This is a genomic window from Bradyrhizobium sp. UNPF46 (assembly GCF_006658625.1).
Lineage (GTDB): Bacteria > Pseudomonadota > Alphaproteobacteria > Rhizobiales > Xanthobacteraceae > Bradyrhizobium > Bradyrhizobium nitroreducens.
The window spans coordinates 333,822-391,492 of sequence record NZ_LFJB01000003.1 but is presented as its reverse complement, the minus strand read 5'-3'; the positions used below and the strand labels follow the sequence as shown (position 1 = coordinate 391,492).

Annotated in this window: 49 protein-coding genes (2 of these 49 cut by a window edge); 26 read left to right on the top strand and 23 right to left on the bottom strand. The window is 64.8% G+C overall.

Annotated elements, in window-relative coordinates:
* The 3 genes in view from UNPF46_RS03225 to UNPF46_RS03215 are tightly spaced (at most 36 nt apart) and all read left to right on the top strand, a layout consistent with a single transcriptional unit that may run on beyond the window.
* Positions 1-1,037, top strand: the 3' portion of a protein-coding gene (locus UNPF46_RS03225; RefSeq protein ID WP_142249005.1) for a TRAP transporter large permease. The gene continues 253 nt to the left of window position 1, outside the view; the window shows 1,037 of its 1,290 coding nt (coding positions 254-1,290); its start codon lies off the left edge, out of view; its stop codon occupies positions 1,035-1,037.
* 36 nt (positions 1,038-1,073) lie between these two features.
* Entirely contained in the window at positions 1,074-2,240 is a 1,167-nt protein-coding gene (locus tag UNPF46_RS03220) for an acyl-CoA dehydrogenase family protein (RefSeq protein WP_080134126.1), read from the top strand.
* Positions 2,241-2,253: 13 nt separating this feature from the next.
* On the top strand, positions 2,254-3,498 hold the full coding sequence (locus UNPF46_RS03215; RefSeq protein ID WP_142249004.1) for an acetyl-CoA hydrolase/transferase family protein: 1,245 nt from the start codon (positions 2,254-2,256) through the stop codon (positions 3,496-3,498).
* A 1-nt stretch (position 3,499) separates the two neighbouring features.
* On the opposite strand, the gene UNPF46_RS03210 is transcribed toward UNPF46_RS03215, so the two are convergent.
* The 3 genes from UNPF46_RS03210 to UNPF46_RS03200 are packed head-to-tail and all read right to left on the bottom strand — an operon-like array spanning position 3,500 to position 7,843.
* Positions 3,500-4,036, bottom strand: a complete 537-nt coding sequence (locus UNPF46_RS03210; protein ID WP_100178305.1) for a hypothetical protein — start codon at positions 4,034-4,036, stop codon at positions 3,500-3,502.
* A gap of 13 nt (positions 4,037-4,049) precedes the next feature.
* Complete coding sequence (locus UNPF46_RS03205) at positions 4,050-5,369, bottom strand: hypothetical protein (RefSeq protein ID WP_142249003.1); 1,320 nt, start codon at positions 5,367-5,369, stop codon at positions 4,050-4,052.
* A 59-nt stretch (positions 5,370-5,428) separates the two neighbouring features.
* Positions 5,429-7,843 (bottom strand): hypothetical protein, encoded by a 2,415-nt coding sequence (locus UNPF46_RS03200; protein WP_142249002.1) that lies wholly within the window; start codon positions 7,841-7,843, stop codon positions 5,429-5,431.
* Positions 7,844-8,356: 513 nt separating this feature from the next.
* On the opposite strand from UNPF46_RS03200, the gene UNPF46_RS03190 reads away from it, so the two are divergent.
* The 11 genes from UNPF46_RS03190 to UNPF46_RS03140 all read left to right on the top strand — a co-directional run bounded on the left by UNPF46_RS03190 (position 8,357) and on the right by UNPF46_RS03140 (position 18,460).
* Entirely contained in the window at positions 8,357-9,055 is a 699-nt protein-coding gene (locus UNPF46_RS03190) for an RNA polymerase sigma factor (RefSeq protein ID WP_142249001.1), read from the top strand.
* A 143-nt stretch (positions 9,056-9,198) separates the two neighbouring features.
* A complete protein-coding gene (locus tag UNPF46_RS03185; RefSeq protein WP_100178308.1) occupies positions 9,199-10,023 on the top strand; it encodes a flagellin in 825 nt (274 codons plus the stop codon).
* 59 nt (positions 10,024-10,082) lie between these two features.
* On the top strand, positions 10,083-11,774 hold the full coding sequence (gene fliD / locus UNPF46_RS03180) for a flagellar filament capping protein FliD (protein ID WP_142249000.1): 1,692 nt from the start codon (positions 10,083-10,085) through the stop codon (positions 11,772-11,774).
* 2 nt (positions 11,775-11,776) lie between these two features.
* Positions 11,777-12,202, top strand: coding sequence for a flagellar export chaperone FliS (locus tag UNPF46_RS03175; protein ID WP_174719032.1), 426 nt, complete (start codon positions 11,777-11,779; stop codon positions 12,200-12,202).
* Between the two features lie 159 nt (positions 12,203-12,361).
* On the top strand, positions 12,362-12,634 hold the full coding sequence (locus UNPF46_RS03170) for a hypothetical protein (RefSeq protein ID WP_142248999.1): 273 nt from the start codon (positions 12,362-12,364) through the stop codon (positions 12,632-12,634).
* Between the two features lie 421 nt (positions 12,635-13,055).
* Positions 13,056-13,721 (top strand): flagellar hook assembly protein FlgD, encoded by a 666-nt coding sequence (locus UNPF46_RS03165; protein WP_100178311.1) that lies wholly within the window; start codon positions 13,056-13,058, stop codon positions 13,719-13,721.
* Positions 13,722-13,740: 19 nt separating this feature from the next.
* Positions 13,741-15,006, top strand: coding sequence for a flagellar hook protein FlgE (gene flgE / locus UNPF46_RS03160; protein ID WP_097660298.1), 1,266 nt, complete (start codon positions 13,741-13,743; stop codon positions 15,004-15,006).
* Between the two features lie 39 nt (positions 15,007-15,045).
* Entirely contained in the window at positions 15,046-15,270 is a 225-nt protein-coding gene (locus tag UNPF46_RS03155) for a hypothetical protein (protein ID WP_502705478.1), read from the top strand.
* A gap of 15 nt (positions 15,271-15,285) precedes the next feature.
* On the top strand, positions 15,286-15,741 hold the full coding sequence (locus UNPF46_RS03150) for a flagellar protein FlgN (RefSeq protein ID WP_430649801.1): 456 nt from the start codon (positions 15,286-15,288) through the stop codon (positions 15,739-15,741).
* An 18-nt stretch (positions 15,742-15,759) separates the two neighbouring features.
* Complete coding sequence (gene flgK / locus UNPF46_RS03145; RefSeq protein WP_100178314.1) at positions 15,760-17,535, top strand: flagellar hook-associated protein FlgK; 1,776 nt, start codon at positions 15,760-15,762, stop codon at positions 17,533-17,535.
* Positions 17,536-17,548: 13 nt separating this feature from the next.
* Positions 17,549-18,460 (top strand): flagellin, encoded by a 912-nt coding sequence (locus UNPF46_RS03140; protein WP_181769742.1) that lies wholly within the window; start codon positions 17,549-17,551, stop codon positions 18,458-18,460.
* 6 nt (positions 18,461-18,466) lie between these two features.
* Here UNPF46_RS03140 and UNPF46_RS03135 read toward each other — a convergent pair whose 3' ends face one another.
* The 3 genes from UNPF46_RS03135 to UNPF46_RS03125 all read right to left on the bottom strand — a co-directional run bounded on the left by UNPF46_RS03135 (position 18,467) and on the right by UNPF46_RS03125 (position 21,547).
* Entirely contained in the window at positions 18,467-20,041 is a 1,575-nt protein-coding gene (locus tag UNPF46_RS03135) for an AMP-binding protein (RefSeq protein ID WP_142248998.1), read from the bottom strand.
* Positions 20,042-20,074: 33 nt separating this feature from the next.
* On the bottom strand, positions 20,075-20,710 hold the full coding sequence (gene upp, locus UNPF46_RS03130) for a uracil phosphoribosyltransferase (RefSeq protein WP_142248997.1): 636 nt from the start codon (positions 20,708-20,710) through the stop codon (positions 20,075-20,077).
* A gap of 96 nt (positions 20,711-20,806) precedes the next feature.
* Positions 20,807-21,547 (bottom strand): crotonase/enoyl-CoA hydratase family protein, encoded by a 741-nt coding sequence (locus UNPF46_RS03125; RefSeq protein WP_142248996.1) that lies wholly within the window; start codon positions 21,545-21,547, stop codon positions 20,807-20,809.
* Positions 21,548-21,632: 85 nt separating this feature from the next.
* Here UNPF46_RS03125 and UNPF46_RS03120 point away from each other — a divergent pair, with 85 nt between their 5' ends.
* On the top strand, positions 21,633-22,214 hold the full coding sequence (locus UNPF46_RS03120) for a TetR/AcrR family transcriptional regulator (protein WP_142248995.1): 582 nt from the start codon (positions 21,633-21,635) through the stop codon (positions 22,212-22,214).
* Here UNPF46_RS03120 and UNPF46_RS38505 read toward each other — a convergent pair.
* The 8 genes from UNPF46_RS38505 to UNPF46_RS03085 all read right to left on the bottom strand — a co-directional run bounded on the left by UNPF46_RS38505 (position 22,211) and on the right by UNPF46_RS03085 (position 25,681).
* Positions 22,211-22,339, bottom strand: coding sequence for a hypothetical protein (locus tag UNPF46_RS38505; protein ID WP_283811650.1), 129 nt, complete (start codon positions 22,337-22,339; stop codon positions 22,211-22,213). The two genes, UNPF46_RS03120 and UNPF46_RS38505, sit on opposite strands and share 4 nt — an antisense overlap.
* A 98-nt stretch (positions 22,340-22,437) precedes the next feature.
* Complete coding sequence (locus UNPF46_RS03115) at positions 22,438-22,815, bottom strand: hypothetical protein (RefSeq protein WP_502705477.1); 378 nt, start codon at positions 22,813-22,815, stop codon at positions 22,438-22,440.
* A 48-nt stretch (positions 22,816-22,863) separates the two neighbouring features.
* Complete coding sequence (locus tag UNPF46_RS03110) at positions 22,864-23,055, bottom strand: hypothetical protein (RefSeq protein ID WP_100178320.1); 192 nt, start codon at positions 23,053-23,055, stop codon at positions 22,864-22,866.
* 110 nt (positions 23,056-23,165) lie between these two features.
* On the bottom strand, positions 23,166-23,507 hold the full coding sequence (locus tag UNPF46_RS03105) for a hypothetical protein (protein ID WP_246668582.1): 342 nt from the start codon (positions 23,505-23,507) through the stop codon (positions 23,166-23,168).
* Between the two features lie 79 nt (positions 23,508-23,586).
* Complete coding sequence (dapA, locus tag UNPF46_RS03100; RefSeq protein WP_142248992.1) at positions 23,587-24,504, bottom strand: 4-hydroxy-tetrahydrodipicolinate synthase; 918 nt, start codon at positions 24,502-24,504, stop codon at positions 23,587-23,589.
* A 24-nt stretch (positions 24,505-24,528) separates the two neighbouring features.
* Positions 24,529-24,783 (bottom strand): hypothetical protein, encoded by a 255-nt coding sequence (locus UNPF46_RS03095; protein WP_174719034.1) that lies wholly within the window; start codon positions 24,781-24,783, stop codon positions 24,529-24,531.
* Positions 24,784-24,914: 131 nt separating this feature from the next.
* Positions 24,915-25,193, bottom strand: coding sequence for a hypothetical protein (locus tag UNPF46_RS03090; RefSeq protein WP_181769741.1), 279 nt, complete (start codon positions 25,191-25,193; stop codon positions 24,915-24,917).
* A 20-nt stretch (positions 25,194-25,213) separates the two neighbouring features.
* Complete coding sequence (locus tag UNPF46_RS03085) at positions 25,214-25,681, bottom strand: hypothetical protein (protein ID WP_181769740.1); 468 nt, start codon at positions 25,679-25,681, stop codon at positions 25,214-25,216.
* Positions 25,682-26,147: 466 nt separating this feature from the next.
* Here UNPF46_RS03085 and UNPF46_RS03080 point away from each other — a divergent pair, with 466 nt between their 5' ends.
* From UNPF46_RS03080 to UNPF46_RS03055, 6 genes are all read left to right on the top strand, one after another.
* Positions 26,148-26,237 carry a K(+)-transporting ATPase subunit F gene (locus UNPF46_RS03080; protein ID WP_042340291.1) on the top strand — a complete coding sequence of 30 codons (90 nt, stop codon included), beginning with the start codon at positions 26,148-26,150 and terminating at the stop codon, positions 26,235-26,237.
* Between the two features lie 112 nt (positions 26,238-26,349).
* Positions 26,350-28,050, top strand: coding sequence for a potassium-transporting ATPase subunit KdpA (gene kdpA, locus UNPF46_RS03075; RefSeq protein ID WP_142248990.1), 1,701 nt, complete (start codon positions 26,350-26,352; stop codon positions 28,048-28,050).
* Positions 28,051-28,074: 24 nt separating this feature from the next.
* A complete protein-coding gene (kdpB, locus tag UNPF46_RS03070) occupies positions 28,075-30,192 on the top strand; it encodes a potassium-transporting ATPase subunit KdpB (RefSeq protein WP_181769739.1) in 2,118 nt (705 codons plus the stop codon).
* 111 nt (positions 30,193-30,303) lie between these two features.
* Complete coding sequence (locus UNPF46_RS03065) at positions 30,304-30,909, top strand: K(+)-transporting ATPase subunit C (protein WP_142248988.1); 606 nt, start codon at positions 30,304-30,306, stop codon at positions 30,907-30,909.
* Between the two features lie 122 nt (positions 30,910-31,031).
* Positions 31,032-33,755, top strand: a complete 2,724-nt coding sequence (locus UNPF46_RS03060; protein WP_100178327.1) for a DUF4118 domain-containing protein — start codon at positions 31,032-31,034, stop codon at positions 33,753-33,755.
* Positions 33,752-34,441, top strand: coding sequence for a response regulator (locus tag UNPF46_RS03055; protein ID WP_100178328.1), 690 nt, complete (start codon positions 33,752-33,754; stop codon positions 34,439-34,441). Before UNPF46_RS03060 ends, UNPF46_RS03055 begins: the two co-directional genes overlap by 4 nt.
* A 97-nt stretch (positions 34,442-34,538) precedes the next feature.
* Here UNPF46_RS03055 and ku read toward each other — a convergent pair whose 3' ends face one another.
* Positions 34,539-35,420, bottom strand: a complete 882-nt coding sequence (gene ku / locus UNPF46_RS03050) for a non-homologous end joining protein Ku (protein ID WP_100178329.1) — start codon at positions 35,418-35,420, stop codon at positions 34,539-34,541.
* A 116-nt stretch (positions 35,421-35,536) separates the two neighbouring features.
* Here ku and ligD point away from each other — a divergent pair, with 116 nt between their 5' ends.
* Positions 35,537-38,224: a DNA ligase D gene (gene ligD / locus UNPF46_RS03045; protein ID WP_142248987.1), complete on the top strand. Its 2,688-nt coding sequence runs from the start codon at positions 35,537-35,539 to the stop codon at positions 38,222-38,224.
* 123 nt (positions 38,225-38,347) lie between these two features.
* Here ligD and UNPF46_RS03040 read toward each other — a convergent pair whose 3' ends face one another.
* Positions 38,348-38,512 carry a DUF3309 family protein gene (locus UNPF46_RS03040; protein WP_007595743.1) on the bottom strand — a complete coding sequence of 55 codons (165 nt, stop codon included), beginning with the start codon at positions 38,510-38,512 and terminating at the stop codon, positions 38,348-38,350.
* Positions 38,513-38,695: 183 nt separating this feature from the next.
* Here UNPF46_RS03040 and UNPF46_RS03035 point away from each other — a divergent pair, with 183 nt between their 5' ends.
* Positions 38,696-39,013, top strand: coding sequence for a polyhydroxyalkanoic acid system family protein (locus UNPF46_RS03035; RefSeq protein WP_142248986.1), 318 nt, complete (start codon positions 38,696-38,698; stop codon positions 39,011-39,013).
* A 2-nt stretch (positions 39,014-39,015) separates the two neighbouring features.
* On the opposite strand, the gene treY is transcribed toward UNPF46_RS03035, so the two are convergent.
* From treY to UNPF46_RS03005, 6 genes are read right to left on the bottom strand one after another with little or no spacing between them, the layout of a single operon-like run.
* Positions 39,016-41,802: a malto-oligosyltrehalose synthase gene (treY, locus tag UNPF46_RS03030; protein WP_142248985.1), complete on the bottom strand. Its 2,787-nt coding sequence runs from the start codon at positions 41,800-41,802 to the stop codon at positions 39,016-39,018.
* A 1-nt stretch (position 41,803) separates the two neighbouring features.
* Positions 41,804-43,558, bottom strand: coding sequence for a malto-oligosyltrehalose trehalohydrolase (gene treZ, locus UNPF46_RS03025; RefSeq protein ID WP_142248984.1), 1,755 nt, complete (start codon positions 43,556-43,558; stop codon positions 41,804-41,806).
* Complete coding sequence (gene glgX / locus UNPF46_RS03020) at positions 43,555-45,633, bottom strand: glycogen debranching protein GlgX (protein WP_142248983.1); 2,079 nt, start codon at positions 45,631-45,633, stop codon at positions 43,555-43,557. Before glgX ends, treZ begins: the two co-directional genes overlap by 4 nt.
* A 3-nt stretch (positions 45,634-45,636) precedes the next feature.
* Positions 45,637-47,784 carry a 1,4-alpha-glucan branching protein GlgB gene (glgB, locus tag UNPF46_RS03015; RefSeq protein WP_100178335.1) on the bottom strand — a complete coding sequence of 716 codons (2,148 nt, stop codon included), beginning with the start codon at positions 47,782-47,784 and terminating at the stop codon, positions 45,637-45,639.
* Complete coding sequence (gene treS, locus UNPF46_RS03010) at positions 47,777-51,070, bottom strand: maltose alpha-D-glucosyltransferase (protein WP_142248982.1); 3,294 nt, start codon at positions 51,068-51,070, stop codon at positions 47,777-47,779. The genes glgB and treS overlap by 8 nt, the downstream gene beginning before the upstream one ends.
* Positions 51,071-51,081: 11 nt before the next feature.
* Positions 51,082-53,025, bottom strand: a complete 1,944-nt coding sequence (locus UNPF46_RS03005) for a maltotransferase domain-containing protein (RefSeq protein WP_142248981.1) — start codon at positions 53,023-53,025, stop codon at positions 51,082-51,084.
* A gap of 204 nt (positions 53,026-53,229) precedes the next feature.
* Here UNPF46_RS03005 and malQ point away from each other — a divergent pair, with 204 nt between their 5' ends.
* From malQ to UNPF46_RS02990, 3 genes are all read left to right on the top strand, one after another.
* Positions 53,230-55,191, top strand: a complete 1,962-nt coding sequence (malQ, locus tag UNPF46_RS03000; RefSeq protein WP_100178338.1) for a 4-alpha-glucanotransferase — start codon at positions 53,230-53,232, stop codon at positions 55,189-55,191.
* Positions 55,192-55,221: 30 nt separating this feature from the next.
* Positions 55,222-57,021: a glycoside hydrolase family 15 protein gene (locus UNPF46_RS02995; protein WP_142248980.1), complete on the top strand. Its 1,800-nt coding sequence runs from the start codon at positions 55,222-55,224 to the stop codon at positions 57,019-57,021.
* Between the two features lie 102 nt (positions 57,022-57,123).
* The gene (locus UNPF46_RS02990) at positions 57,124-57,417 is read left to right on the top strand and encodes a DUF1330 domain-containing protein (protein WP_142248979.1); all 294 of its coding nucleotides are present in this window, start codon (positions 57,124-57,126) and stop codon (positions 57,415-57,417) included.
* Positions 57,418-57,446: 29 nt separating this feature from the next.
* Here the strand turns inward: UNPF46_RS02990 and UNPF46_RS02985 are convergent, their stop codons facing one another.
* Positions 57,447-57,671 carry the end of an HAD family hydrolase gene (locus tag UNPF46_RS02985; RefSeq protein ID WP_142248978.1) on the bottom strand. Its footprint extends 588 nt past the window's final position, so the window shows 225 of its 813 coding nt (coding positions 589-813); the start codon falls outside the window, past its right edge; the stop codon is at positions 57,447-57,449.

Below are 57,671 nucleotides of genomic sequence, written 5' to 3'. Positions count from 1 at the left end.
CCGCCTGGGTCGGCCGCATCCCGGGCGGGCTCGGCATGGCGACGGCGCTCGCCGGCGCCGGCTTCGGCGCGATCTGCGGCACCTCGACGGCCTCGGCCGCGACGCTGTCTTCGACCAGCCTTCCGGCCATGATCCGCCAGGGCTACGAGCCCAAGATGGCGGCCGGCGTCGTCGCGATCTCGGGCACGCTGGCGATGCTGATCCCGCCGAGCGTGGCGCTGGTGATCTTCGGCCTGCTCGCCGAGGTCAATATCGGCCAGCTCCTGATCGGCGGCATCATTCCGGCGGCCCTCGTCACCGCCACCATCATGGCGACGATCTATTTCCTGGTCTGGCAGGATCCGTCGCGTGCTCCCCGCATCGAGCCGGTGTCCTGGCACGAGCGGTTCTCGTTGCTGTGGCAGGTCGGCCCGATGGCGCTACTGTTCTCGCTCGTCACCGGCACCATCTATCTCGGCGTTGCGACGCCGACCGAAGCTTCGGCGCTTGGCGCCGCGGGTGCCCTGCTGCTTGCCATCGCCAAGGGCCGAGTGACGCCGGGCTCGCTGTACAAGGCATTGCTCAGCGCCTGCCACGGCACCTGCATGATCGTGACCATCCTGGTCGGCGCCTCGATCTTCGGCTATTTCTTCACGCTCACCCATGTGACGCAGGATCTCGTCGCCTGGGTCGGGTCTTTGCAGACCTCGCGCTGGGTGATCATCACGCTGATCCTGTTCGGCTATATCGTGCTCGGCTCGTTCATGGACCAGATCGCGATCCTGGTGCTGACCGTGCCGATCGTGCTGCCGCTGATCAAGACGCTCGGCTTCGATCCGATCTGGTTCGGCGTCATAAAAATCGTCACCGCCGAGGTCGGCATGATCACGCCGCCGGTCGGCCTCAACTGCTTCATCGTCGCCCGCTACGCCAAGCGGCCGGTGGCGGAGGTGTTCCACGGCACCTTCCCGCACTTCATCGCGCACCTGATCGCGATCGCGATTTTGGTGGCGTTTCCGTCTATCATCCTCTGGCTGCCCTCGCAGATGGGGCGCTAGGATCGGAGCCCGGCTCCCAAGAAGGAGAACAAGAACGTGGATTTCGCCCTCACCGACCAGCAGGAAGCCATTCGCGACGCCATCGCAAAGATCTGCGAAGGCTTTCCGGATGCCTATTGGCTGAAGAAGGACCACGACGGCGGCTTCCCGCATGATTTTCACAAGGCACTTGCCGACGCCGGCTGGCTCGGCATCTGCGTGCCGGAGGAATATGGCGGCTCGGGTCTCGGCATCACCGAAGCTGCGATCATGATGCGCACCATCGCGGAATCCGGCGCCGGCATGTCGGGCGCCTCCGCGGTCCACATCAACGTGTTCGGCCTCAACCCCGTCGTCGTGTTCGGCACCGAGGAGCAGCGCAAGCGCATGCTGCCACCGATGGTCGAGGGCCGCGAGAAGGCGTGCTTCGCCGTCACCGAGCCGAACACCGGCCTCAACACCACGCAACTGAAGACCCGCGCGGTCGCCAAGAACGACCGCTACATCGTCAACGGCCAGAAGGTGTGGATCTCGACCGCGCAGGTCGCGCACAAGATTCTGCTGCTGGCGCGCACGACGCCGCTTGAGGAGGTGCGCTCGCCGACCCACGGTCTCAGCCTGTTCTACACCGACTTCGACCGCAACAGGATCAAGGTCCACGAGATCGAGAAGATGGGCCGCAAGATCGTCGATTCCAACGAGCTGTTCTTCGAGGATTTCGAGATCCCGATGGAGGACCGCATCGGCGAAGAGGGCAAGGGCTTTCAGTACATCCTCGAAGGCATGAACCCGGAGCGAATTCTCATCGCGGCCGAGGCGGTTGGTTTGGGAAAACTCGCGCTGTCGCGCGCGACCGAATATGCCAAGACGCGTGTTGTCTTCAACCGGCCGATCGGCAAGAATCAAGGCATCCAGCATCCGCTCGCGGTGAACTGGGTCGAGCTCGAAGCGGCTTGGTTGATGGTGATGCAGGCGGCCTGGCAGTACGACAAGGGCTTGCCCTGCGGGGCCGGTGCGAATGCTGCGAAATATTTCGCGGGCGAAGCCGGCTACCATGCCTGCGAGCAGGCGGTGATGACGCATGGCGGCTTCGGCTACGCCAAGGAATTCCACGTCGAGCGTTACCTGCGCGAAGTGCTGATCCCGCGCATCGCACCGGTCAGCCCGCAACTCGCGCTCAGCTTCATCGCGGAAAAGGTGCTGGGTCTCGCCAAGTCGTATTGAGCTCACGCCCGCAATGTCCGCGGACTCGTCGCCGATCGATTTCTCCGGCCTGATCCGGGAAGCCGATCTCGTGGTGTGCGGGCAGGCGACGGCCGAGCCCGTCACCCTGACCGAAGCACTGATGGCGCAGGCTGCGCAGCTTCCGCCGTTTCGTATGATGATCGGGCCGGTATTTTCCGACACGTTCTCCGCCGCGTGCGCTCCCAGCGTGACGTTCCAGAGCTACGGCGTGATCGGCAACGCGCGACGGCTTGCGAAGGCCGGGCGGCTCGATGTGATCCCGAGCAATTACAGCGCCTTTTGCGCCGACTTCGCCACACGCCGCCACGGGGCCGATGTCGTTCTGGTGCAGCTTGCAGAGGCCGGTGACGGGCGCTTGAGCGCCAGCCTCTCGAACGACTACGTCATTGAGGCCGCGCGAGGCGCGCGTCTCGTTATCGCCGAGATCAATCCGGATGCGCCGTTCACGTTTGGCGCGGAATGGCCCGGCGAGGTGCCGATCCATATGCGCGTGGCCGCGCGCCGGCTACCCGTCGAGCTGGCCTCGACGCCACCCGATGACATCTCAAAGCGCATTGCCGCCCATGCGGCGAGCCTGATCGCCGACGGCAGCACGCTTCAGTTCGGGGTGGGGCGGATTCCGGACGCGATCCTCTCGTCGCTGTCCCACCTGCGCAATCTCGGCGTCCATTCCGGCCTGATCAACGATGCCGTCGTCGATCTGATCGCGTGCGGCGCGGTGACGAATGCGGAGAAGGGAATCGATGCCGGAATCACGGTCACCAATCAGGTGATCGGCACGCAGCGAATCTACCGCTTCGTGCACGAGAACAAGACGGTCGCGGTGCGGTCGACGTCTTACACGCACGGCCAGAACGTGCTGGCGCGGATCAACCGCCTGGTCGCGATCAATTCAGCACTCCAGGTCGGGCTCGACGGCAGCGTCAATTCCGAGACGCTGAATGGCGTCGCGGTCGGCGCGATCGGCGGCCAGCTCGACTTCGTGCGCGGGGCCAATGCCTCGCCAGGCGGAAGGGCGATCATCGCGCTGCCGGCGACGGCGTCCGATGGGAGCAGCCGGATCGTTGCCCATGTCGAGACCGTGACGACGCCGCGCGCGGATGTGGACGCCATCGTCACCGAATGGGGCATCGCGGAGTTGCGCGGCTGCGGTCTTGCCGAGCGGGCGCGCCGCATGATCGCGATCGCCGCGCCCGAGCACCGCGATGCGCTGTCGGCGCGGCTTCGCGCGCGCTAGCTCAGTTCATCATCGCGGCCGTCGGACGCTGGCTCTCGCTGGAGCCGATGATTCCCGGAAGGTCGGTCGCTTCGCCGGCGATCATGTGCGACATGCCCCAGAACAGGTGGGCGAGGCGGGAGAACACCATCCGCTCGCGCTCGGCGGGCAAGGTGCCATCGGGGATCGTCACCGTCTCGAGGCCGACCACCTTCTTGAAGTCGGGCCAGATCGTCATCGACTGCGCGATCACGGAGTAGCAGCGGGGATCGTCGTCGCTCTCGTCGGGCGCCGGCGGCAAGCCCGGATATTGCGTCGGCGTGGCGTAGAATTTGTACGCGCCATAGCCGAGCTTGAGCAGGAATTTCTCGGGCACGGCGACGTTGGCGGCGAAGGATACCAACCGCGCCTCGCTCAGCACGTCTGGCTCGATCGCGCTGAGGTCCGATGCGCGAAGCGCCGAGCAGAAGGCCAGATCGCGATTGTGCTCGCGGAGCAAATTGGCCAGCGGCTGCTGCTGTTGCACGGTGTCGGTGAGCAGGATGATGGTCTTGAGCATCTTGAGGGGTCCCTCAGGGGAAGAGCTGGCGGGCGGTCATGACCGCATCGTCGCAGGCGTGGCTGGCGAAGAAATCGTTGGCGATACGCTGTCCCGGGGCGATCTCCAGGATGCGGTAGCGCGCGAGGCTCGCTGCTTCTCGCGCGGCACCGACATCGTCCTGCCAGGCACAGAGCGACAGTTCGAGCCGGCCGTATCCGCCGCAATCGGCGGCATAGGCGCCGGTCACGGCCTCGACGGTCGCCGCCACCGCACCCGCGTCGCTGGCCGAGACGTCGCGCAGGATCACGGCGATGCCGCTTCCGGTCGCGGCCTTCGAGGTCATCACCATGAAGGCGTCGCGGGCGCCGGTGCGACCGGCGCGGCGCGCCGTGCGCACGATGCTTGCGAAGCCGGGATCGGGACCGAGCTCCAGCGTCGTCGTCTGCTGGTCGTGCAGGATCGTCGCGCGCGAGGCGCCGAGGTCGCCCTTCAGCGCGTGATAGGAGCGCGGCAGCCAGACCGTATCGAGCGGCACCTGCGACGACGTCAGGCTCCAGGCCTGGTCCAGCAGATAGCCTTCCCAGACCGCGGGATAGGCGGCGGCCAGCTGTTGCCAGGCGCGAAGCAGCCGCTCCGCATGTGCGGAGCGACCGAGATAGAGCGTGCGCGCCGACATCTCCCAGCGGTTCCATTTGTGCAGGGCGACGTCGCAACCGAGGAAGGAGGACAGCAGGGGCGCCTCGCGTAAGACAGCGCCGGCCTCGATGAATAGCAGCGGCTCGCGATATTTGTTCCACATCCGCACCATGAACTCCGCCTTCTCGAAGCAGAGCAGGCGGTCGTCGAGCTGGGTGTCGATCGCTTCGATATGGCAATCGAGCTGCAGGCGTTCGAGCGAATGGCGGAGGCGGAGGGACGCGGCCGCGTCGGCGCCGCGCGGACGACAGGAGACGATCCGCGGCCGGAGGGCGGAGGCGTCCGCGGCGGCGAGGAATCTCGACCAGCCGATGCCGCCCCACCACATCTCGTGCGGGCCGTCCGCGCCGCAGGGGCCGACGGTGCCGAATTCGGTCAGCTTGGATTTGAGGAAGTCGAAGCCGGGGTTTTCGCTTCGGGGAATGACGACGGCGCAGGCGGGATTGAGCGAACGGTAGAACAGCTCGGCCGCTGCGCCGCTCGGCGGTTCCTTCAGAATGATGACGCCGCCGTGCCGCCCGTCCGGGACGCCATCGAGCGTTGGCGCGCCGTATTGGCCGACCAGCCAGCCCAGCCGGTCGTGCTGGGCCCGGCCGAGCCGGACGCCGCCGGACTGCAGCAACTGATCGAGATTCGTCTGCGTCGCGTCCCGCAATTCCGTGCCCCCGGTTAAGCCCTGGGACTTCAACGGCCGGGGCGGCGCGATCAGGCGCACTATTTGGGGTCGGCTTCGAGCGGGGTGATCGCGACGGAATAGACCGCGATTTCCTGCGTCATAGGGGCGACGGGGATCAGCAGGCAGCCGTCTTCAGCTTCGGTGCGATAGTGGTCGCCATTCCGCTGCAGGCTGGCAAAGATCAGCCCGTCGGTCGCGATCGCGGTCACGTCCTGGCTCTCGGCGGCGTCACGAAGGTCGTCGCCCCGCTGCATGGTCACGCCGTGAAGCAGTCCCTCGGGAGCGAATTTCGCCAGCGGCAGCGCGATCATGGTGATCGCCATGCGACGCGACAGGGGGACGCGCAGACGCAGCTCGCGGAGGCCGGTGCGATGGACGGTCACCGTCTCCAGCGTTGCATCGCCGCCGGTGCGGAATAGTCCGACCTGAGCTTGGCCGGCGGCCCGCTCCTCAAAGACGTCAGCGGGTAGGCGGTTGGCGCCGAACAGCACGTAGAGATAATTGTAGGATGGCGACAGGCCGGCGAAGCTGCCGGCGAGCCACATCGGCGGCGCGGCGGCCGTGCAGGCTGCCGAGAGGCCGCGGGCGGTGATCTGGTTGCGCACGAACTGCCGATCGAGCAACGGCGCGAGCGCGTGGGTGCCGAGATTGACGTCGTGCTTCAACGTCCCGAGCAGCGCCAGCTCGTCATCGTCGGGCAGCAGCAGAAGCCGGGCCAGCGTCGCCGCGCACCAGCGCGCGGCGACATCGGGCGCGGCATAGGGGGCGAGGTCATAGTCGCGCGCGACGCCGTCCGCGCTGCCTGCGAAAGCCAGCGCGCCGGCCTGGATCTCCGCGGCAAGCGCCACCTGCTCCGGCGGACGCGGATTGACTTCACGCAGCACCGCACCGCCGTCGTAATCGCGCACCGAGCCGTCGGCGGAGCAGCAGGCCTGCTCCAGGAGCGCGACGTTGCGGATCAGCATGCGCTTGACGTGCGGCGTGACCACGAGGTCGGAGATGAAGCCTGCCGCGCTGTCCTCCCCGGCAACATCGTCGAAGGCGTCATCGAGCGACATCAGATAGGCGCCGTGGAGGCGGATCTTGATGCCTTCGAGGTCGAAGATGCGACGCAGCGCCTTCTGCACGCTGCCGGAATAGCCGAGATCGGCGATGACGAGGTCGGTGCAGTCGTCGAAGCCGGGGATTGCGTGACGGAGATAGGCGAGCAGCCGGGCGCGCAGGCCCGCGGCGAGCGCGACGATTTCGGCCGGATCAATCAGTCCGGGAAGCGCCTCGGCGAGCTCCTCGCCGGAGGCGACGCCGCCGGGAAAAGCGGCAAAGAACGCCGTGACCTTTGGCGGCATGATCTTCACCATGTCGTGGAAGGTCGGCGCGTCGATCTTGAACACCTTTGCGAGCAGGTCGACCAGCGGCTGCATCGTGTCGGCCGAGGCGATCAGGCTGACGCGACGGTTGATCTCGAGATAGGCGGATGTCGGGCCGTGCAGCTCCTCCCGGATCCGGTGCGACAGAAACCCGTCACGGCCAAGAAAGCCGAGCGCGACCTGCCGGCCGGCACCTGCGATCTCCTGGCAACGCCGCGTCACGAAGGCGTCGAACGCGGTCATGACAGGGCCGAGCACGGTCAGCCCGAGGTGGAAGGCGTGAGATCTCTCGGCGCTGCGCGCGGCGACCATGCGCCGCAGGGTTCGCGCTCCATGATCGAGCCGCGATGGCGCGCCGGTGCACAGCAGCTCGAACATCGCCGTCTCGCGCTGAAACTTCGAAGCCAGCTGCGCCGTCGCCTGCGGATAATAGCGGGGATGAATGCCGTGGCGCTTTGCCCCCCTGATATCGGCCTTCTCATTGTCGCCGACGTGAAACGAGGCGGCGGCGTCAATGCCCTGCTCTGAGAGATAGGTGGCGAACAGGGCTTCGCTCTTGCCGGTGCCATGGTCGCAGGACGCATAGAGGAAGTCCCAGACCAGCCCGGGACGGCAAGCGCGCAGCAGCCGCGCCAGCCGGCCGCCGTCCCAATAGGTGTCCGAGATGAATCCGACACGATGGCCGGCGCGCTTCATGTCCAGATATTGCCCGAGCATGTCCGGGTTGGCGCGGCAGAGCTCGATCTCGGCGGTGAACTCGGCTTCGACCAGATCGTTCAGGTCCGCTCGCGAAAGGCCGAACAGCCTGAACGGAAAGCAGGAATAGATCTCGTCGATGTGCACTTCGCTCGCGCCGCGTTTCTCCTTCGCGGTCCGGCGTGCACGCGATTCGGCCTGGATGCGATGTTGAACGAAACTCGCGGAAACATTCGGACAAGATCGTGAAATGCCCGATAGCTCGTAAGTCCTTTCAAATACGCCATCTGCCGTCGCGCATGCGCGCAGCAGAAACGTATCGAAAACATCGAACGACCAAGCAGAAACAATTTGCGCGCGGCGCTCCGCGCCGGCGGTAGCCGACTTCATGCTGCAATTCCCCGTCCACCAAGACGATTAACGCGCGCATGCGTCGAGTCAGGCGCCACAAACGCGAAAAAAGTTCGCGCGTGATTCAAAAACGTGTTCGCCGCGACTGACAGATTCAAAAAAATCGCTAGGTTCGAAAAAGGTGATTCGGAAAAAATTGCCGAGTGCGAAAGCCGTCTCGCGTTCATTCACACTCGGAAACAATCGCTTCCTGATGCGCTGCGCGCGCGTCGCGTTTGATCGCCTAGTGCCGCGTAATGTCAGCGTTTTCTCCCGCATGCATCTCTTCAGGATGGATGATCCGCCATGGCGCGAGACGATGTGATGATTGCAGACTTGATGCGCGAGATGATCGGGCGGTCGGCAATTATTGCCCGATGCTCGGCAAAAGATACCGGCTAACATCTTGAAAAATAACAAAAATTCCTCGCCTGGATTGTTTGGCCCCTGCGTTCAACGCCTGGAAGCCGTGTGGCATGTGCGCGACCGGCATTGCAGGTTGGAGGTTGCGGGATGAGTTACGCTGCTGATGTCTGGGCTCCCGCCGAGGCCGAGATGACGGCCATCGCGCCGGTCGACGCGATCGTGCCGGTGACGCCCTCGGTGCCGCTCGCGCCGGACAGCACGCCTGAGATGGCCGACGTCGTCTACGACGAGGACAGCGAGCTTCTCGACAAGCTCGCGACCGGAGACGAAGCCGCCTTCCGCACATTGGTCGAGCGTCACATCGATCGCGCCTATGCGATCGCGCTGCGCATCGTCGGCAACGCGGCGGACGCCGAGGACGTGGTTCAGGACACCATGCTCAAGATCTGGAGTCATCGCGGGCGCTGGCAGCACGGCCGCGCCAAGTTCTCCACCTGGCTCTACCGCGTCATCTCCAACCGCTGCATCGATCTGCGCCGCAAGCCGCGGACCGAGAACGTCGAGACCGTGCCTGAGGTCGCCGACAGCCAGCCCGGCGCGGTGGAGATCATCGAGCGCAACGAGCTGAACGGCATGCTGGAGATCGCGATGCAGCGCCTGCCCGAGCAGCAGCGCATCGCGGTGATCTTCTCGTACCACGAGAACATGAGCAACGGCGAGATCGCCCAGGTGATGGACACGACGGTGGCTGCCGTCGAGTCGCTGCTCAAGCGCGGACGCCAGCAGCTGCGTCAATTGCTGCGCAAGCACGAACGCGACATCCGCACCGCGTTTACCGATTGCTAACCATAAAATTGGCTCTGCGAAAATTTTCGCGCCTGATCTGCTTGCGCTCCGCCGTTTGAGCGAACGGACGGGGCTGCGGTCCGCGTCGTCGTAAGTCGATCTTCACGATGCGGCACGCTTGCCCATCAGCACAGGAGCTACCAATGCCCGCAATCAACACCAACACCGCCGCCAATGCCGCGGTCCGCTACCTCAACGTCAACTCGGCGCAGGAGAGCAGCTCGCTCTCGAAGCTGTCGAGCGGCTCGCGCATCACTTCGGCATCCGACGACGCCGCGGGTCTTGCGATCTCCACGCGCATCTCCTCGGACGTGACCACGCTGCAGCAGGCTGCGACCAACGCTTCGCAGGCCACCGCGATCCTCCAGACCGCCGACGGCGGCGCCTCGAACATCTCCGACATTCTCGCGCGCATGAAATCGCTGGCCTCCGAGTCCGCCTCGGGCACCACGACCGATTCCAGCCGCGCCTACATCCAGTCGGAATTCTCCCAGCTCAATTCCGAAATCGATTCGATCGCGACCGGCACCCGCTACTCCAGCCAGAGCCTGCTCGACGGATCCAGCGTGTTCTCGTCCGGCGTGTCCGTGCTGGTCGGCTCGGACGGCTCCGACACCATCAACATCACGCTGACCAGCCTCACGGCGTCCTCGCTCGCCGTCACCTCGCTCGACGTCAGCACCCAGTCCGGGGCAACGTCTGCCCTCGACGCCCTCGATACCGCGATCGACACGGTCTCCGCTGCGCGCGCCTCGATCGGCGCCCAGGAATCGCGCTTCAACTTCTCGTCCGATTCGATTTCGACCCAGACGCAGAACCTCCAGTCGGCAAACTCTGCGATCAAGGACGTGGATATCGCGGCCGAGCAGTCCAAGCTGTCTTCAGCCGAGGTGAAGACCCAGGCGGCCGTGTCGGCGCTCGCTGCCGCCAATCAGATGCCGCAGTACCTCCTCAAGCTGCTGAGCTGATGATCAACTGATCGGGCCGGCATGATGCCGGCCCGATCCTCTCTGTCGGGGACAAGCAAGTGGCCAGCGTCAGTTCGAGCACCAGCAGCACAAGCACGACTTCCTCGGGCGTGTCGGTCACGACGAGCGGAACCACCAATTCGAGCAGCATCGATTGGACGGCGCTGATCCAATCCGCCGTCGACGCGAAGACCGCGCAGGCGGACACGATCTCGACCACGATTACGAACAACGAAGCGAAGATCTCGGCCTATCAAACGCTCCAGACCGATCTGAAGACGTTATCGTCGGGGCTGGCCTCGCTTTCGACCGCCGTAGTCAACTCTCTGTCCACCAGTGCCTTTGCGGCGCGCGCGGCGAGCATCAGTTCCACCGGCGACGTGAGCGCCTCGTCGGCGCTCTCCATGACGCTCAAGAGCGCGGCCGCGACCGGCGACCACACGCTCACGATCAGTCAGCTGGCCGCCGCTCAAAAGGTTTCCGGCGCCTCGCAATCCAGTCAGACCGACGAACTCGGATATTCCGGCACGTTTTCCATCGGTCTGGAGGGCGGTGCTACGTCCGATATCACCATCACCAGCACGATGTCGCTTCAGGACGTCGTCGATGCCATCAATGCCCAGACCTCGACCACCAACGTCCAGGCCTCGATCGTGCAGGTTTCCAGCACGTCGTTCCAGATGGTGCTGACGGGCACGGAGGATGCCGCCGACATCACTTATTCGAGCACGTCCGGCGACGATATCCTGAACGAGCTCGGTGTCACCGACAGCTCGGGGAGCTTTACCGACGTGCTTCAGGAGGCGCAGGCCGCCGAATTCACGCTCGACGGCATCGCGATGACCCGCGACACCAACGATATCTCGGACGTCCTGAGCGGGGTCACCTTCAGCCTGCTCCAGAGCACGCCGGACGGAACGACGCTGAATATCAGCATCGAGACCGATACCAGCCAGATCCAATCGACGCTGGAGACGTTCGTCACCAACTACAACGCATTTCGCGACGAGGTGATTGCCCAGCAGGCGACCTCGACAGACGGCACCGCGGATTCGAGCGCGGTGCTGTTCGGCGATGGCACCATGCGCAACATCATGGACGCGCTGCAGAACGCATTGAACTCGACCGTGGGCGGCCTGACCATGGCCGATCTCGGCCTGTCCTTCAACGAGAGCAATGAACTCGAACTGGACACCAGCACGCTGTCGGACATCCTGAGCACGAACCTGAGCGGCGTGACCAAGCTGTTGTCGGCACAGACAACGACCTCGTCGAGCCAACTCAGTGTCGTCAACACCGGAACGTCGCCGCAATCCTTCACCCTGGATCTGGCCGTCGATTCCGACGGCAACCTCACCTCGGCGTCGGTCGGCGGGGACTCGTCGCTGTTCACGGTCAGCGGCACCACGATCATCGGCGCTTCCGGCTCGATCTATGCCGGCATGGCCTTCACCTATAGCGGCTCGACCTCGCAGTCGATCACGGTGACGTCGACCTCGGGCATCGCGACACAGCTCTATCGGCTCGCAAAGGACTACTCATCCTCGACCGGCGTGCTGCAAACGCAGATTACCAGCCTGACGACCCGCGACGATGAGCTTCAACAGAAGGTTGACGACATCAACAGCGCAGCGTCGACCCTGCAGTCGCAGCTCGAGACGCAATACGCGAAGTACCAGGCGGCGATCGAGAGCGCCAACAGCACGCTCAACTATCTCAAGGCCCTGCTCAATTCCAGCTCGAGTAACTGACGATGAACAATCCGATGGCGTACATGGCCAATCAGGCCTATCGGGGAGCGGCAACCAGCGTGCCGCCGCTCAAGGCGGTGTCGATGCTGCTGGGTGGCGCGATCACCTTTCTCCAGAAGTCGTTGAATGCCCAGGAGGGGCGGCGCTTCGAGGAGGGACACGAGCACCTGATGAAGGCGACCGCGATCCTGCGCGGGCTGAGCCACAATCTCGATTTTACCAGAGGCGGGGCTGTGGCGGAACGGATGTTCCAGACCTACAACGCCCTGATCCTGGCGAGCCTCAAGGCTTACGGCCGGCCGCATGCCCGGGAGAGTTTTCGGCGGATCATCGCCGGACTGACCGAACTGCGGGAGGCCTGGGAGTCCGTCGATGCGACGTTGCGGAGCAGCAAGGCCGGCGCGGCCGATTCGGCCCGCTCGGGCTGAAGAGGCCCCTTCTTTCGCATTGAAGGGAAGGGCAGCCTGCCGTTTCGACTGCTTTCCGTAGTGCTGCGGGCGCTTTTGGTGCCCAAAGCCGCCGAAATCCGGTTTCCGCCTCGTTCGCAATGCTTTATGACGGCCTTAACAAGGCGGGACCGGCGGGCGATGGACGTCACCGAGTTTGAGGAACTGATCGACCGGCTGGGCGAGGATCTGTCCCTCTGGCCCGACGATCGCCGCTTGCCCGCCGAAGAGCTGCTGGCGCACTCGTCCGCTGCGCAAGCCCTGTTGGAAGAGGCGCGCGCCTTGCGCTTCGCGCTTGCAGCTCCACCGGTCCGTGCCCCCAAAGGGCTAGCCGACCGCATCGTTGCTGCCGCTGCGAAAATGAAGGGCGACACTGCCGAGCCGCGCACCGAGGGAGAGACGGCGGAGAGCTGAACGGCGCCTGCCGCAGCCTCCTGTTTTCGCCTCTCTGCAGTTGCGGCAGCTGCTGCAGATCGCGAGAGGTCGTCATGCCCGGACTTGTCCCGGGCATCCACGTAACCCACTCGGAAGGTCGTGGATGGCCAGGTCAAGCCCAGCCGCGGCGTTGCGGAAACGTCAGCGCCCCCGACATCATCTCGCATGCGATTGCTTTGTCGCGAGCGCGGAGAGCGGGGCAGCTTCCTGGCAACAGACTAGCCTGACATCGCTCTTCTGACGCGCACGCACACGGCAGATTTTGCCGTGTCGAATGCCACTTTCGCGCGCGTGAATCCCCGCCTGAATCCGCGCGCCCACCCGTTTCATCAGCACACAGATTTCAAGCGCCGCCGACCGACACCTGGTCGCAGGCAGCGCGCGAAAGCCGGAGTTTCTGATGACCGTTTCTGCAACGAGCTCTGCGACGACTGCGACCACGACGACGTCGTCGTCGAGCACGTCGTCCAATTCGACGCTGACGTCCAGCGATTTCCTGAGCCTGCTCGTCAGCGAGCTCCAGAACCAGAATCCGCTGGATGCGACCTCGACCACCGACCTCGTCAATCAGCTCACCTCCTACGCGAATTTCACCTCCCAGCAGTCGATCAACTCCAACCTTACTTCGCTCGCGAGCTCGTTCTCCAGCCTCGTGACGCTGAATTCGGTGAACTACATCGGCCACACCGTCGAGGCGAAGACGGATACCTCGACGCTGAGCAACGGCTCGGCGACGTTCGGCTACTCGCTGTCCTCGACCGCATCCGACGTCTCGATCAGCATCTCGGATTCCTCCGGCAACGTCGTCTACACGGGGACCGGGACCGGCAATTCCGGCTCCAACAGTTTCACCTGGGACGGCAAGGACTCCAGCGGCAACCAGCTCTCCGACGGCGGTCAGTATACGATCTCGGTGACCGCGACGAATTCCTCCGGCAATTCGGTCCTCAACTACACGACCGTCACCGGCACGGTGACCGGCATCGACACCTCGACCTCGACACCCTCGCTGACCGTGAACGGCGTTTCCGTCAGCGCCGCCAACATCATCGGCGTCACATCCTGATTGCTTCCGGAGTTTTATCATGAGTCTCAGCGGCGCATTATCCTCGGCGATCTCGGCGCTCAGTGCGCAGAGCCAGTCCCTGTCGATGATCAGCGACAACATCGCCAATTCCGATACGACCGCCTACAAGACGACGTCCGGGATGTTTGATGCGCTCGTGACGGCGTCGAGCAACACGACCTCTTACGCCTCGGGCGGCGTCACCGTCTCGGGCCGCGCCAACATCACCCAGCAGGGCCTGCTGGCTGCGACCTCCAACGCCACCGACGTCGCGATCCAGGGCTCCGGGTTTTTCGTGGTGACCAATGCCACGTCGGGCGGCACCGTCGCCTACACCCGCAACGGTGCCTTCACCACCGACAATGCCGGCTATCTCCAGAACAACGGCTACTATCTCGAGGGATGGCGCACCGACGCCGACGGCAATGTCGTCGGCAGCGAGTCGGCGAGCAATCTCGAACCGATCAATACCCAGGTCGCCTCGACCAGCGGCAGCGCCACGACCAAGACCACGATCGCGGCCAACTTGCCGTCGGATGCGGCCACCGGCGATACCTATACCAGCTCGATGACGGTCTACGATTCGCTCGGCGCCGCGAACTCGATGCAGATCACCTGGTCCAAGACCGGCACCAACAGCTGGAGTGCAAGCTTCGCCAACCCGACCTCAACCTCGGATACCACCACCGCGACGGGCACGGCTTCCGGCACGATCGACATCACTTTCAACAGCGACGGCTCGCTCGCCAGTACCAGCCCGGACCCGGCGACGGTCTCGATCACAGGCTGGACCGATGGCGCGGCCGACAGCACCATCACCATGGATCTCGGCACCGCCGGCAAGACCGATGGCCTCACGCAATATGCCTCCGGCGAGACCACGCCGTCCGTCAACGTCACCAGCATCGATTCCGACGGCCTGTCCTACGGCAAGCTGTCCAGCATCGCGATCGGCGATAACGGCGTGGTCAACGCCACCTATTCCAACGGCCAGACCATCGCGATCTACAAGATCGCCGTGGCAACCTTCGCCGCTCCCAACGGGCTCGCCGCTTCCAGCGACGGGATCTATTCGGCGACCGTGACGTCGGGCAATGCCGCGTTGCAGGCCTCCGGCGAGAACGGCGCGGGCACCATCTTCGGCAGCGAACTGGAGTCCTCGACCACCGACACCAGCAGCCAGTTCTCCAGCATGATCTCGGCGCAGCAGGCCTATTCAGCGGCGTCCCAGGTCATCTCGACCGTCAACAAGATGTACGACACCCTGATCTCGGCGATGAGGTGAGTGGTGCGCAGTGAGGAGTCCAGGGATGCCGGAGAGGGGTTGCTGCGTCGGCTGCAACGGCTGGTGGCGCGGGCCACGACCGTCAGGGGCCGCGACCGCAGGCAATTGCTCGCACTGATCGACGAGGTCGAGACGGCCCGCCGCGGCCTGTTGCGGGAGTGCGCGGAGATCGAGAGCGAGATGAGGCAAGCGACCGTCAGGAAGAGCGCGATCGGGGCTTACCTGCGTAACGCGCAGGTAAGCCGCGGCAGACGGACTAACTAGAAGAAGGCGATGACCATGACTGTAGCCAAAGCCACGAGAACGAGCGCTGCACACGGCGACACGCGGATCAAGTCGCTGATCGCGCTCATCGACGTTCTGACCGCGCTGGTCGCCGAGGAGAATGTGGAGCTCGCCAAGGGCCTGCCGGCCTCGCGCCTGAAGCAGGTCGACGAGAAGAACCGCCTGGCGGAGATGTTCGAACGGACCGTTGCCGAGTGCGCGGCGGGTACGACCAGCCTGAACGTCCCGGACCGGATCCTGCGCGAGCAGCTGATGGAGCGGATCCTGAAGCTGCGCGCGGCGATGGACGAGAACCTGGTGCGCCTGCGCGCGGCGATCGAGGCCAGCAACCGCCGGATCGAGGCCGTCATGCAGGCGATCCGCGAGCAGATCGCGGCGGTGTCGCCCTATGGCGCCTCCGGCCGGGTCGCGGCGCGCCCCGTCTCCAGCGGCACCAGCCGCAGCGCCTGACGAGTCGAGGATCCCGCCGTGTCACTCAATATCGCACGATCGATCGCCTTCAGCGGGCTGTCGGCCACGTCGGTGCAGATCAGCGTGACGTCGTCGAACATCTCGAACGCCGACACGACGGGCTACACCGCGAAGACCGCCAGCCAGTCGAGCAGCGTCACCAACGGTGTCGGCACCGGCGTCACCGTGACCGGCATCACCTCGACGGTCGACAAGCTGCTGTTGAAGTCGCTGGTCGGGGCAACCTCCGACCTCGGATCGGCCGATACGACCAACACCTATCTGACCTCGCTCGAAAAGCTCTACGGCTCGACCAGCAGCAGTGGCGACAGCTCCACGGGAACCTCGCTTGCGAACAGCATCGCCTCGCTGGAATCGGCGCTATCGTCGCTGGCGAGCACGCCGAGCAGCGCCTCGCTGCAATCCAACGTCATCAGCGCGCTCGACGACGTCGCGAGCCAGTTGCGGGAGACATCGAGCGGCATCCAGAAGCTGCGCTCCGACGCCGACCAGGACATCTCGTCCTCCATCGACGAAGTGAATGGGGATCTGGAGCAGATCGCGGATCTCAACGCTGCGATCAAGCAGACGGCGGCGGCCGGCCAGTCGACCGCGGACCTGGAGGACCAGCGCAACACCGCGCTCCAGGACGTCGCCTCCAAGATGAACATCAGCTATTTCACGGCGTCGAACGGCGATCTCCAGATCTATACCACGTCCGGCCAGGCGCTGGTCGACAGTTCGGCGCACGCGATCAGCTATACCGCCGCGGCCAACGTGACGGCGTCGACGACTTACACCGCCGGCTCGTCGTCGAGCGGCTTCAGCGCGATCACGGTGAACGGCGTCGATATCACCTCCCAGATATCGGGCGGCGACATCGGCGCGCTCGTCACGCTCCGCGACAAGACCCTGCCGGCGGCGCAGTCCCAGCTCGACCAGCTCGCACAGCAGCTCGCCTCGGCCATGAACAGCGTCTCGAACGGCGCCTCTTCGGTGCCGGCGCCCACCAGCCTGACCGGTACGACTGCCGTCACCAGTAGCACGGCGCTCTCCGCCACCGGCACGGTGCGCATCGCCGCCACCGACCAGAGCGGCAATCTGGTCTCCTACGGTGATCTCGACCTGTCGTCCTATGCCACGGTCGGCGATCTCGTCACCGCGATCAACGGCATCTCCGGACTCTCCGCGTCGGTCGATTCGGACGGTCATCTCTCGATCACGGCGACCGGCTCCGGCAATGGCGTCGCCATCAACGAGATGACGAGCTCGGTGGGAAGCTCCGGCGAAGGGTTTTCGGAGTATTTCGGTCTCAACGACTTGGTAACTGGAACGAGCGCTTCGGATATCGCGGTCAACAGCAAAATCCTGTCCGGGACCAACGAGCTTCAGCTCGCGACACTGGACTCCTCCTCGAGCCTGACGGTCGGCGGTTCGGTGCTGTCGTCGGGGTCTGCCACCGTCGTCAATGCCTTCTACGATGCCTTGACGGAGTCCCGGACATTTTCCTCCACCGGCGGGCTCGCCGCCACCACCGGCTCCCTCGCCGATTACGCCTCGGCCGTCGTCTCCGACGTCGCGAGCAAGTCGTCGCAGGCCTCCACCAACTACACCGCCAAGGAGACCGCGCAGTCGACCTATGCGAACTCGCTGTCGTCGCAGTCGGGCGTCAACCTGGACGAGGAATCGGCGAAGCTCAGCACGCTCCAGAACAAATATTCGGCAGCTTCCGCGCTGATCCAGGCCATCAACTCGATGTATTCGTCGCTGCTCTCCGCCGTGCAGTCGACATAGGAGGCAGTGGGGCATGGTGGCGATGCGGGTCGCGACCTTCGCGCAGTCGAGCAAGATGATCTCCGACGCGCTGCGCGTGCAGGCGGTGATGGCCGAGAAGCAGGTCCAGGAATCGTCGGGCATCATCTCGAGCGATCTCGGCGGCTACGGCTCGGACGCCCAGCACGTCGTCAACCTCCAGGTCTCGGTGACGCGCGCGCAGTCCTATATCGACGCCGCGACGCTCGCCGACAGCAAGGTGCAGGTGATGTATTCGGCGATCGGCTCCATGACCGACATCATCACTCAACTTCGCTCCCAGCTCAGCGCCGCCTCGACCGGAAGCTCGACCGAGACGACCTCGGTGATCAGCTCCGCCCAGCAGATGCTGGAGGAGATGGGGTCGATCATGAACACCCAATATGACGGCCAATATGTCTTTGCCGGCGGCAAGACGGACACGGCCCCGGTCGATCTCACGAGCTTCTCGTCGGGGACGGGGTCCCTCACCACGGCGGACAGCAGCTACTACGCTGGCGACGACGAGATCGCCTCGGTGCGTGTCGGTGCCGGTGAAACCGTCTCCTATGGTGTCACCGCCGACAATTCGGCGTTCGAGGAGGTGATGCGTGTGCTGAAATTCGTGGCCAACAGCACCTCGCTCTCATCCGCGGACATCTCCAGCGCGCTCGATCTTGCCGGCACTGCGCTCGACGACACGGCAGCCGTGCAGGCGAAGCTTTCCAGCGCGGCGTCCTCGATCGAGACGGCCAGCGCCCGCCAGAGCGACTACAAGAGCTATGCCGAGACGTTATCGAGCGACCTCACCAGCGTCGACGTCGCCGCCATCACGGCGGAGCTCTCGACCTACGAGTCGCAACTGACTGCGTCCTATTCGGCGCTTGGCAAGATCCTGAGTCTGAACCTTGCGAGCTATCTGAAATAGGACGGGCTATTCGGCCGCGATGCGCTCCATTGCCATGGCGCGCAGCCTGGCGCGCTGGATCTTCACGCCGTTGGCGCTGTCGGTGACGGGAAAGGCGTCCACGAGATAGATCCGGGCCGGCACCTTGTAGCCGGCGAGCCGCTCCCGCAAATGCGAGACCAGCGTCTCCTGGTTCGGCGGCTCCGCTGTCGGGATGACGAAGGCGACACAGCGCGCCTGGCCCTTCAAGTCGACTGCAACCACCTGGGCGTCAGCCACGCCGCCATGTGATTTGAGCTCGTCCTCGATCTCGCCGGGCCCGACGAGGAAGCCGCCGAGCCGCATCGCATCGCCTGCTCGGGTCTCGTAGACGAAGGAGCCGTCGCCGCGCAGACGACCGAGGTCGCCGGTGCGGAAGAACCCGTCCGCGGTGATCGCATCGCGCGTCGCATCCGGATTGTTGAAATAGCCGAGGAAGCGTGACGGCGCACTGATCTCGATCTCGCCGGAGACGCCGGGAGCCGCGAGCTCGCCGGTCTCGGTGTCGCGTACGCGCACGCTTGCGTCGGGCGACATCGGCCAGCCGCCGCCTTCGATGCGATCGGAAAAGGCGTCACTGGCGCGAGCGATCGCGAACAGGGCCTGGACCTCGCTCGAGCCGTAGAGGCCGAACAGCGGCAGGCCGCGCGCTTCGGCCTCCGCGGCCAGCTCGCGCCATCCGGGCTGAAACGCTGCGTAGCCGCAGAGTTCGAGATGCGGAAACGGCCGGGGCGCATCGGTGAGGGCGAGGATGCGGCGGAACATCTCGTCCGAGCCGAACGAGTGCGTGATCCTGTGCTGGTCGAGGATCTTCAGCGCCGCTGTCGCCTCGAAGGCGTCGAGCACGTGGATGGCTGCACCGGCTGCCACGAAGCCGAGCAGGCTCGTCATGCCAAACGTGCCGCAGAACGGCAGCATGGCCAGCAGCGAATGACGCTGCGGATCGAGCCGAAGCGCCTTGGCGACGGAGGCGGCGTGGCTCGCCAGCGTCCGCTGCGAATGCGCGACGAGCTTCGGCCCCTTGGTCGTGCCCGATGTGGTGTAGAGCAGCACCGGCAGGTCGATGTCGTCCTGGGCAGGGCGAGTGGGTGGATACGACCTGTCGAAGGCATCGAAGCCCACGCAGGGCCATTGCGCCGGAATCGCTTCGGCTCCGACCACTGCCAGCTTCTGCAGCGCGGGGACTTCGTCCTTGGCGAGGTCGGCGAGGATCGCGGCAAAATCGATAGAGCGGAACGCGGCCTCGAGTACCATCAGCTTGGCGCCCGACAGCTGAAGCAGATGCGCGACTTCCGCACTGCGATAGCGCGTATTGACGGCCGCCACGATCGCGCCACGCCTTGCGGCGGCGAACAGCAGCGCAAGCCACTCGATCCGGTTGATCAGCCAGACGGCGACCACGTCGCCCTTGCCGATGCCTTGCGCCGCCAGCCAGGCCGCGGTCTGCTCTATCTTGGCTGCGAATTCCGCGCGTGACACCGGCGTGCCGTCGAATACGAAGGCGGGATCGGCGGCGGGCTCTGACCGGATCAGCGATTGCAGTGAAAACGCGTTGGCATTCATGGCAACCGAACTAACCCGATCGTGCGGACCTGTCTACTTGGTGCCGAACATCCGGTCGCCGGCATCGCCCAGGCCTGGCACGATGTAGCCGTGGTCGTTCAGTCGCTCGTCGATCGCGGCGGTCCAGATCGGCACGTCGGGGTGCTCGCCCTGGAACTGCGCAATGCCCTCGGGCGCGGCCAGAAGGCACACGAAGCGGATGTCGCGGGCGCCGCGAGCCTTGAGCAGGGAGGCGCCGGCGCAGGCCGAGTTGCCGGTCGCCAGCATCGGGTCCATCAGGATCACGGTGCGGTCGGACAGGTCCTGCGGCGCCTTGAAGTAATATTCCACGGCCTGCAATGTCTCGGGGTCGCGGTAGAGCCCGATATGGGCGATGCGCGCCGAAGGCATCAAAGCGAGCATGCCGTCGAGGAAGCCGACGCCGGCGCGCAGGATCGGCGCCAGCGTGAGCTTCTTGCCGGCGATCTTGGGCGCCTGCATCGCCGCGATCGGCGTCTCGATCTCGACCAGCTCCAGCGGCAGGTCGCGCGTCACCTCGTAGCCCAGCAGCATCCCGATCTCGTTCAGGATTTCGCGAAAGCTCTTGGTCGAGCGGTCCTTCTCCCGCATCAGCGAGAGCTTGTGCTGGACCAGGGGGTGGGCGACGACGTTGACGTGGCTGGTGCTCATGAAACCGCTCTACACGGTTCGGCGAAATTGCGCCAGATCGGCCAGGTTCTTCGCCCAAAGCTTTTCGTTCAAGCCTTTTCCGCGAGACGGATGGCCTCAACCGGGCATCGCCACCGCGCTGCGGGCCCGGTTGCTCGCCGCGTAGGCAGCCATGGTCAATTCACGGTCGATCGCCCTGCGCATCGCATCCATCGCGGGCTGACGCAGGCGTTGCTTCGCGGTTGCATGTGATGGCTTGTGGACGGCGCGTAGCGCGGCGATGGTCTCCGCAAGGGCGCCCTCGATGGCTTCCGGTGCAACCACGCGATCGAGGAAGCCGGCGGTCAGCGCCTCCTCGGGCTCGTACATTTCACCGAGCGTGGCGGTGCGGCTGAGCCAGGCCGGATGCAGGCGACTGCGCGCGAGCTCGATGGCAAAGCTCGGCGGCGCGATGCCGATCGCGACCTCGTTCAGCCCCATGCGATGCGGCCCGCGCGCGCCCAGCCTGACGTCGCAGGCGAGCAGCAGGAACGTTCCCATCGGAAAGGCGTGGCCTTCCATCACGCCGATGGTCGGATGCGGAAACGCCATTAGCCGCAGCGCAAGCTCGGCGCCGGCCCGGACCATTTCGAGGCTGTTGGCGGCATCGCCCGACGCGAATACCTTCAGGTCGAAGCCGGCAGAGAAGATGCCGGGCCGCGCCGAGCGCAGCACCACGATCTCTGCTTCCGTCTCGGCGCGACCGAAGGCGGCGCCGATCGCCGCCAGCATCTCGGTTGACATCACATTGACCTTGCCGTCGTCGAGCCCGATCTGGGCGACGCCGTCTTTCAGCTGGTAGCTCACTCCCTTGGTCATCTGCCGCTCCCTGTCATCGTTACGGCTTGACTGTCGAAGGCTGATGTAGACCAATCAATATAATTTTTTGCGACGGGAGAGCGCCATGCCGGCCGTGCCGAAACACCGCCAGCCCATCATCAATGCCGCGGTGACGCTGTTCCGCCGCCAGGGTTTTGCCCGGACCGGGCTGAACGACATCGTCGACGTCAGCGGGGCGCCCAAGGGCTCGCTCTACCATTACTTTCCGGATGGGAAATCCTCGATCGCGGTGGCGGCGGTGGAGGAGGCGGGCCGCCGCGTCGCGGCGACGGTCGCCAAGCTCGCGGAGGAGTGCGGCACGACCGCCGACCTGTTGCGAGCGCACGCCAGATTGCTGGTAGGCTGGATGCAGGGCTCCGGCTTTCGCAATGGCTGCCCGATCACGACCGTGCTGCTCGAGCTTGCACCGCGCGAGCGTGCCGTGTCCGATGCCGGTCGCAAGGCCTATGCGGCGCGATTATCGATCCTGCGCGACAAGCTGCTCGCGGACGGCTTTGCCAGACCTCGCGCCGAAGCGCTGGCCGTGCTCTGCACCTCGGCGCTCCAGGGCGCGCTGATCCAGGCCCGCGTCGAGCGCAGCGGCCGGCCGATCGAGGTCACGGCGGCGGAATTGGCGCGGCTGATCGAGGCGGAGCGGAGGAGCTAGATCCCGAGCCCACGCGCGACAAGCGTGATCACGAGGGTCAGGATCGCGCCCCAGATCAGGCTCAGCGTCATGGTCAGGATGGTCACCGTGACCGCCTGCTCCAGATTCCCCTTGATGAGCGGCATGCTAGCCGTCCGAGGCTGGGCTCGCGGTGACGTGCATGCCCAGCAGCAATGCGCCCATCAACGCGACCAGGATGACGATCTTGAACTCGATCATGTCGTTACCTCCCAAGCCGGGCCAGATGTCGCTTCACCCCGTCCAGCCATCGTGCCGCCAGCGCGACCAGCGGATTTCCCTGGTTGTCGATGTCGAGTTCGAAGGTCCCGGCAGGAAACACCAATGCGCAGCGTACCGGCGCGCTCCGGCGGTTGGCGAATTCCACCGCCGAGCTCTTGAACAGGAAGAGGCCGCCGGCACGTCCGGTTGCCTCGCGGGCAACCCAGAGGCCCGCATGGTTATGCCCAATGAAGAAGGCGGGAATGGCGGCACTGACGACATCGGGATCGAGCGGCTTGAGCGCCGTTCCAGCGCCAATGTCGGGCGCCGTCGTTCGTGCCTCCGGCAGGTGGCGTACGGCTTGGAGAGCGATCGCGGCCATGGCGGCCTCCTCACACATCTGCAAGGTCATGATATCTGCCGCGCCGGGTCAGGCGGGCAGACGCCAGACATAGATTGCGGTCCTCAGTGCGATGAGCGCGGTGAGCACGCTGCCCATCGAGAGCAGGGTCAGCGCGCCGAGCGCCAGGCGCTTGAGCTGCGCCTTGCGCGCCGTCAGGATTCGCATCGGGCGCTCCGCCCAGGCGACAGGCTGCTCGAGGCCATGGGTCAGCATCGACATTTTCGGAAGTCCTCGTCTTTGTGCGGCGAGAGCCGCGCCGATCTGTCCCGTATGATGATGTTCGTGGCGTAGGATTGCGAGATGAGCGTCGGGGCCGCCGTATAGGAATGTCATAAGGAAACCGGACGTCGTGACGGCAAGCCTTTGAAGAGGTCGGCGCGCCGCTTCGATCGAACCTCGGACGGCGCTGGGGCCGAATGCGTGATGCCGATGGCTGCGGCGAAAGCGAGCCGCAGCCGTGGTTCTTCGATCTGGTTGCAGAAATCGTCCAGCGTCGCTTCCGCGCTCCGTTGCTGCCCGTTGATCGCCGCGCTGAGTTTTGAGGTGGTCCGCCGGAAGAAATGCGGGGCATCGTCAAGCTCGCGCCGGCCGCCGAGACGATCGAGCTCCGCGGCAAGCGCCGCAACGTTGAGCCTGTCGGATTCGTCCAGCGTCACTGTAAAGCGCAGCATGGCCAGTTGCCAGGCGCGAAGCAGCCTGCGAGGTCCGTCGGCTGATGGCGCCATGCGACAACCAAATGGCTGCGCCGCGTCAGGCGCCGACGCCATCGATCAGTTCCTCGTCGGCGATCGCGGCGAAGGCTCGCACCATCTCCCGCTGCGCGGCAGCGTCCAGCGGCACGATCGGCAATCTTGTGGCCGGCGACATCAGACCCAGCACGCTCAGGGCGTTCTTGAGCGCCGCCGGGCTATCCTTGGCGAGACAGGCGATCAGCGGAATGAGACGTTTGTGCAGGTAACGTGCCGATTGCAGCCGTCCCTGCCTGATCTGCGAAAAGATCGTGCGGCACAGATCGGGGGCGATGTTGGAGATTTCCGAGATCGCGCCGTCGCCGCCATCAGCGATGTAGCCGAAGGCGGTGACGTCGTCGCCGGAAAGAAAGCGGAAGCCGGCTGGCAGCAGCCGGCCCATGCGCATCGGTCGGGTGATGTCGCAGCTTGCATCGCGCAGGCCCACGAACTGGCGGGACTCGACGAGACGCAGAAGCGTCTCGTCGGCGAGCGGGCGCAACGTGCGGGAGGGAATGTCGTGCAGGATCACGGGCAAGCCTGTCGCGCCGGCGATCGCGCGGAAGTGCGCCAGCATCCCCTCCTGCATAGGCTTGTTGTAGGCGGGCACCACCGTCATGACGGCGTCGGCGGCGGCTGCTTCGGCCCGCCGCGCGAGTTCGACGGCATGGCTGGTCGCATTCGACATCGCGCCGGCGATGATCCGTACACGCCCGCGGGCGACATCGACCGCGGTACGAATGACGAGCTCCTGTTCGGCCGGCGAGAGCGTCGGCGCCTCGCCAGCGGTCTCGCAGACCACCAGCGCAGGAACGCCGGCCGCGATCTGGCGCTCGCAAAGAGCTGCGAACGCCTTGAGGTCGATCGTACCCGCCGCTTCGAACGGAGTAGGCATGTCCGGGATGAAGCCGGTGAACCACGCTGAAGGGGGAGTGAACATGGCTTTTCGCTTGTCTGCGCCCGCTCAGGCGGCGCGGCGTGCGTTGTTGCTGCGTGGGCTCTTGCCCATGTCGAGCTCGATCTCGCGCGGCAGCTCGACGATGGTTTCGGGATGCTGGCCGTTCTCGAACAATGCGTATTTGATGGCCTGGGCGCGGCTGACGAACAGGCCGCCATAGAGCCCGTTCTGTTCCTGCGCGACCCACTGTCCGCTATGATTGCGGCCGATGAAGACGATGGTCGAGGGCGAGCTGCACGAGGGAGGTTCAACGAGCTTCACGGATGTGTTCCTTCCGATTGACGGAGGTAGCGGGCATGTCCCGCAACCGTCCGATCAATATCGTTTCAAGCGGATATGATTTCGAGTGAGGCTGCGCGGCGATCTCATAAGCGCGCCATAAAGGCCAGCGTTCAGCTCATCCCATCGACCACATGAACCAGCGCGAACAGCGCGCCGAACGAGGCGCATTCGTCCCAATGGTTGAGCGCGGCCCGGAACGGCGGCTCGCGCTGCAGAAGGGCGACAGCCGCACACAGGATGATGGACATCCAGAGCAGGGCTTTGAGGCTCCGTCCGAAGCCGATGCTGCCGAACGCGGCAAACCCGGAGAGGAGTACGACGCGGACGGCAAAGCGCGCGATCACCCGTGACGGGCTCAGGGCCGGCGATATGTCCGAAGATCGCGGCAAGGCGCGAACCTCCCGCTGGCTCAGCTGAAATTTTCGCAGCCGACGGGCTCGTAGAACGGGTCCGGAGCAGGCCGCACGGTGGGAACGCTTGGCCGCGCCGTCTCAACGGCCAATGCCTGGACCTCGAGGAAGGCCGACAGCAGCGCGAGCGCCAGGTCGGCGTGCCGAGCCTCCACCGCGGCGTCGAGCCAATCCGGCAACTCGCGCTCGCGCGAGAGTGCGCAATGCCACTCACCCTCGTCATAGGCGATGCGACGGACCTGCCACAGCGGCAGTTCGAGCTCCATCAGCGCCAGCGCGGCGTCGGCCCATGCCTCCACATCGACCAGGCGCATCACACGCGCGGTGCGCTCGCTCTGTCCGAGTAAGGGGAAGCGCCGGCAGGCCGTGTTGATGATTTCGAGCATCAGCGGTCGCGACATCGTATGCGCATCGCGCAGACGTTCGCTGAGTGATGACGGATCATAGCGTCGGAGAGCGGCGGTCATGTCAGGCCTCCCGGAATTGGTGTCGGTCAGTCGGCCGGCCTCCCCAAGATGGCTGAAAGGGCATTTGAAAACGAGATGAGAAAGGGATGGAAAGTATAGGGATTCCATAAGTGTGCGGATGGGGCGGGGAGGGGGCGCAATGGACCGCCTCGCGCCGCACGCGGCGTTCGGCCGGCGCCACCAGCCCGGCCTTTATGAGATTCCTATAACTTCGCCATGGCCCTCATCTCGAAAACCTATGTCCGCGGTGGCACTTGAACGCGGTGAAAGTTCCGGCCAGGAGCCGCGTTGCGCTTGATCCATCGCAAGTGGACTGCCGGGAAATAAAGACACAGTTGCCTCCCTGGCGGAGTGCAACGAGGAGTATTCCCATGATGGACATTCTGATGCTGGCGCTGGGCTTCGCGTTCTTCGCCCTTGCGATCGGCTACACCTATGCCTGCGAACGGCTGTGACGGAGCGGATCATGATCTTCGATTATTCGCTCGCCGGTGCCGTGTCGCTTGGCCTCCTGATCTACCTCACTTATGCGCTGCTGCGGCCCGAGCGGTTCTGACCCGTGCTGCTGATTGTCGAACTGCTGCTGGCTGACGCTGCGCTCGTCGCCTGCCTGCTTGCGTTGTTCCTGCCGCTTCTACGGCGGACACAAAGTCTGAAGGGTTAATGCCATGACTGTGATCGGTTGGCTCCAGATCATTCTTTTCTGCGTCATCATCGTCGCACTGACCAAGCCGCTCGGCTGGTACATGACGCGCGTGTTCAACGGCGAGCGCACGTTCCTGTCGCCGGTGCTGCGGCCGATCGAGGCCGGCATCTACTGGATTTCCGGCGTCGACGAGAAGCGCGAGCAACACTGGGTGACTTATACGGTCGCCATGCTGCTGTTTCACGTCGGCGGCTTCCTCATCATCTACGGCGTGATGCGGCTCCAGGCCGTGCTGCCGTTCAACCCGGCCGGGCAGGGCGCGGTCGCGGAGGATCTCTCCTTCAACACGGCAATGTCGTTCATCACCAACACCAACTGGCAGAACTACGGCGGTGAAAGCACGCTGTCCTATCTGCCCCAGATGGTCGGCCTGACGCACCAGAACTTCCTCTCGGCGGCGACCGGCATTGTGCTGGCGGTGGCGCTGATCCGCGGCTTTGCGCGCGCATCGATGCGCACGGTCGGCAATTTCTGGGTCGACGTCACCCGTTGCACCCTCTACGTCCTGCTGCCGATCTGCGTCGTCTACGCACTGTTCCTTGTCTCGCAGGGCATGCCGCAGACGCTCGGTGATTATGTCGAAGCCACCACGCTCGAAGGCGCCAAGCAGACCATTGCGGTCGGCCCGGTGGCGTCCCAGGTTGCGATCAAGATGCTAGGCACCAATGGCGGCGGCTTCTTCAACGCCAATGCCGCGCATCCGTTCGAGAACCCGACCGCGCTGTCGAATTTCGTGCAGATGCTGTCGATCTTCGTGCTCGGCGCGGCGCTGACCAACGTGTTCGGCCGCATGGTCGGCAACCAGCGCCAGGGCTGGGCCATCCTCGCCGTGATGGGCGTGCTGTTCCTGGCCGGTGTCGCCGTCACCTATTGGGCGGAAGCCAGCGGCACCTCGACTCTCCAGGCGCTCGGCCTGACCGGCAACATGGAGGGCAAGGAGGTCCGGTTCGGCATTGTTGCTTCCTCGCTGTTCGCCGTGATCACCACGGCGGCCTCCTGCGGCGCGGTCAACGCCATGCATGACAGCTTCACCGCGCTCGGTGGCATGATCCCGCTGATCAACATCGAGCTCGGCGAGATCATCGTCGGCGGCGTCGGCGCCGGCATGTACGGTATGCTGCTGTTCGTGATCCTCGCGATCTTCGTCGCAGGCCTGATGGTCGGCCGCACGCCGGAATATGTCGGCAAGAAGATCGAGGCGCGCGAGGTCAAGATGGCGATGCTCGCGATCCTGATCCTGCCGCTGATGATCCTGGGCTGGTCGGCCGTCGCGGTCGTGTTGCCGACGGGCGTCGCCTCGATGGCCAATGCCGGCCCGCACGGCTTCACCGAGGTGCTCTATGCCTACTCATCGCAGACCGGCAACAACGGCTCGGCCTTTGCAGGGCTTATCGGCAATACGCTGTTCTACAATCTGACGGGCGCATCCGCGATGTTCGTCGGCCGCTTTCTGATGATCGTTCCGGCCATGGCGATCGCGGGCGCGCTCGCCGAGAAGAAATCCATCCCGCCGTCGATGGGCACGTTCCCCACCACCGGCGGCCTGTTCGTCGGCCTCGTGGTCGGCGTCATCCTGATCATGGGCGGCCTGACCTTCTTCCCGGCGCTTGCCCTCGGTCCCATCGTCGAGCATCTCGCGATGAATGCCGGCAACGTCTTCTGATCCAGATCTCTCGGAGTGACCTCCATGGAACCAGTTTCTAAAGCCAACAAGCGCATGCCGGTCTCGGCCATGCTGGATCCCAAGATCGTGTTGCCGGCCATCGGCGCGGCGTTCGCCAAGCTCGATCCGCGGTCCATGATCAAGAATCCCGTGATGTTCGTGGTCGAGATCGTGGCCGCGCTCACCACCGTGATTTTCCTGCGCGATCTCGTCACCGGCGGCGAGGGCCTCGGCTTCACCTTCCAGATCATCCTCTGGCTGTGGTTCACGGTGCTGTTCGCCAATCTCGCCGAAGCCGTCGCCGAAGGCCGCGGCAAGGCGCAGGCCGAGTCGCTGCGCAAGACGCGGACCGAGAGCCAGGCCAAGCTCCTGACCGGTGCCGGACAAGACGTCAAGCTCGTGCCGGGCACGAGCCTGAAGGTCGGCGATCTCGTGTTGGTCGAGGCCGGCGACACCATTCCCTCCGACGGCGAGGTGATCGAGGGCGTCGCCTCCGTCAACGAGGCCGCCATCACCGGCGAATCTGCGCCCGTCATTCGCGAGTCCGGCGGTGACCGCTCGGCCGTGACCGGCGGCACGCAGGTGCTGTCCGACTGGATCCGCGTCCGCATCACGGCCGCCCAGGGCTCGACCTTCATCGATCGCATGATCAAGCTGGTCGAGGGCGCCGAACGGCAGAAGACGCCGAACGAGATCGCGCTCAACATCCTGCTCGCCGGCCTCACCATCATCTTCGTGTTCGCCACCGTCACCATTCCGAGCTACGCGGCCTATGCCGGCGGCTCGATCTCGGTGATCGTGCTGGTCGCCCTGTTCGTGACGCTGATCCCGACCACGATCGGCGCGCTGCTCTCGGCGATCGGCATCGCCGGCATGGACCGCCTGGTGCGCTTCAACGTGCTGGCGATGTCCGGCCGCGCCGTCGAGGCCGCCGGCGACGTCGACACGCTGCTGCTCGACAAGACCGGGACGATCACGCTCGGCAACAGGCAGGCCACTGCGTTCCGCCCCGTGCGCGGCGTGACCGAGCAGGAGCTGGCGGATGCAGCCCAGCTCGCCTCGCTCGCCGACGAGACGCCGGAAGGCCGTTCCATCGTCGTGCTGGCGAAGGAGAAGTACGGCATCCGTGGCCGCGACATGGCCGAGTTGGGTGCCACCTTCATCCCGTTCACGGCGCAGACCCGCATGAGCGGAGTCGATGCCGGCGGCTCGTCGGTGCGCAAGGGCGCGGTCGATGCCATGCTGAACTATGTCAGTGGCGGTGCGCCGCTGGCGGTTGCTTCGGGCAACGCGGCACGGGCGATCCAGCCGGCCGCGCTGTCGGATCTCGGCCGCGAGGTTCAGACCATTGCCGATGACATCGCCAAGGCCGGCGGCACGCCGCTTGCTGTGGCCAAAGACGGCAAGCTGCTCGGCGTCATTCAGCTCAAGGACATCGTCAAGGGCGGCATCCGCGAGCGTTTTGCCGAGCTGCGCCGCATGGGCATCCGTACCATCATGATCACCGGCGACAACCCGATGACGGCGGCCGCGATCGCGGCGGAGGCCGGCGTCGACGACTTCCTGGCGCAGGCCACCCCCGAGGACAAGCTGAAGCTGATCCGCGACGAGCAGGCCAAGGGCAAGCTGGTTGCGATGTGCGGCGACGGCACCAACGACGCGCCGGCGCTCGCGCAGGCCGACGTCGGTGTCGCCATGAACACCGGCACCCAGGCTGCCCGCGAGGCCGGCAACATGGTCGACCTCGATTCCAACCCGACCAAGCTGATCGAGGTGGTCGAGATCGGCAAGCAGCTGCTGATGACGCGCGGCGCGCTGACGACGTTCTCGATCGCCAACGACGTCGCAAAGTACTTTGCGATCATCCCGGCGATGTTCCTGGCGTTCTACCCGCAGCTCAACGTGCTCAACGTCATGAACCTGTCGAGCCCGCAGAGCGCCATCCTGTCGGCGATCATCTTCAACGCGCTCATCATCATCGCGCTGATTCCGCTCGCGCTGAAAGGCGTCGCTTACCGTGCAGTCGGCGCCGGCGCGCTGCTCCGCCGCAACCTCTTGATATACGGCCTCGGCGGCATCGTCATTCCATTCATCGGTATCAAGGCGATCGACCTCGTCGTCACCGCCTTGCACCTGGCCTAACCCCGTCATTGCGAGCGAAGCGAAGCAATCCAGAGATGCATCCGCGATGAAGAGCCTGAATTGCTTCGTCGCTTCGCTCCTCGCAATGACGGAAGAAACAGGAGACCCAACATGCTCAGAGAAATCCGCCCCGCCATCGTCCTCTTGCTGGTGCTCACCGCCATCACCGGCCTTGCCTATCCGCTCGCGATGACCGGCATCGCCGGCGCGCTCTTCCCCGCAAGGGCGCAAGGCAGCCTGATCGAGAAGGACGGCAAGGTGGTTGGCTCCGCCCTGATCGGGCAGGAGTTCAAGGACGACAAATATTTCCACGGCCGCCCCTCGGCGACGCTCGCGCCGGACCCGAATGATTCGACCAAGACGGTGTCCGCGCCCTACAATGCCGCCAATTCGGGCGGCTCCAATCTCGGTCCGACCAGCAAGGCGCTGGCCGACCGGCTGAAGGAGGACGTGGACAAGCTCAAGGGCGAGAATCCGAACGCGGCCGTCCCCGTCGACCTCGTCACCACCTCGGCCAGCGGCCTCGATCCGGATATCTCGCCGGAGGCTGCGCAATTCCAGATCCCCCGCGTGGCCAAGGCCAGGAATATGCCGGAGGAGGCGGTGAAGCAGCTTGTGGCTTCCAACATCCAGGGCCGTCTGCTCGGCCTGCTTGGCGAACCCCGGGTTAACGTATTGGCACTGAACCTTGCGCTCGATCGGGTGGCGGCGAAGTAGCGGTCTAGGCTCGCGGCGCGCGGACGATTATAGTTGCCGGCGAAGCTTTCTTCTCCCTCGCCCCGCTTGCGGGGAAAGGTGAAGGAAGCAGCCGGACAAGACAAATCGAGTAAGCCGCCCTGATGGTCCGAGAGCGCCGCGATCCCGAACAACGACCGTCCCCCGAGGCGCTGCTGGAAGCGGCGCGCCGGGAGGACAGCGTCAGCGGCAAGCTGAAGATCTTCGTCGGCGCCGCCCCCGGCGTCGGCAAGACCTATGAGATGCTGCAAAGCGCTCACGCCAAGCGCAAGGCCGGCATCGACGTCGTAGTCGGCTTCGTCGAAACCCACGGCCGCGCCGAGACCGAGGCGCTGGTGCGCGGGCTCGAAGTCGTCCCGCGCAAGAGGCTCGACTACCGCGGTCAGACGGTCGAGGAGATGGACCTCGATGCCGTGATCGCACGCCGGCCGCAAATCGCGCTGGTCGACGAGCTTGCCCACACCAATGCGACCGGCAGCCGCCATCCCAAGCGCTATCTCGATGTCGAGGAGTTGCTGTCCCACGGTATCGACGTCTACACCGCCGTCAACATCCAGCACATCGAGAGCCTGAACGACGTCGTCGCCCAGATCACCCATGTCCGGGTGCGCGAGACGGTGCCGGATTCGGTGTTCGACCGCGCGGATGCGATTGAGCTGATCGACCTCACGCCCGACGACCTGATCCAGCGGCTGAAGGAGGGCAAGGTCTATGTGCCCAGGCAGGCCGAACGGGCGCTGGAGCACTATTTCTCGCCCGGCAATCTGACGGCATTGCGCGAGCTTGCGCTACGCCGGACGGCCGAACGGGTTGACGAGCAGCTTCTCACCCACATGCAGGCGAACGCGATCGCCGGTCCCTGGGCTGTGGGCGAGCGCATCCTGGTCTGTGTCAGCGAGGACCCGCGCGCCGCCGGCCTCGTGCGCTACACCAAGCGGCTGGCCGACCGGCTGCATGCGCCCTTCACCGCGATCTCGATCGAGACGCGGCGGTCACTCCAGCTTTCCGACGAGGAGCGCGACCGGCTGGCCGACACGCTGCGGCTTGCGGAATCGCTGGGCGGCGAGGCACTGACGATTCCTGCTGTCGGCGGCCGCATCGCCGACGACGTCGTCAATTTCGCCCAAGGCAACAACGTCACCCAGATCGTGATCGGAAAGTCGACCCGCTCGCGCTGGTTCGAGTTGACGCGCGGCTCGGTCGTGCACGATCTGGTTCGTCGTGCCGGCAATATCAGCGTTCATGTCATTCCCGGCGACGAGCTTCCGGCAGGGGACGCGCCCAAGACGGCGGTGCAGACCGCCGCGCGATCCGAGCCATTCAATCCGCTGCCACATCTGAAGGCACTCGGGATCGTGCTGATCGGCCTTGGCGCCGCCAAGCTGATCCAGCCATATTTCGGCATCGAGAATGTCGATCTCGTGCTGCTGACTGCGGTGGTGGCAGTTGCCGTGCGCTATGGTCTGTGGCCGTCCCTGCTGGCGACGGTGGCGGCGTCGCTCTGCTACAATTTCTTCTTCATCCCGCCGATCTACACCTTCACGATCACCGATCCGACGAATGTCGCGGCCTTCGTACTGTTCATGGCGGTGGCGATGATCGTCTCCAATGTCGCGGCGCGCGTGCGCACGCAGGCCGATGCTGCGATCGGCCGCATCAGGACCACCGAGCAGCTCTATGCCTTCAGCCGCAAGCTTGCCGGTACCGCCACGCTCGACGACGTCCTGTGGGCGACCGCCTATCAGATCGCATTGATGCTGAAAGTTCGCGTGGTGCTGCTGCTGCCTGAGGATGGGCTGCTCACGGTGAAGTCCGGCTATCCGCCGGAGGACCAGCTCGACCAGGCCGACCTCGCCGCGGCCAATTGGGCCTGGAGCAACGATCGGCCGGCGGGCCGCGGTTCGGACACGCTACCTGGTGCAAAACGGCTGTTCCTGCCGATGCGCACCGGGCGCGGCCCGATCGGCGTCATCGGCATCGACGACGACCGCACCGGGCCGCTGCTGACGCCGGACCAGCGCCGGCTGCTGGATGCGCTCGTCGACCAGGGCGCGCTGGCGATCGAGCGTGTGCTGCTGGTCGAGGACATGGACCGCGTCAAGCGAACCGTCGAATCCGAACGGCTGCGCTCCGCGCTCCTGACCTCGATCTCCCACGATTTGAAGACGCCGCTCGCCTCCGTGTTGGGAGCGGCCTCGACCATGCGCGATCTCGCCGGCGCCTTGTCCGACACCGAGAAGCGCGATCTGCTCGCCACCGTCATCGACGAGTCCGAGCGGCTCAACCGCTTCATTGCCAATCTGCTCGACATGACCAAGCTCGAATCCGGCGCCATCGTGCCCAATGCGACGCTGCACGATCTCGGCGAGATCGTCGGCAGCGCGCTGCGGCGCGCCAGCAAGATTCTCACCGCGCACAAGGTCGAGCTGGAGCTGGCCGCCGATCTGCCGATGCTCCTGCTCGATGCCGTGCTGTTCGAGCAGGTGCTGTTCAATCTGCTCGACAATGCCGCCAAATACTCGCCACCCGAGACCACGATCTCGATCCGCGGCCGGCGCGACGGCGGTCATGTCGTGCTTGAGATCGCGGACGAGGGCGCCGGCATTCCGCCCGAGGAGCTCGAGAGCGTGTTCGACAAGTTCTATCGCGTGCAGAAGGGCGATCACGTCCGCCCCGGCACCGGCCTCGGCCTCGCCATCTCCCGCGGCTTCGTCGAGGCAATGCGCGGCACGATCTCGGCCGCCAATCGCAGCGAGCGGAGTGGCGCTGTCCTCACAATCCGTCTTCCCGTTCCGGCAGAAAGCCGCGCATTGGATACCGCCGCATGAGCGCTGCTCCGATCAAGGTCCTGGTCATCGACGACGAGCCGCCGATCCGAAAATTGCTGCGGATGGGGCTGACGACGCAAGGCTACGAAATCCTGGAGGCGTCGAACGGAAAGACCGCGCTGGAGAAGCTTGCCGAAGGACCGGCACTGATCATCCTCGACCTCGGCCTGCCCGACGTTCAGGGACACGAGCTGCTGCGCACCATCCGCGCCCGGAACGAAGGCGTGCCGATCGTGGTGCTGTCGAGCCGCGGCGACGAAGCCGGCAAGGTTCAGGCGCTCGATCTCGGCGCCGACGATTATCTGACAAAGCCGTTCGGTATGGACGAGCTCCTGGCGCGCCTGCGCGCTGCGCTGCGCCACCAGCTTCAGGTCAAGGGCGAGCGCCCGGTGTTCCGCACCGGCGATCTCTCGGTCGATCTCGTCCGCCGCATCGTCAAGGTCGGGGATCGTGACGTGAAGCTCTCGCCGAAGGAATATGATCTGTTGCGCGTGCTGGTGCAGCACGCCGGCAAGGTGCTCACCCACCGCTTCCTGCTCAGGGAGCTCTGGGACGAGCTGACCGACGCGCAATATCTGCGCGTCTATGTCCGCCAGCTCCGCCAGAAGATCGAAGCCGATCCGGAGCGGCCGCAATATGTGCTGACCGAGACGGGGATCGGGTACCGGCTGAAGGCGGGGGATTGATCTAGCTGTCGTTCCGGGGCGATGCGAAGCATCGAGCCCGGAACCTCGAGATTCCGGGTTCGCCTCTTCGAGGCGCCCCGGAATGACGGTGGGGTTGCTAGCCCGCCTTCCTGTGCCGCGCCGTCGACCGGTGCGCTTTCTTCGCAGCCGGCCGTCGCCCGGTGGCACGGCGCGCGTGCGACTTCGCCGTCTTCTTCCCGCCACCGCCCTTCAGGCTCTGCTTCAGCGCGTCCATCAGACTGACGACGTTGCTTGGCCGCTCCTCGGGGGCGGGCAATTCGATCTTCTTGCCGCTGGCCTTGCGCTTCACCAGCGCCTTCAGCGCGGTCTCGTAGTCGTCCTTGAACTTGCCGGGGTCGAAATGCGCTGCCTTGGTGTGCAGGATGTGGCCGGCGAGCTCGACCATGTCCTTGGTGATCTTCGGGCTCTTGATGTCGTCGAAGAACTGGTCCTCGTCGCGCAGCTCGTAAGGAAAGCGCAGCGTGGTGCCGAGCAGGCCCTTGCCGAGCGGCTCGATCGCCATGACGTGTTCGCGGTTGGTGAGCACGATCTTGGCGAGCGCCACGCGCTCCTGGTCCTTCATGGCGTCGCGGATCACGGCGAAGGCGTCGACCGCGGCCTTGCCGTCGGGCGCGATGTAGTAGGGATGGTTGAGGTAGCGCTGGTCGATCTCCTCGCTCGGCACGAAGCTCTCGATGTCGATGGTGTGGTTGCTCTCGATCTGCACCGCCTCGAGCTCCTCCGGCTCGATCTCGACATATCTGCCCTTGCGCAACTCATAGCCGCGGCCCTTCTGGTCGCTCTCGACGACGTCGCCGGTCTCGGAATCGATCATCTGCTGCTTGAGCCGGTTGCCGGTTTCCCGATTGATCAAGTGAAACCGCGTCTTCTCGGCCGCCGTGGTCGCGGGATAGAGCACGACGGGGCAGCTGACCAGCGACAGCTTCAACGTTCCCTTCCAATAGGCGCGCGGGGCCATTCCATTCTCCAGCGTTTTCAAGGCGTTTTGGAACCCCAACCCTCCCGCAGGGTTTTGGTTCCGGATGGGACTTTGGCCGTGATAGGCTCAATGCCGAAAGAGAAGCGGGACCAGTCGTGCTGCAGAAACTCTCGACCTACCGAAAGAAGCGTGACTTCGAGAAGACGCCAGAGCCATCGGGCAAGACAGCGGTGGCGCCATCGAAGCAGCGGCGCTTCGTGATCCAAAAGCACGATGCCAGCCGGCTGCATTACGATCTGAGGCTCGAGCTTGACGGTGTCTTCAAGTCCTGGGCCGTGACGAAGGGGCCCTCGCTCGATCCGCACGACAAGCGATTGGCGGTCGAGGTTGAAGACCATCCGCTGGACTATGGTGATTTCGAAGGAACGATTCCGGAAGGGCAATATGGCGGCGGCACGGTGATGCTGTGGGATCGCGGCACCTGGGAGTGCGACGATCCGGAAGCCGGCTTCAAGAAGGGCGATTTGAAGTTCACCCTTCATGGCGACAAGCTGCACGGAAGCTGGGTGTTGGTGCGCATGCGCAACGACCGCAGCGGCGGCAAGCGCACCAACTGGCTCCTGATCAAGCATCGCGACGAATACGTCCGCGAAGGCAAGGACAACGACATCCTCGAGGAGGACAGGTCGGTCGCCTCTGGCCGTGCGATGGAGCAGATCGCCGAGGGCAAGGGCCGAGCGCCAAGGCCGTTCATGATGGCGAAGGGCACCAAGGGCAAGGCTGACGCGGTCTGGCAATCCAACCGGGCCGAGGAATCCAAAGAGCACATGGTCAAGCCGGCCCGGCGCACGGCGGCGAAGGACGGCAAGCCCGTCAAGAGCAAGGCGGTGAAGAAGAAAGCGACGACGGCGACGAACGCCAGGAAGGTTGCGGAGATGCCGGACTTCGTGGCGCCGCAGCTCTGCACGATCGTGGAGCGGCCGCCAGCCGGTGAGGGCTGGTGCCACGAGATCAAGTTCGACGGCTATCGCGTGCAGCTTCGGGTCGAGGACGGCGAGGCAACGCTGAAGACGCGCAAGGGCCTCGACTGGACCGGCAAGTTCGCGGCGATCGCGAAAGAGGCGGGGTCGCTTCCGGACGTGATGATCGACGGCGAGATCGTCGCGCTCGACCACAACGGCGCACCGAATTTTTCCTCGCTTCAGGCTGCATTGTCGGATGGCAAGACCGACGAGTTGATCTTCTTCGCCTTCGACCTGCTATTCGCCGAGGGGCAAGATTATCGCCGCCTGCCGCTCGGCGAACGCAAGGCGCAGCTGAAGAAGCTGCTGGAGGCCCGCAAGCGCAAAGGGAGCCAGATCCGCTATGTCGAGCATTTCGAAAGCGGCGGCGATGCGGTGCTGCAATCGGCCTGCAAGCTCGAGCTCGAAGGCGTGGTCTCGAAGAAGCTGGACGCCCCTTATCGCTCCGGCCGCACCGAGAGCTGGACCAAGGCCAAGTGCCGCGCCGGTCATGAGGTTGTGATCGGCGGCTGGAAGACCACCAACGGAAAATTCCGCTCGCTGATGGCGGGCGTGCATCGCGGCGATCATCTCGCCTTCGTCGGCATGGTCGGGACTGGTTTCGGTGCCGACAAGGTCAAGCGCATCATGCCGTCCTTGAAGGCCATGGCGGCCAAGGAAAGCCCCTTCGGCGGCAAGAATGCCCCGAAGAAGACGCGCGAGGTGCACTGGCTGAAGCCGGAGCTCGTCGCCGAGATCGAGTTCGCCGGCTTCACCGCGGATGGCAATATCCGCCAGGCCGCGTTCAAGGGCCTGCGGCAGGACAAGCCCGCCGAGGAGGTCGAGGCGGAGACGCCCGTCGACACCGTGCTCGCCGAACCCGCAGCCAGCAAGCGCGCAGCGAAGACGGCCAAGCGATCGACGGACGCTGGCACCGCCGAGGTGATGGGCGTCGTCATCTCCAAGCCGGACAAGGAGCTGTGGCCGGATGGCGGTGACGGCGAGGGCGTGACGAAGCTCGATCTCGCCCGCTATTTCGAGGCGGTCGGGGCCTGGATGATCGGACATCTGACGGGGCGTCCGTGCTCGATCGTGCGTGCGCCCGACGGTATCGGCGGCGAGACATTCTTTCAGCGTCACGCCATGCAGGGCACGTCGAACCTGCTCGAGCTCGCCAAGGTCTCGGGTGATCGTAAGCCTTACTTGCAGATCGACCGCGTCGAAGGGCTCGCCGCCGTCGCGCAGATCGGTGGCGTCGAGCTGCATCCCTGGAATTGCGCGCCAAACGCCTATGATACGCCGGGCCGGCTGGTGTTCGATCTCGATCCGGCGCCGGACGTCGAGTTCGCCGATGTCGTGGATGCCGCCAAAGAGATGCGGCAGCGTCTGACCGCCATTGGCATGGAGAGCTTCTGCAAGACCACGGGCGGCAAGGGCCTGCACGTGGTGGTGCCGCTGCTGCATGGCGCCCGCGAAAAAGCGAGCTGGAAGGAGGCCAAGGCCTTCGCGCAGGGCATCTGCCAGTGGATGGCCGACGACGATCCGGAGCGCTATCTGCTCAACATGTCCAAGAAGCTGCGCAGCGGAAAGATTTTTCTCGACTATCTCCGTAACGACCGGATGTCGACGGCGGTTGCGCCGCTGTCACCGCGGGCCCGCGCGGGAGCGACGGTCTCGATGCCCGTCACGTGGGCTCAGGTGAAGAGCGATCTCGATCCGAAGCGATATACGGTGCGGACAGTGCCGGGCCTGCTGGCGCGCTCGAAGGCGTGGGAAGGGTATGAGGATGCCGCGACCTCGATCAAAGCTGCGATCAAGAAGCTGGCGGGGAAAGTGAAGTAGGCCGCAGCTCCGGCCGCAACTCCCGTGGGGTGGGCAAAGCGCAAGCGTGCCCACGATCTTTGTCGTCACGACGGGAAGGTGGGCACGGCGCGTTGCGCCTTTGCCCACCCTACGAGATATCGCCTAGATCCGCCCCAGCAGCAGCAGGATCAGCAGGATGACGATGACGAGCCCGAGGCCGCCGCCGCCGTAATAGCCGGTGCCGTAGAACGGGCCGCCGCCGATGCCGCTGAAGCCGCCAAGCAGAGCGATGACCAGAATGATCAGAATGATCGTGCCGATAGACATGCGAATCTCCTCCAGCCCTTCCTCAAAAGGGTCGTTATAAACCTGTCCCGTTGTGCGAGGGCAACTTGCCGCAGGTTTTAAAGTTCCATCTTTGAAACACGGCCGGCTCATCAACTTGGCATGGAACCATTGGGCGCGCCGCCGGCATGACTATGTGAGTATCCGTCACCATAGGGCAGGGCCATGTCAGCACCGCTTGTTGTTTCAATTCCGCACCGTCTCGGCCGGGAGGAGGCGGTACGCCGGCTCAAGACCGGGCTGGGTCGCGCCGCCTCCAGCATTCCCGTGATGCAGGTCGAGGAAGAGCGCTGGACCGGCGACAGCATGAATTTCCGCATCCGCGCGCTCGGGCAGATCGCGAGTGGTCAGGTCGACGTCGGCGATGATCAAGTCCGGGTCGAGGTTGTGCTGCCCTGGCTGTTGCAGCGCTTTGCCGAGATGGCGCAGGCCACGATCAAGAAGCGCGGGCAGTTGCTGTTGACCAAGGACGGCGGAACGTAATTTCAGGCGCGCGCGGGCGGCCGTGCCGGCCTGATCGCATTGGCCGTGCGAGCCTCGATGACGAAAGCGGGTAAGTCCCGGAACGCCAGCGCGAGCGGCAATTCATGGCCGACAAATCCCCTCGCGCTGTAGCCGGTAATGTCGATTGTGGCGTCAAATCCTTCCGACGCGGGCCATTCCCGGCCCGCTTGCGTGAACGGCGCGAAGTGACGCCCGACCACGACGATCGCCGCGCTGCGGCCATGGCGGCGAGCGAAGGCGATGACATGATCGGCATGTGTGCCGCGTACCGCGAGCGGCTGGTAGTTGCCCTGCGCGAAGACGTCGGCGAGCTCGTTGCGCAACCTGAGGAGACGCCGTGTCCAGGCCAGCTTGATCTGACCGTCCGGCCAGCTCTTTGTCAGATTGCTCCAATCCGGATCGTCCAGCGCGCCCAGTGACGTCTGCCGAGCGGCGAAGTCGATCGGACGGCGGTTGTCGGGATCGACCAGCGACAGGTCCCAGAATTCGGTGCCCTGATAGAAGTCGGGCACGCCGGGCAGCGTCGCCTTGAGAGTGAGCTGGCTGATGGCGTTCAGCGCGCCCAAGAGAGCCACGCGCCGGGCCAGCGTTTGCAGTGAATTCAGGAATTCGCCCGACAGCGCGGGATCGAGGATCTTGTCGACGAAGCTCTTGACGCCGTTCTCATACGCCTCGTGCGGATTGAGCCAGCTGGTCTCTTCCTTGCCCTCACGCGCGGCCTTCAGCGCGTAGGCCTGGATACGCTCGACGAAGCCTGCATCGACCGGCTCCTGGAGTGACCATGCCCCGAGCATCGTCTGGTAGAGCATGTATTCGAACGTCGCTGATGGCGCACGTAGATTGCCGTGGAGCGCGAGGTGCGGCGCGTTCAAGACCTTCCAGCGCGAAACTGCGCTGGTCCATTCGCCCGGCATTTCGCTGAGTACCGCGATCCGCGCGCGGGCATCCTCGCCGCGTTTGGTGTCATGCGTGGCGGTCGCCGTCATTCCCAGCGGCCATTCCCTGGCCCGGGCCTGCATGGCCTCGTGGAAGGCGGGAACGGCGAGGCCGGTGCTGGCGGGATCGCCGCCGACCTCGTTCAGCGCCAGCAGCCGGTGAAACTGATAGAACGCGGTGTCCTCCAGCGACTTCGCCATCACTGGCCCGGTGAATTGCTGCACCTTCAGCGCAAAGCGGCGCACGCGCGGCGCGCTGTGCGGCGGACGACCTGGCTTGAGCAGATCCATGGTCAGCGCGTCGCGCAGGAAGTCGAAGATGCCTTCGTCGGCAGCGAACCATTCCGCACGGGCGCGCGCGATGGTGTTGTCGATCAGCTTGCGGTCGGCGGCCGTCGGTCCGCTGTTGGTCAGATAGGTGCGGTACACCGGGAAATGCAGCACATAGAGCTCGAGCGCCTGCCGCAGGCTGTCGGCGGAGAAATCCCGGGTCGAGTAATGCCCGTTGGCGATGCGCGCGAGCAGGCGCGTCAGCACGGTGAATTCGCTGGTGAGCAGCGTCTCCAGCACGCGCCGCTTGGCGTCCTTGACGTAAGGCGCGAGCTGTGGTGGTCGGTTGCTGATCTGGCGCCAGGTCTCGTCCAGCGCCCCCAGTCCCTTGGCGTCCACCAGCACCTGGGTGATGACGTTCATCCATTCATAGCCGGTGGTGCCCTGGACGCCGGCGAAGTGCGGCAGCCTTTCGTGCTCGCACAGGATCTTCTCGATCACGGTGTAGAACGGCTTTGCGTTGCCTTGCGCGTCGCGGACCAGCCGGCGCAGCCGCTGGCAATATTGTGCGGGGTCGCGCAGGCCGTCGATGTGATCGAGCCGGATGCCCTGCAATTTGCCGTCGGCGATCAGCTGCTTCACCAGCCGATGCGTGGCGGCAAACGTGCTCGCGTCCTCGACGCGCAGACCCGCGAGCCCGTTGACGTCGAAGAAGCGGCGATAATTGATGTCGCTGGAGGCGAGCCGCCAGTGCCCGAGCTTGTAATGCTGGCGCTCCAGAAGATGATGCAGCGCCAGCGTCTGCGCGGGACGATCCTTGCCGGCACGATAGGCGCCGAGGCCGCCTGCGATGATCTCGGCGGCACCCGTGATCTTCATGAGCTCGGTCTTGAACGCGGGCGCTTCCTTGCGGTTGGGGCGGCGCAGTCCGGTATAGCGCGCCGCTAGCGACAGCAGGCGTTTGCCGGCCTCCGTCTCGGCGGCATCCGCTTCCTTCACGACCATGCGCAGGATCTCGCCATAGCGCTCAGGCGCGATCGGCAAGCGATGCTCGAAATACCAGGCGGAGAAGCTGCCCTGATCCGGATCGTAGCGCAGCTCGATATCGCCGCGCTCGAGCGCCTCGCCGTAGGATGCCCCCAGGATCGGCAGCAGCACGCCGCCGCGGGCGCGATAGGGCAGAAGATCCCAGTCGATGTCGAAGGAGACCGCATGCGGCGAGGCCTGGCCCCATTCGAGCACGTCCAGCCACCACGGATTGTCGGCGAAGTGCACGCCGACATGGTTCGGCACGAAATCGACGATGAGCCCGAGATCGTGTGCCTTGAGCGCCTCGCTCAGCCGGGCAAAGCCGGCCGCGCCGCCAAGCTCGGGATTGAACTGGCTGTGATCGACGGTGTCGTAGCCGTGGGTCGAGCCCTTGCGCGACTTCATCACCGGCGAGGCGTAAAGATGCGTGATCCCAAGTGCCTTCAGATAGGGAACGACCGCCGCGGCCTTGTCGAAGTCGAAATTCGCGGTGAGCTGAAGCCGATAGGTCGCAAGAGGAATAGCAGGAGGCACGCTAACCTCCGAGATGCCAGGTCACCGACCACGGCGGCAGCCGGTCGCCGCTCGCATCGCCCCAAATTGGCGTGCCCGTTGCTCCGCCGGGACGCACGATGTCCTTGCCCGAGAGATTGGCGACGAGCCGCAACGTCGTGCCGTCGCCCATCCGCCAATGCGCGGTGAGCAGGCCGCTGTCGGCTGCCTCGGCATCGCCAAAACGCGCACCCTTGAGCCGCGGCATGATCTCCTTGGCGCGAAGCGCGAGCAGGTCACGGACCAGCGCAAGTCGCGCATCTTGCTGTTCGGTGCGGCCGGTCCAGTCGAGCACGGCCGATTGCAGCGTGGCTGGGTCGAGCGGATCGGGCACCTCGTCGCCGTATTTCTCGTAAGCCCAGGCATATTCCTGCCTGCGCCCTTTGCGCACGGCGTCGGCAAGCCCGCCCTGGAAGTCGCAGAAGAACGGGAATGGCACCGTCGAGCCCCATTCTTCGCCCTGAAACAGCATCGGCACCATCGGCGCCAGCAAGGTCACCGCGAGCGCCGCTTCGATCTGCTGCGGCGAAGCCAGGCTTTCGAGCCGGTCGCCGAGCGGGCGGTTGCCGATCTGATCGTGGTTTTGCAGGAAGTTGACGAATGTCGCCGGCGGCAGCTCGCCGCTCGGCTCGCCGCGTGGTTTCTTGCCCCAGAACTCCGAAACCTCGCCCTGATAGACGAAGCCGGAGGCGAGCGCGCGCGCGAGGTCCATGCGCGGCGTCTGGTAATCGGCATAGTAGCCGGCGAGCTCGCCCGTCAGCATTACGTGCCAGACGTGGTGGTAGTCGTCGTTCCATTGCGCCCGATATTTGCCGTTCGGCGGCTGCTGCGCGGCATCGAGCAGGCTGGCGCGATTGTCGCCGTTCTCCAGCACGAGATGGATGTGCCGCCCGGTCGCCTTGGCGAGCTCGCCGGCGGCGACGCTGAGGTCCTGCAGCATCGACTGCTCGCCGGGGATTGCCATGATGTGGTTTGCGGCATCCAGCCTCAAGCCGTCGAAACGGTAATCGCCGAGCCAGGACAGTGCATTCTCGACCGCGAAGGCGCGCACCTGCGGCACGCGATAGTCGATCGCGCTGCCCCAGGGCGTATGCGCGTCGGTGAAGAAGGCCGGCGCATAGCGGCCGAGGTAATTCCCCTCGGGGCCGAAATGATTGTAGACGACGTCGAGGAACACCATCAGCCCGCGCAGGTGCGCTTCGTCGATCAGCGTCTTCAGGTCTTCGGGGCGGCCATAGGCGCTGTCGGGCGCATACCACAGCACGCCGTCATAGCCCCAGCCGCGGCGCCCAGCGAAATCCGCCAGCGGCATCAATTCCAGCGCGGTGATGCCGGTTGCGGCGAGATGATCGAGCTTTTCGATCATGGCGCGGTAAGAGCCCTTCGGCGTGAACGTGCCGACGTGGGTCTCGATCAGCACCGTCTCTTCCCACGGGCGGCCGCGCCAATCGCGCGCACGCCAGGGATAGGCATCGTGATCGATCACCTCGCTGGGGCCGAACACATCTTCGGGCTGGAAAGCCGAAGCCGGATCGGGCACGTCGATCTCGTCGTCGATCCTGAACTTGTAAGGGGTGCCGGCAGTGAGGCCGGCAATCTCGGTGACGTACCAGCCATCCTGCCGGCGCTGCATCGCGTGTCTGCGGCCGAGCAGCAGATCGACACGGCGCGCGGCAGGCGCCCACAGGCGGAACGAAACGCCGTCCTTCGTCGGCCTCGCCCCGAAGGATGGCCTCATAGCGCCCCCGCGAAGGCGAGCACCGAGCGCGGCGGCGCCTTGCTGTCGCTGCCGGGCAGGAAGTCGATCGTGTTCAGCTTGGCATCCGTCGTGTTCAGGATTTGCTGCCAGCTCTTGTATTCGGTCATCTTGGGCAATTTGAATGCGATCTCTTCGGGGGCGGCGTTCAGTACGATAAAGATCGCGGCCCCGCCGGGTTCCATCGGCCCCATCACATAGGAGAGAAACCGTCCATCCGGGAATGTCCAGTCGCTCTCCGTCATCTCGTCGCCGGCAGGCGTCAGCCACAGCGCGCCGTAGGACACGCCGTCCGCGGGACGGCCGTCGAGCCAGCGGTGGCTGCGCAGCTGCGAGAACCGGCGGCGGATGTCGGCGAGATGGGCGACGAAATCGACCATGTCGTCGCCCTCCTTGCCGAGATTGTCCCAGCCGACCCAGCCGATCTCGTTGTCCTGGCAATAGGCGTTGTTGTTGCCGGATTGCGAGTTGCCGACCTCGTCGCCGGCGAGGATCAGCGGAACGCCTTGCGCCAGCATCAGGCAGGCCAGCACGTTCTTGCGAAGCTGACGCCGCAAGCCGAGGATCTGAGGATCGTCGGTCGGCCCCTCGACACCGCAATTGTTGCTGTGGTTGTCGTTGGAGCCGTCGCGATTGTCCTCGCCGTTGGCCTCGTTGTGCTTCTCGTTGTAGCTGAAGAGGTCGGCGAGCGTGAAGCCGTCATGCACCGTGATGTGGTTGATGCTGGCGCGCGGGCGTCGTCCGTCGTGGTTGAACAGATCGGAGGACGCCGTCATCCGGCTGGAGATGTCGCCAATCAGGCTGCCTTCGCCACTCCAGTAGCGGCGCATGGCGCTGCGATAGCGATCGTTCCATTCCGACCATTGCGACGGGAATGCGCCGACCTGGTAGCCACCGAGGCCGAGATCCCAGGGCTCGGCGACGAGCTTAACGCTCGCCAGCACCGGATCCTGTCGGATCGCGGTCAGGAAGGAGATGCCGCGATCAAACCCGTTCGGGCCACGTGCGAGCGTGGTGGCGAGGTCGAAGCGGAAGCCGTCGACATGGCAGACCTCGACCCAATAGCGAAGTGAATCCATCACCATCTGCAGCACGCGCGGATGAGTCAGGTTCACCGACGAGCCGCAGCCGGTGAAGTCGTCGTAATAGCGCGGATTCTCCCGGTTCAGCCAGTAATAGGAGGCGTTGTCGATGCCGCGGTAGCACAGCGTCGGGCCGAGATGGTTGCCCTCGGCGGTGTGATTGTAGACGACATCTAACATCACCTCGATGCCGGCATCGTGCAGGCGCGCCACCGTGGTGCGGAAGGAATCGAGAGCGTTGTCCTGAGCGTAGCGCGGCTCGGGCGCGAAGAAGGACAGTGTGTTGTAGCCCCAGTAATTGGCGAGCTTCTTCTCCACCAGGATGCGGTCGTCGACGAAGCTGTGGACCGGCAATAGCTCGACCGTGGTGACGCCGAGCTTCTTCAGATGCTCGATCATCGCCGGTGAGGACAGGCCGCCATAGGTGCCGCGCAGGTTCGGCGGCACGTCGTCGCGCTTCTGGGTCAGGCCCTTGACGTGAGCCTCGTAGATCACGGTGTCTTCCCAGGGAATGTTGGGGCGGATCTCGCGGCGGCCCCAGTTGAAGGTCTCGTCGACCACGACGGCCTTGGGCATGCCGCGCGCGTTGTCGCGCCGGTCGAACGACAGATCCTCGCGCGGGCTTCCGGTGCGATAGGCGAAGTGCGCATCGCTCCAGACCAGACGCCCCGACAGACGCTTGGCATAGGGGTCGAGCAGTAGCTTGTTGGCGTTGAAACGGTGGCCGTGCTCGGGCTCGTAGGGGCCGTGCACGCGATAGCCGTAGAGCTGGCCGGGGGACACGTCGTTGAGATAGCCGTGCCAGACGTCCTCGGTTCTCTCGGGCAGCTCGATACGCTCGAGCTCGCGGCGGCCCTGGGTGTCGAACAGGCAGAGCTCGACCTTCTGTGCGTTGGCGGAGAACAGCGCGAAATTGGTGCCGCGTCCGTCCCAGCTTGCACCGAGGCGTGCGGGCGATCCAGCAGTCAGGCGCATGTTTCAACTTTCCGGAACGAGGAAGATCGCGGCGAGCGGTGGAATGGTGAGGCGGAGCTCGGGCGTCTTGCCTTCAACGGCATGAACTTCGCCGATGTTCCCGACATTGCTGCCGCCATAATGGGCGGAGTCCGAATTGAAAACTTCCTTCCATTTTCCGGCGAAGGGCACGCGAACGCGATAGTTGCGATAGACGTTGGGCGAGAAGTTGATGATCACGAGACACCGCGCGTGCTCGTCAAATCCCTTGCGCAGCCAGGCGAACACGTTGCGGTTGGCGTCATCCGTGATCAGCCATTCGAAACCGGCCTGGTCGCAGTCCATCTGGTGCAGCGCCGGCACCGCGCGGTAGAGACGGTTGAGGTCCCGGATCAGCGCCTGGATGCCGGAATGGTATTTGTATTCGAGCAGGTGCCAGTCCAGCGACTGGTCGTGATTCCACTCGCGGCTCTGCGCGATTTCCGCACCCATGAACAGGAGCTTCTTGCCGGGATGGCCGAACATGAAGCTGTAATAAGCGCGCAGGTTCGCAAAGCGCTGCCATTCGTCGCCGGGCATGCGGCCGAGGATCGAGCGCTTGCCGTGCACGACCTCGTCATGCGAGAGCGGCAGGATGAAGTTCTCCGAGAACGCGTAGTGCAGGCCGAACAGGATCTCGCCGTGATGATGCTTGCGGTGGATCGGATCCTTGCTGATGTAGTTCAGAGTGTCGTGCATCCAGCCCATGTTCCACTTGTAGCCGAAGCCGAGCCCGCCGAATTCGACCGGTCGCGAGACCTGCGGCCAGGCGGTGGACTCCTCGGCCGCCGTGGTCGCCTGGGGGAAGCGGGCGAAGACCTCGGTGTTGAAGCGGCGCAGGAAGTTGATCGCCTCGATGTTCTCGCGGCCGCCATACTGGTTCGGAATCCACGCGCCGGGCGGCCGGCTGTAGTCGAGATAGAGCATGGATGCGACCGCATCGACGCGTAAGCCGTCGATCGCATAGCGCTCCATCCAGAACAGTGCGTTCGATACCAGGAAGTTCGTCACTTCGGTGCGGCCGTAATTGTAGATCAGCGTGCCCCAATCGAGGTGCCGGCCCTGCAGCGGATTGGCGTGCTCGTACAGCGCGGTGCCGTCGAAGCTGCCGAGGCCGTGCGGATCGTCCGGGAAGTGGCCGGGCACCCAGTCGAGCAACACGCCGACGCCCTCGCGGTGGCAGGCATCGACCAGCGCGGCGAAATCCTCGGGGGTCCCGAAGCGGCTGGTCGGGGCATAGAGGCCGGTCGGCTGATAGCCCCAGGAGCCGTCGAACGGGTGCTCGCTGACGGGCAGGAATTCGAGATGGGTAAAGCCCATGTCGCGGGCGTAGGCCGGCAATTGTTCGGCCAGCTCGCGATAGGTGAGCCATTCTTCGCCGTTCTTGCGCCGCCAGGAGCCGAGATGAACCTCGTAGATCGACATCGGCGCCGAGAGCGCGTTGATGCCGTCGGGCGCGGGTCGTGGGCGCGGCAGATGCGCCTCGTCGAACACGACGGAGGCCGTCTTCGGACGCACTTCGCTAGCAAACGCCAGCGGATCGGATTTCAGCGGCAGCAGATGACCGTGAGGTCCGATGATCTCGAACTTGTAGTGATCGCCGGCCTTCGCGTGCGGAATGAACAATTCCCAATAGCCGGCGCCGCGCACCCGCATCGGATGGCGCCGCCCGTCCCAGAAATTGAAATCGCCGACCACGGATACGCGTCGCGCGTTCGGGGCCAGCACGACGAAGCCGATGCCGTCGATGCCCTCGAGCCGCATCGGATGCGCGCCGAGCTTGTCATAGAGGCGCTGGTGGGTGCCTTCTCCGAGCAGATAGAGGTCGAAATCGGTCAGGATCGGCGGGAAGCGATAGGCGTCCTCGAATTCGACGACGTCGTTGCCGAACTTTGCGCGCAGCTGGTAGTGCTTCGAGCCGTTCGGCAGGGCGCCGATGAACAGCCCGGCATCGTGCACGCGGTCGAGCGATGCGACCTCGCCATGTTCGCCGACCGCCTCGACATTGGAGGCCTCGGGCAAGAACGCGCGCACCACGCTTCTGCCGCCCTCGGGATGCAGCCCGAGATAGTGGAAGGGGTCGGAGTGGCGGCCCTCGATGATCGCATAGGCCTCGGCAGGCAATTTAGGCATGGGCTTCGCTCTCGGTGCTGGACAGAATGCGAAGCAGTCCGGTCAGCGGCGCATGAAGCCCCTCGGGCCGGTGGGACAGCTCGTACTCTACGTCTTCGAACGCTTGATCAAGCAGGAAAAACCTTAACAGGCCTTCTGCGGATTGCCGGTTCTCCGGCCACAGTCGCCGATCGGTCGTGGCTTCGCGATAGGCGGAGAGGAAGGTTGCGACGGCTCGCTCGCGCCATTCGCGGAGCGCGGCCGTGAGCCGGCCTTGCTCGTCGGAGGCGCCCGTGAGTGCGCGGCCCTGGGCTGCGTTGACCGAAAGATCGATCGAGCGGATCAGGCCGGCGACGTCGCGCGCGGCAGGCGCCTTGCGCCGCTTGTCGGCCAGCGGCAGACGCGGATCGCCGTCGAAGTCGATGATGAAGATATCGTCCTTCACGATCAGAGTTTGCCCGAGGCGGAAGTCGCCATGATGACGGATGTTCAACCCGCCGATCCCGGAAGGCAAGAGCGCATTGAGGTGGTCGGGCAGGGTCGCGCGCACCGACATGAGCTGGTCGATCAGCGGCCGGTCCGTCTCCCGCAGGCCGTCGCGGCTGTCGGCCAGTCGCTGGAGAACCCGCTCGGCCCGCGCCTTGAGACCGGACACGAACCGTTCGACCTGCGCAGCGCCGATCGGCTCCGGAGCAAGCTCGGTCGCCTTGGCCGCGGCCAGGGCGACGTGCATCTCGGCGAGCCGTTTGCCGATCTGCGCGATGAAGTGCAGATAAAGCGTCTGCTCCTGGGTCTCGCGCGCTGCTTCGCCCGCCGCCAGCACGCGCTGCTCGTCGATATAGCGATCGAGATAGCCGGTGGTCACGGTCCAGCCATCGCCCTGGTTCTCGACGAAGGCATGCAGCACCCCGAGCGCGCTGCGCCGATCGCCTTCGAGCAGCTCGACGCTGCCGAGCAATGCCGGCGTATTGGCAAAGCGCGCGACCTCGGTGAGATAATGGCCGATCTCGATCTCGGGGCTGATGCCGCTTTCCAGCCGCCGGTAGATCTTGGCGACGTACTGGTTGTCGACCAGCGCCGTGCTGTTCGACTGCTCGATTGCACGGATGCGCTCGGGCTCCTTGATGGAATAGTCGGCGAACCGGCTGGTCGACCTGAATTCGAGCCGCAGATTGTTCTCGTCCACCACCAGGTTTTGCGACAGGCCTCGCAGGAACAGGCCGATGAAGATCTGGTCGGTGGCAACGTCGAGCAGGGTGCCTTCGCGCGCGCCCTGGCGGACGGCGGCGAGCGCCTTCGGGTTGAGGCGCTCGCGGTCGAAGCGCACCCACTCGATCTGCATGGGCAGCACGTACCGCGTCGTGACGTCATCTCGCGTCGTCTCGAAGAACGCGATCCAGGGTCTGTTGTCGCCGATGTCGCTGAAAGGCACCGCCGAGGTCAGCGTGGTATTGATGTGCTTGGGATTGTGCTCGGGATACCACCGCGTCCGTGACAGGAAGCCAGGCAGCACGTCGCGCTCGAACACGCCGCGTTCGCGGGCGAGCGACACCCAGTTGGAGTTCACGGGCACCACCAGCGTCTCAAACTCCGGCACCGCGCGCGGCGTGACCGGCTCGGACTTGTCGCGCTCCTGAAGCTGGAACCAGTAGAAACCATACGGCCCCAGCGTGATCATGTAGGGCAATTCGCCGATCGCCGGGAAACGCGTCCGTCCGAGCATCTCCTGCGGGATGCGGTCCTTCCACGGCGACAGGTCAAGCTCGGTGGCCTGCGCCGCGCGCGACAGATTGGCGACGCACAGGATCACCTCGTCACGGTATTGCCGGACATAGGCGAGCACGGCGCGGTTGGCCGGGCGGATGAAGGTCATGGTGCCGCGGCCGAAGGCGAGCGTCGACTTGCGCACCGAGATCAGCCGCTTGGTGGCGCTGAGCAGCGAGGACAGGCTGCGCGACTGCGCCTCGACGTTCACGGATTCGTAGCCATAGACCGGGTCCATGATCAGCGGCGCGTAGAGGCGGGCAGGGTCGCAGCGGGAGAAGCCGCCGTTGCGATCCGGGCTCCACTGCATCGGCGTGCGGACGCCGTTGCGGTCGCCGAGATAGATGTTGTCGCCCATCCCGATCTCGTCGCCGTAATAGATGATCGGCGTGCCTGGGAAGGACAGCAACAGCGAGTTCATCAGCTCGATCTTGCGGCGGTCGTTGTCCATCAGCGGCGCGAGGCGCCGGCGGATGCCGACATTGATGCGGGCGCGCGGATCGTTGGCGTAGGTGGTCCAGAGATAATCGCGCTCGACGTCGGTGACCATCTCCAGCGTCAGCTCGTCATGGTTGCGCAGGAACAGCGCCCATTGGCAGCTCGCCGGAATGTCGGGCGTCTGGCGCAGGATGTCGGTGATCGGGAAACGGTCTTCCTGCGCGATCGCCATGTAGATGCGCGGCATCAGCGGGAAATGATAGGCCATGTGGCACTCGTCGCCACGGCCGAAATATTCCTGCACGTCCTCCGGCCATTGATTGGCCTCGGCCAGCAGCAGCTTGCCCTTGGAGTAGGAGTCCAGCTCCTGGCGTAGACGCTTGATGATCGCATGCGTCTCGGGAAGGTTTTCGTTCGAGGTGCCCTCACGCTCGCAAAGATAGGGAATGGCGTCGAGCCGGAAGCCGTCGACGCCGGCGTCAAGCCAGCGCTTCATCACCTGGATCAGCGCGCTGACGACGCGCGGATTGTCGAAGTTCAGATCCGGCTGGTGCGAGAAGAAGCGGTGCCAGTAAAACGCGCCGGCCTCGTGATCCCAGGTCCAGTTCGACTTTTCCGTGTCGGTGAAGATGATGCGCGTGCCCTGGTATTTCTGGTCGGTGTCACTCCAGACATACCAGTTGCGGGCGCTCGAGCCGGGATGGCTGCGGCGCGCGCGCTTGAACCATTTGTGCTGGTCCGAGGTGTGGTTGACGACGAGCTCGGTGATGACGCGCAAGCCCCGCTTCTGCGCTTCCTGGATGAAGCGCTTGAAGTCCTTCATCGTCCCGAAGTCGGGATTGACCGAGCCGTAGTCGGCGATGTCGTAGCCGTCGTCGCGGCCGGGCGAAGGGTAGAACGGCAGCAGCCACAGCGCGGTGACGCCGAGCTCCTGGAGGTAAGGCAGCTTCTCGGTCAGGCCCGCGAAATCGCCGATGCCGTCATTGTTGCTGTCGGCAAAGGCCTTGACGTGGAGCTGGTAGATGATGGCGTCCTTGTACCAGAGCTCGTCCACGACCTCTGCAGCCTCGGCCTTCTTGGTGTCGACGGAAGATAGAACATTCATGGCGTGACCCCTTACGCCAGGCAGCGGAACAAGAGCGCCGGATCGCGGTCGGGATCGATACGCAATTTGATCCCGCCCCATTCGATGCGGGACTGTTCGCCGGTGATGAGATTTTCGAGTGTCGTGACATGGTGCCGCTGACCGCTCGCGTCAACGGTGACGTCGCCGAGCGGCAGCCAGAACTCGCGTACGTGGCCCGAGAGCGCAATCACGACGAGAACAATGTTGGCGGGCTCCGCCGCCTCCTTGACGAAGGCGATCGTCTCGCCGTCTTCGGCGCCCAGAAAACGCAAATTCGCCGTTTGCTGGAGCGCGGCGTTGTCGTGGCGGATGCGGTTGAGCTCGGCAATGTAGGACTTGATGTTGCCGGCCTTGTCCCAGTCGCGCTGCTTGATCTGATATTTCTCGGAATCGAGATATTCCTCGCGGCCGGGAATGGCCTCGTGCTCCAGCAGCTCGAAGCCGCTGTACACGCCGTAACTGCCCGACAACGTCGCCGCCAGCGCAACGCGCGACTTGAAGGCCCAGGCCTCTCCGCCCTGGAGATGATAGGGCAGCAGGTCGGGCGTGTTGACGAACAGGTTCGGACGATAGAAGTCGCGCGCGGGATAGCGCGTCAGCTCGCCGAAATATTGCTCCAGCTCCCATCGCGAGGTGCGCCAGGGAAAATAGCTAAAGGACTGCGCAAAGCCGAGCTTGGCGAGGCCCTGCATCAGCTTCGGTCGCGCAAACGTCTTGGAGAACAGGATCACCTCGGGATGCCGGCGGCGGATGTCGCGGATCAGCCAGTCCCAGAACGCCAGCGGCGCGGTGTCGTGATTGTCGATGGCAAAGATGGTGACGCCATGGTCGATCCAGAACAGCACGGCGTCGCGAAACGCATTCCACAGCCCAATGCGGTCGACCGAGCTGAAATCGGGGATCACGATGTCGGAATAAGGGCCGTCCGCCGTCCGCACCGAGCGGTCCGGCCGCCATTTGAACCATTCCGGATGCTGCGCCAGCCAGGGATGATCCGGCGAGCATTGCACGGCGAAGTCGAGGGCCAGCTCGAGGCCGTATTCCAGGCAGGTCGCGACCAGCGCGCGAAAATCCTCGATGGTGCCGAGGTCGGGGTGAAGCGCATCATGGCCGCCCTCGGCGGCGCCGATCGCGTAGGGCGAGCCGGGTTCGCCGTCGGTGGCCACCGGCGCATTGTTGCGGCCCTTGCGGCGGCTGCGGCCGATGGGATGGATCGGCGTGAAATAGAGTACGTCAAAACCCATCGCCGCGATGTCGGGCACCCGCGCGATGCAGTCGCGGAGCGTGCCATGCTGGCCGGCGATCCGGCTCTGGCTGCGCGGCATCATCTGATACCAGGCGCCAAATCGCGCTCTGTCGCGGTCGATCATCAGCGGGAACGGCTGTGAGCGGGTCAGGTCGGGCCGGGACTGGCTCTCGGCCATGGCATCGCCGAGCTCGGTCGCAAGCAGCGAGGTGACATCGCCGGTTTGAAGATAATCCTCGCATTGTCTGACGATGATCGCCGCGGCGGCCTGCGCGCCATGCGCCTTGGTCAGGAGGCCCGCCCCTTCGATCGCATCGAGGCTGATATCGGCGCCGGCCCGCTGCTTGCGCAGGACGGCGTGGGACCAGGTGGCGTACTCGTCGGTCCAGGCCTCGATCGCATAGACATATTGGCCGGGCTCCACCGGCGTGAACGCACCGGACCAGCGGTCATTGCCGTGATGGGCCATCGGCTCGCGCCGCCAGTCCCGCTCCTGCTCGGGGCGCCAGAGCAGCGCGGCCCCGACCACGGCGTTGCCATCGCGGTAGACGTCGGCCCACACCTCGACGCGGTCGCCCGCGATCCGCTTCACGGCGAAGCGGCCGCCGTCGATCGCGGGATAGACGTCTTCGATGAGGAAAGCGCTGCCGGCTGCGGCACTTTCGACAGTTTGAATTGTCTTGTTCACGGTGATGCCATTGACAAGAAAGCAGGAGCCCGTTTCCCTTGTCGGGAACCCGCGCTTGGTACCACTATAGAAAGCCGCTTGTGTGTCATTGGTTCCCTGGGGAACGGCAAGCGCAGTTTGCGAGTTACCCCTGACTAACCTCTTCTGTGACCTCCTTAAAATTGATGTCCCCGGCCAAATCATGGCCTGCAAGCTGCGTGCCGTATGGATCTTTTAGCTCAAGCCCGGATCAAGGGCGTTCAATCCGAATTCATCGATGCCCTCGGGAAGCTGCGGGTCACCGACCCCGTGGCCCTGAAGTCCATCCTCGACGCCCTGCCGGAGAAGCGGGTTTACCGCTTCGTCAACGGGCCGGTCGTGGTCCGAGCGCTGGGACATCCGCGCACGGAATTGGCGGCAATCGGCGCGCCGCCGCTCAAATGGAATTTGACCGCAAACGGCAAATCGATTGCCCAAGGCGAGACACGCGAGCCCGTGATCGCCTGGCCCGCCGGCCTGCCGCTCGGCTATCACCGGTTGGCCCTGACCGATGCCGAGGGTGGGACGGAGGAGGTGCCGATGATCGTGGCGCCGGAGCGGGCCTTCGGCGGCGATTTCGACCGCGGCTGGCTGCTCGCCGTGCAGCTCTACAGCGTCCGTTCGAACCGCAATTGGGGCATCGGCGACTTCACCGACCTTGCCGATCTGGTCCGGCTCGCCAAGCAGCTCGGGGCCGACGGCGTCGGGCTCAATCCGCTGCACGTCCTGTTCGACGACCACCCGGCCGATTGCAGTCCGTATTCGCCGAACAGCCGGCTGTTCCTCAATCCGCTCTATATCGACGTCGAGGCCATTCCCGAATTCTCGGCGGACCTCGTGCCCGACGCGGCCGCGACTGCCGCCCGTCTGCGCGAAGGCGATCGCGTGCCTTATGCGGACATGGCGGCATTGAAATGGCTGGCCTTGCGGGCTGCCTTCAACAGCTTCGTGACGAGTGCGAGCGAGGCGCGTCGCAAAGCGTTCGACGCCTTCCGCGCCGCCCGCGCGCCGCTCTTGTCCCGCTTTGCCTGTTTCGAGGTGTTGCGTCATCGTTTCACCGGCCCGTGGTGGGAATGGCCCGCGGAATGGCGGCAACCGGACGAAGCTAAATGCGCAGGCTTGCGCAACGGCCCCGACAAGCGCGAGGTCGAGTTTGTGGAATTCGTGCAATGGACGGCGGATAGCCAGTTGCATGCGGCCAAGGATCTCGCCAGCCAGCTCGGCATGCGGGTCGGGCTCTATCTCGACGTCGCCGTCGGCGTGCAGTCCAACGGCTTCGATGCCTGGAACGAGCAGATGGCGATCTCCCGCCATCTCGCCGTCGGCGCGCCGCCCGACGTGCTCAACACCATCGGCCAGGACTGGGGCCTTGCGGGCTTTAATGCCGGCGGCCTGGAAGCACAATCCTTCGTGCCGTTCGCCGACATGCTCGCGGCCTCGATGCGCCATGCCGGCGCGATCAGGCTCGACCACGTGCTCGGCCTGAAGCGGCTCTATCTCGTGCCGCGTGGCTTCAAGCCCGATAACGGCGCCTATGTGCAGATGCCGTTCGAAGCGCTGCTCGGCGCCGTGGCATGCGAGAGCGCGGCCCACAAATGCATCGTGATCGGCGAGGACCTCGGCACCGTGCCGGAAGGTTTCCGCGAGATGATGCAGGATTTCGGCATCTGGTCCTACCTCGTCATGATGTTCGAGCGTGACGAAGCCGGTCATTTCCGCAACGTCGAGCATTACCGGCCCAATGCGCTGGTCACGCTGAACACGCACGACTTGTCGACCTATGCCGGCTGGCGCTCCTTCGGCGACCTCAAGATGAAGCGCTCGCTCGGGCTCGATCCCGGCGAGAACGACCAGGCGCGCTGGGATGCGCTCGGTGCCCTCGACGAGATCCTGCGCCAGAACGGCATCAAGGCCAACGATCTCTATTCGGTGCTCGCCTTCCTGTCGCGTACGCCGTCGCGGCTGCTCGCGGTGTCCATGGAGGATCTGCTCGGCGTGATCGACCAGCCCAATATTCCCGGCACCATCGACGAGCACCCGAACTGGCGCCAGCGTCTTCCCGTCGCGCTCGACAAGATCGCCGCGAAGATTGACCTCACGGCCTTGCGAGCGGCGACGCGGGAACGTTCGTCGAATGGCGGGAGTTGATCAGCCGGGGATTTCCAGGCTCGGAAGACATTGACCCAGAAGATCGAAGACTATGCGCTGATCGGCGATTGCGAGACCGCGGCGCTGGTCGGGCGCAACGGCTCGATCGACTGGCTGTGCTGGCCGGCCTTCGATTCCGATGCCTGCTTTGCCGCAATCCTCGGCAACCATGAGAACGGCCGCTGGCTGATCGCTCCAAGCGAGAGTGCGACCTCCATCTCGCGCCGCTATCTCGGCAACACCCTCATCCTGGAAACGCGCTTGGAGACGGAGACCGGCACCGTCGCGCTGATCGACTTCATGCCGCCGCGGGGCAAGGCGTCCGACATCGTGCGACTGGTGCGCGGCGTGAGCGGCACGGTCAGGATGCGGATGGAGCTCGTGATCCGCTTCGGCTTTGGCGTCGACATCCCCTGGGTGCGGCGGATCGACCATTCGCTGCTCGCGGTTGCCGGCCAGGACATGACCGTGCTGCGCACGCCGGTCGAGATCCGCGGCGAGGATCTGACCACGGTTGCCGATTTCGAGGTGAAGGAAGGCGAGACCGTGCCGTTCGTGCTGACTTACGGCCCCTCGCATCTCGCGCCGCCCGCGCCGATCGATCCGGAAGTCGCGCTCCAGGAGACCGAAAAATTCTGGAAGGACTGGTGCAGCCATTGCACCCGTGACGGCGACTATCAAGACCTCGTCGTGCGCTCGCTGATCACGCTGAAGGCGCTGACCTTTGGTCCCACCGGAGGTATCGTCGCGGCGCCTACCACCTCCCTGCCGGAGAAGCTCGGCGGCAGCCGGAATTGGGACTACCGCTTCTGCTGGCTGCGCGATGCCACCTTCACGCTGCTGGCGCTGATGAACTCGGGCTACACCGAGGAGGCCCTGGCCTGGCACAATTGGCTGCTCCGTGCGGCAGCCGGATCGCCTTCGAACATGCAGATCATGTACGGCATCTGGGGCCAGCGGCGGCTGCTCGAATGGGAGGCTGGCTGGCTCGACGGCTATGAGGGTGCGCGGCCGGTGCGCGTCGGCAATGCCGCGCATGCGCAGCTTCAGCTCGACGTCTATGGCGAGCTGATCGACGCCTTCCACCAGTCGCGTATGGCCAGGCTCAAGCTCGACGAGGAGACCTGGGCACTGGAATGCGCCGTGCTCAATCATCTCGCCGAGGTCTGGGACCGGCCCGACCACGGCATCTGGGAGCGGCGCGGGCAGCCGAAGCACTACGTCTTCTCCAAGGTGATGACCTGGGTCGCCTTCGACCGCGGCATCAAGAGCGTTGAGACCTTCGGCTTCAAGGCGCCGCTTCTGCACTGGCGCACGCTTCGCGAGGCCATCCACCGCGACGTCTGCAACAAGGGATTTGACGCCGAGGAAAATGCCTTCGTGGAGTCCTACGGCGCGAAGCTGCTCGATGCATCCGTGCTGCTGCTTCCGGCGGTCGGCTTCCTGCCGCCGGACGACCCGCGCATCCGCGGCACCATCGCGGCCGTCGAGACGCGCCTGATACGCGACGGCTTCGTGCTGCGCCATGATCCGCGCGAGCTGCCCGCGGGGCAGCCGCCGCTCGAGGGCGCGTTCCTGGCCTGCAGCCTGTGGCTGGCCGATGCCTATGTGCTGTCAGGTGATCTCGACAAGGCGCAGGTCCTGTTCGATCGCGTGGTCGGCATCGCCAACGACGTCGGGCTGCTTGCCGAGGAATATGATTCAGTCGCCGGGCGCCAGACCGGCAATTTCCCGCAGGCGCTGACCCACATCGCGCTGATCAACACCGCGCATAATCTGTCGGCGGCAAGGCAGGAGAGCGAGAAGCCGGCGCAGCAGCGATCGAAGTGATCTTTGATTTAAGATCCGTTGCATTTTGAGCCCCGATGCTAGAATGCAACTCATTCGTTGCGTCCAAATGTGACATCAGAGTCCATCCAAGTGGAGTCGGAGATGAAGGCATTCGTGGTAGCTGCCGAAACTGTTAAGGACGAAACCTTGTTTGCAGCGTATAGAAAGCAGGTTCCTGGGACGCTGGAGCCGTTCGAGGGACGGTTTGTTACGCGAGGTGGCGGCCTAACGCTGCTCGAGGGTGAGTGGCCTCATTCACGGCTCGTGATCATCGAATTCCCATCGCGCGCAGCCGCCGAGGCTTGGTACCGATCTCACGAGTATCAAAGCATCATCAAACTTAGGCACGATAGTTCGGTTGGTAATCTCGTCATCGTTGACGGTCATGTCGATTGATCGCACCCGTTTTCGCACGGCTGGCGGCCCTAACCCACCCCATTCCGTTTCAAGATCATCTCCATCGCCTCCGCAAACCCGTCCTGCTCGTTGCTCGCAGTGACGTGGGTGGCCTGGTCCTTGACGTTGTCGGTGGCATTGCCCATGGCGATCGAGGTGCCGCTGACGGCGAACATCGCGAGGTCGTTCTGCATGTCGCCGATGGTGGCGACGGCATCGGTCGCGATGCCGAGGCGCTTTGCCATCGCCTCGAC

Coding starts and splice junctions, on each gene's coding strand:
- ku (WP_100178329.1), bottom strand. CDS start 35,420: ATGGCCCCGCGCGCCTATTGGAAGGGAACGTTGAAGCTGTCGCTGGTC.
- UNPF46_RS03200 (WP_142249002.1), bottom strand. CDS start 7,843: ATGAAGTCGGCTACCGCCGGCGCGGAGCGCCGCGCGCAAATTGTTTCT.
- UNPF46_RS03085 (WP_181769740.1), bottom strand. CDS start 25,681: ATGACCGCCGCTCTCCGACGCTATGATCCGTCATCACTCAGCGAACGT.
- UNPF46_RS03215 (WP_142249004.1), top strand. CDS start 2,254: ATGTCCGCGGACTCGTCGCCGATCGATTTCTCCGGCCTGATCCGGGAA.
- UNPF46_RS03105 (WP_246668582.1), bottom strand. CDS start 23,507: ATGCTGCGCTTTACAGTGACGCTGGACGAATCCGACAGGCTCAACGTT.
- flgE (WP_097660298.1), top strand. CDS start 13,741: ATGAGTCTCAGCGGCGCATTATCCTCGGCGATCTCGGCGCTCAGTGCG.
- UNPF46_RS03080 (WP_042340291.1), top strand. CDS start 26,148: ATGATCTTCGATTATTCGCTCGCCGGTGCCGTGTCGCTTGGCCTCCTG.
- UNPF46_RS03065 (WP_142248988.1), top strand. CDS start 30,304: ATGCTCAGAGAAATCCGCCCCGCCATCGTCCTCTTGCTGGTGCTCACC.
- UNPF46_RS03140 (WP_181769742.1), top strand. CDS start 17,549: ATGGTGGCGATGCGGGTCGCGACCTTCGCGCAGTCGAGCAAGATGATC.
- malQ (WP_100178338.1), top strand. CDS start 53,230: ATGGATCTTTTAGCTCAAGCCCGGATCAAGGGCGTTCAATCCGAATTC.
- UNPF46_RS03055 (WP_100178328.1), top strand. CDS start 33,752: ATGAGCGCTGCTCCGATCAAGGTCCTGGTCATCGACGACGAGCCGCCG.
- UNPF46_RS03115 (WP_502705477.1), bottom strand. CDS start 22,815: ATGGCCGCGATCGCTCTCCAAGCCGTACGCCACCTGCCGGAGGCACGA.
- UNPF46_RS03135 (WP_142248998.1), bottom strand. CDS start 20,041: ATGAATGCCAACGCGTTTTCACTGCAATCGCTGATCCGGTCAGAGCCC.
- glgB (WP_100178335.1), bottom strand. CDS start 47,784: ATGCCTAAATTGCCTGCCGAGGCCTATGCGATCATCGAGGGCCGCCAC.
- UNPF46_RS03175 (WP_174719032.1), top strand. CDS start 11,777: ATGAACAATCCGATGGCGTACATGGCCAATCAGGCCTATCGGGGAGCG.
- UNPF46_RS03185 (WP_100178308.1), top strand. CDS start 9,199: ATGCCCGCAATCAACACCAACACCGCCGCCAATGCCGCGGTCCGCTAC.
- UNPF46_RS03035 (WP_142248986.1), top strand. CDS start 38,696: ATGTCAGCACCGCTTGTTGTTTCAATTCCGCACCGTCTCGGCCGGGAG.
- UNPF46_RS38505 (WP_283811650.1), bottom strand. CDS start 22,339: ATGCCGCTCATCAAGGGGAATCTGGAGCAGGCGGTCACGGTGACCATC.
- UNPF46_RS03110 (WP_100178320.1), bottom strand. CDS start 23,055: ATGTCGATGCTGACCCATGGCCTCGAGCAGCCTGTCGCCTGGGCGGAG.
- UNPF46_RS03125 (WP_142248996.1), bottom strand. CDS start 21,547: ATGACCAAGGGAGTGAGCTACCAGCTGAAAGACGGCGTCGCCCAGATC.
- UNPF46_RS03165 (WP_100178311.1), top strand. CDS start 13,056: ATGACCGTTTCTGCAACGAGCTCTGCGACGACTGCGACCACGACGACG.
- dapA (WP_142248992.1), bottom strand. CDS start 24,504: ATGTTCACTCCCCCTTCAGCGTGGTTCACCGGCTTCATCCCGGACATG.
- glgX (WP_142248983.1), bottom strand. CDS start 45,633: ATGCGCCTGACTGCTGGATCGCCCGCACGCCTCGGTGCAAGCTGGGAC.
- UNPF46_RS03060 (WP_100178327.1), top strand. CDS start 31,032: ATGGTCCGAGAGCGCCGCGATCCCGAACAACGACCGTCCCCCGAGGCG.
- UNPF46_RS02990 (WP_142248979.1), top strand. CDS start 57,124: ATGAAGGCATTCGTGGTAGCTGCCGAAACTGTTAAGGACGAAACCTTG.
- UNPF46_RS03150 (WP_430649801.1), top strand. CDS start 15,286: ATGACTGTAGCCAAAGCCACGAGAACGAGCGCTGCACACGGCGACACG.
- treS (WP_142248982.1), bottom strand. CDS start 51,070: ATGAATGTTCTATCTTCCGTCGACACCAAGAAGGCCGAGGCTGCAGAG.
- kdpA (WP_142248990.1), top strand. CDS start 26,350: ATGACTGTGATCGGTTGGCTCCAGATCATTCTTTTCTGCGTCATCATC.
- upp (WP_142248997.1), bottom strand. CDS start 20,710: ATGAGCACCAGCCACGTCAACGTCGTCGCCCACCCCCTGGTCCAGCAC.
- kdpB (WP_181769739.1), top strand. CDS start 28,075: ATGGAACCAGTTTCTAAAGCCAACAAGCGCATGCCGGTCTCGGCCATG.
- UNPF46_RS03190 (WP_142249001.1), top strand. CDS start 8,357: ATGAGTTACGCTGCTGATGTCTGGGCTCCCGCCGAGGCCGAGATGACG.
- UNPF46_RS03040 (WP_007595743.1), bottom strand. CDS start 38,512: ATGTCTATCGGCACGATCATTCTGATCATTCTGGTCATCGCTCTGCTT.
- UNPF46_RS03210 (WP_100178305.1), bottom strand. CDS start 4,036: ATGCTCAAGACCATCATCCTGCTCACCGACACCGTGCAACAGCAGCAG.
- UNPF46_RS03120 (WP_142248995.1), top strand. CDS start 21,633: ATGCCGGCCGTGCCGAAACACCGCCAGCCCATCATCAATGCCGCGGTG.
- UNPF46_RS03170 (WP_142248999.1), top strand. CDS start 12,362: ATGGACGTCACCGAGTTTGAGGAACTGATCGACCGGCTGGGCGAGGAT.
- treZ (WP_142248984.1), bottom strand. CDS start 43,558: ATGAGGCCATCCTTCGGGGCGAGGCCGACGAAGGACGGCGTTTCGTTC.